This window comes from Janthinobacterium darwini, assembly GCF_051380905.1.
Lineage (GTDB): Bacteria > Pseudomonadota > Gammaproteobacteria > Burkholderiales > Burkholderiaceae_D > Janthinobacterium.
The window spans coordinates 2,810,889-2,867,275 of the sequence record NZ_JBNYXX010000001.1 but is presented as its reverse complement, the minus strand read 5'-3'; the positions used below and the strand labels follow the sequence as shown (position 1 = coordinate 2,867,275).

Genomic DNA, 56,387 nt, shown 5'->3' with positions numbered 1-56,387 from the left:
GCGGGTCTGACCCCACATTGAGTCAACTTACTTCTTGGCAGCTTTCGGCTTGGCGGCAGGCGCCGCCTTGTCAGCCGCGGCTTGTGCGCCCGCCGTGGCTTTTTCCGTGGCCTGCGCCACCTGCGCGCTGGCCTTGGCAATTTGATCTTCCACGGTCTTCACAGCTTGCTTGGTGGCCTTGGTCACTTGCTCGTAGCCGAGGAAGGCATTGTCGATGGCGGCCTTGACGATGGCCACGGCGTTTTCCGAGCCCGGCGGCACGTTTTTCGTGACGTCGTAGATCAGGGCGCTCAGATTGCTTTTCGCTTCCGCCACATGGGCTTCTGCGGCCGTGGTGAATTCCGTGTGGATTTCCTTGATGATGTCGTCGAGTTGTTGTTTATAGGCTTTTGCACCGGCCACACCTGGTTGCAGCTGGGCGGCGGCGGCGGCCATGGCGGCCTTCGGATCCTTGGCCTGGCTGATTTCCTTGCTGGCGGCAAGGCCATCTTCGATGCCGGACTTGGCGGTGGCCATGTTCAGCGCCAGTACCTGTTCCACGCCTTGCACGGCTTTGGAGGTGAGCGTGTTGAAGGTCATCAGCTGGAATTCAAACAGGGCCTTGGTGGCCGATGCGAATTGTTCGGGATTCGTAAACATGTGGTCTCCTCGGTTTGAATAGATACGTTCTTATCGTTCCATACTCTTTCGACGCCGCATTGCCATCGCTTGCTCTCAAGCCGGTGCCCCGTGTGGTCATGGCCCCATTATTTAACAAGCGCAGGTTTTTCGCAACGGCTATCTTTGTAAGGTCCTGAAGCCAGTTCCCAGCCAAATCCCAGGGTGGACTGGGCGCACGACAGGGTGCCGTCGACCTTGCTGCGCCACTGGTACCAGGGGGCCGGTCCGGCCATTGCGCAGGCGCACGCTGCCAGCAGGGCCGTGGCGATCAGGTATTTCATAAGTGCTCCGAAATTAATGCCTATGGGCATTGTAGCGCGCTTGCCATTCAGGGGGCGTGCGATTGCGGCGCGGCGGCGGGCAGTTGCAGGGTGAAGGTGGTTCCGCTGCCGGCTCCCGTGCTGCTGATGGCGTCGATATGGCCGCCCAGCACGCCCGTGACGATGTTGTGCGCCACATGCAGGCCCAGGCCCGAGCCACCGGAACCGAGCTTGGTCGTGAAGAAGGGGTCGTAGACATGCACCAGGTCGTCGGCGGCGATGCCCACGCCCGTGTCGGCGATGGACAGGGTGATCGTCTGCCCGTCGTCGCTGCCGCGCGCGGTGATGGCGATACTGCCGCCGCTGCGGCCCTCGAAGGCATGGCGCAGGCAGTTCTCCAGCAGGTTGCTGAGCACCTGGCCCAGCGGACCTGGGTAGCTGTCCATGGCCAGGCCGTCCGGCACGTCTTGCGTCAGGCTCAGGCCGGCGGCCTTGAGGGGCGTGGACATGGGCAGCATCAGTTCGGCGACGAACTGGCGCAGCAGGAAGTGCCGGCGCTGCGAACTGGCGCGGTCAACGGCGATCTGCTTGAAGCTGGAGACCAGGTCGGCGGCGCGCTGCAGGTTGCGCAACATAATGGCATCGGCCTCGCTGGCCTGGGCCAGGTAGGCGCCCAGTTCGGAGCGGCGCAGGCCGCCCTGGAAGCTGGCCTGAATTTCTCGCGTGCGCTCGGCCATGGTGGTGGCGACCACCAGGCCGTTGCCGATCGGCGTATTGAGTTCATGCGCGATGCCGGCTACCAGCGCACCGAGCGCGGCCAGCTTGTCGCGGCGCACCAGTTCTTCCTGCGTGATGGACAGGTTTTCCAGCGCTGCTGCCAGTTCGCGGTTCGCCTGTTCGGAGTGTTCCTTGGCCTGCGTCAGGGCAGCCGTGCGTTCGTCCACCAGCTCTTCCAGGTGGGTGCGGTGACGCTGCAGCTCGCGTTCATGGCGCATGCGGCCGATGGCGATGCCGGCCAGGTCGGTGGCCGTGTCGATCAGCTCGAGGTCGCGCGCATCGGGCTTGCGCACTTCGCGGTAATACATGGCGAACGAGCCGAGCACGGCGCCATCCTGGCCGAAGATGGGGCGTGACCAGCAGGCGCGCAAGCCGAACGGCGCCGCCAGCTCGCGGTAGGGTGCCCACAGGGGATCGCGCATGATGTCGCTGACCACCACCGCTTCGCGCAGGAACATGGCCGTGCCGCAGGAGCCCACATCGGGGCCGATGGCCACGCCTTCGAGCAGGGCCATGTACTCGGGCGGCAGGCTGGGGCCGGCGGCGCTGTGCATGTGAATGCCGTCATCGTCGAGCAGCATGATGGAACAGAGTACGCCGCGCGACTGGCCTTCGATCAGGAGCAGCAGCTGGTTCAGGGTGGGGCTCAGGGGCGCACCCTTGGCGACCATTTCCAGCAAGGCGCTCTGACCCGCGCGCATCGCTTCGGCGAGGTTGCGTTCGGTCAAGTCGATGATGCGCGCATGCACGAGCTGGCGGCCCGGCACGGACAATCGCATCAAACGGATTTCGCAGGCGATCGGGTGGCTGTCGCGGTGACAGCAGCTGGCGCGAAAGACGACGATCTTGCCTTGCAAGGTATCGCGGATCTTTTCTTCCAGTAATTGCTGCGAGGCGCGGCCATCGTCCTGCTGCCTGGGGAACAGCGGTTCCATGCCGCCTTGCAGCAGCTCGGCCAGCGGCATGCCGAACAATTCTTCGGCCAGGTGGTTGGCATCGATCAGCAGACGGTTGTCGATATCGAACAGCAGCACGGCGTCGGGCGAGCCGGCCAGGATGGAATGGTAATTGACTTCCAGTGTTTGCGGATGCAGGGGCCGCAGTGGCGCGGCAGGGGTGGCGGCGGGGCGGGCAGCGGGCGTTACCGCCTTGTGCAGCGCCAGTTCCATGAGGATTTTTTCCGCCACGTCGCGCGCATTGAAGGGCATCTTGATGTAGTCGCTGGCGCCGGCGCCCACGCTACGGCCCTGTTCCTCGGCGCTGGGGCTGGCTGACATCAGCAGCAGCGGCACGCCATGGCTTCCTCCCGCATTGCGCAGCCGCATGCAGGTGGCGCCGATATTCGTGCCTGCCAGGGCCGCGTCGAGCAGGATCAGGTCTGTGCCGCCGGCCGCCAGTTCCACGCCTTCGTCGATATCGCCCGCCAGTCCCGTCCCCAGGTTATGCCGATCCAGTACATACAGCAGTTCGCGCACATCGTTAGGTGAATTGCTCACCAGTAGCACTTTGGCCCGGTCGGCGATGGTAGAAATCAACTGATTCATGGTGTCGCGTCCTTACGCGTTTTGTGAGGCTAGTATTACATCAAGGCAAGTAGGAGTAAACGATAATTCTTGGTGACCAAAAGCAATGCGTTTGCGTGCTGTTTTACGCTGCGGTTTGCGTAGTCCGTGGCGCCAGTTCGGCGCGCGCCAGTTCGATGCGCGGGTAATTATCCTCGATCCAGTCGACCAGCACGGCCAGGCGTTCGGCCGCTTCGCGTCCCAGCGGCGTGAGGCTGTATTCCACCTTGGGTGGTATCACCAGGTACGCCTGGCGCAGGACGAAACCGTCGCCCGCCAGCGCCTCCAGGGTTTGTGCCAGCATTTTTTCGCTGACCCCGCCTACTTCGCGGCGCAGTTCACTGAAGCGCCGTGTGCCGCTCAGCAGTAGTACCAGCACCAGCACGGCCCAGCGGCTGGTCAGGTGGCTGAGCACGGCGCGTGACGGACAGGCGGCCGCCAGCAGGTGCGCTCCCTGGTTTTGCCGGGCGAGGGCGGTGCGCAGGCTGGCGCCGGGAGTGTCTGTGGACATGATAGTTGGCCTTCAATTTGAGTGTTGATTCATACTTACCAAAAGGTGCGTACTTACAATAAGTAAGTAATAGTCCTATTATAGGGTTTTACCCACCACCCTCCAAGGAAAAATCATGATCGTCATCACCGGCGCCACAGGTAATCTGGGCCAGCACGTCATCGCCAGCCTGCTCGAATCCGTCCCCGCAGCCACCATCATCGCTGCCGTGCGCAATCCGGCCAAGGCGGCCAAGCTGGCCGCACTGGGCGTGCAAGTGCGCCAGGCCGACTACAACGATGGCGCCAGCCTCGACGTGGCCTTCAAGGGGGCAACAAAGATTTTGCTGATTTCGTCGAGCGAAGTGGGCCAGCGCGCGCAGCAGCACCAGAACGTCATCGATGCGGCCAGGCGCGCTGGCGTGGCCCTGCTGGCCTACACCAGTGTCTTGCGCGCCGACACGTCGCCGCTGGGCCTGGCCGCCGAACATGTCATCACGGAAGCGGCTATTCGCGCCTCCGGCCTGCCATACGCCTTCCTGCGCAACGGCTGGTATCTGGAAAACCATACGGAACACCTGGCGCCCGTGCTCGAGCATGGCATGGTGCTGGGCGCGGCGCAAAACGGCCGTTTCTCGTCCGCCGCGCGACTTGACTACGCAGCCGCCGCCGCCGCCGTGCTGACGTCGGCCCAGCCGCACGCCGTGTATGAACTGGCTGGCGACCAGGGCTTTACCCTGGCCGAGTACGCGGCCGAAGTGGCGCGCCAGTCGGGCGAGGCGATTGTGTACCAAGACTTGCCGCAGGCGGACTTCAAGGCGGCGCTGGTGAGCGTGGGTGTGCCGGAAGGCTTTGCCGACTTGTTGGCCGATTCCGATGCGGGCGCGGCCAAGGGTGGCCTGGAAGACAAGGGCAAGCAATTGAGCGCGCTGATTGGCCGTCCGACGACGAGCCTGTTTGACGCCGTCAAGGCGGCGCTGGCCAAATAAGAGGAGGGGGCCGCGGGTCGGGAAGACTACGCGGCATTCTGGAATGAAAAAAGCCGCAAACTCGTGAAAGTTTGCGGCTTTTTTGCGAATTAGGTAATGGTGCCCACGAAGGGACTCGAACCCCTACACCCGAAGGCACATGGACCTGAACCATGCGCGTCTACCAATTCCGCCACGTGGGCACTGATACTGCTTGCTGCTGATACTGCTATCTCACTACTTTACTGCGGACTACAACGAAAACGACTCGTTGCTGGTGGTGCCCACGAAGGGACTCGAACCCCTACACCCGAAGGCACATGGACCTGAACCATGCGCGTCTACCAATTCCGCCACGTGGGCATTGTGCTGCTTGTTACTACTGGCTACTACTTTACTGCGGATCACAACAATCAACAACTTGTTGCTGGTGGTGCCCACGAAGGGACTCGAACCCCTACACCCGAAGGCACATGGACCTGAACCATGCGCGTCTACCAATTCCGCCACGTGGGCATTGTTACTGCTTGCTGCTTGTCGCTGCGTGTTCTGCAGCGAGGACAAAATCATAAGGGCTGGCGGGCATTCGGTCAATCAACATTTTGCACTTTTCTTCAAGAAACATGTTTTTTCGCCAGAAAAGGGCTTTTCCCTATGAAAAAAGCCCAAATCTGCCTCTTTTTTCAGCGACTTCCCGCCTGTTTCTGTCCTTGGGTGTGCCGCGCTGCCAGGCCGCCGCAGTGCGGCCGGCTGGCGGGGGAGGGTTTTCGTCCCGGAAATGAAAAAAGCCGCAAACTTGTGAAAGTTTGCGGCTTTTTTGCGAATTAGGTAATGGTGCCCACGAAGGGACTCGAACCCCTACACCCGAAGGCACATGGACCTGAACCATGCGCGTCTACCAATTCCGCCACGTGGGCACTGATGCTGCTGTGACTTACTACTTTTTACTGCTCGAGTACTTGTTGTAAAATAACTTTACAGCAATTCTGCTATTATAGCGACTTGAAGAGTTTTGCGCCAGATGAGCTTTCGCTCCATACTGCACATCAACCCTGTACCGCTTTCCTGCAACTGCATTCCCGTGAAGGTTTGTTGCTGCAAGAGACCAAGATTATAGAGCAATATTTGCCGAAGTCAAATGCATTGCGCAGCTTTTCTCCTTTTTTTCATCGGCGGGGCACTTGTTCGGTTTCCGCTACGCTGTCCGTTAGGCAAACCAAGGCGTCCTCCGGTACACTACCGGACATCACCGTGTCAATATTGACGGTGATGTCATCGGTCTTTGTCTTCCGTTTGATCACTGTCAATAACAACTATAGAAATACTTTTGAGCCAAAATACCCACACCATCCCCAGCCGGGAGGACATTCTCGGCATATTCCGCAGCGTCAACGCGCCTCTCGACCCGCAGTCTCTCGGGAAATCGCTGCAAGTGCATGCCGATTCCATGGATGTCCTGGTCCGTCGCCTGAAGGCGATGGAGCGCGACGGCCAGCTCAAGTCTGATGCCAGCGGTGTTTTCAGCCTGGCCGACCAGAGCGCGCTTGTCGCCGGTCGCGTCACCAGCCACCGCGATGGCTTCGGTTTCGTCATCCCCGACGACGCCAGCGCCGACCTGTTCCTGCCTGAGAAAGAAATGCAGAAAGTACTGCATGGCGACAAGGTCATGGCCCGCATCGTCGGCACGGACCGCCGCGGCCGCCCTGAAGGCACGATCGTCGAAGTCACCTACCGCGCCAATACCCACGTCATCGGCCGCCTGATCCAGGAAAACGGCAACTGGGTGGTGGCGCCGGAAGACCAGCGCATAGGCCAGGACATCCTGGTCACCGGTTCGGTGGGCAAGGCGAAAGCCGGCCAGATCGTCAGCGTCGAGCTGACCGAGCAACCGATGCGCTTCAAGCAGCCGGTCGGCAAGATCGTCGAAGTGCTCGGTGCGCTCGATGATCCTGGCATGGAAATTGAAATTGCCGTACGTAAATTCAACGTGCCGCACATCTTTTCCGCTGCCGCCCTGAAACAGGCGGAAAAACTGCCGTTCGACGTGCGCGACGCCGACTTGAAAGACCGTGTCGACCTGCGCGACGTGCCATTGGTGACTATCGATGGCGAAGATGCGCGCGATTTCGACGATGCCGTATATTGCGAGCCCGTCAAGATTGGCCGCACCAACTGCTTCCGCCTGATCGTGGCGATTGCCGACGTCAGCCATTACGTGAAGCCGAACGACGCGCTCGATATCGATGCGCTCGAACGCAGCACATCCGTATACTTCCCGCGCCGCGTGATCCCGATGCTGCCGGAAAAACTGTCGAATGGCCTGTGTTCGCTGAACCCGGCCGTCGATCGTCTGACCCTCGTCTGCGACGCCGTCGTCAGCGACAAGGGCGAACTCAAGGCCTACCAGTTCTACCCGGCCGTGATCCATTCGGCCGCGCGCCTCACGTATGACGAAGTCGCTGCCGTGCTGGGCAACACCAAGGGACCTGAAGCGGCACGCCGCGCGGACATCCTGCCGCACCTGCAAAACCTGGAAGCCGTCTACCGCGCCTTGCTGAAAGCGCGCACGGAGCGGGGTGCCATCGATTTCGAGACGACGGAAACGTATATCGTCTGCAATAGCGCGGGCAAGATCGAAAAGATCATCCCCCGCACGCGTAACGAAGCGCACAAGATCATCGAAGAGTGCATGCTGGCGGCCAACGTCTGCGCGGCCGATTTGTTGCTGCGCAACAAGCATCCAGGCACCTACCGCATCCACGCCAGCCCGACCAAGGAAAAGCTCACGCAAGTGCGCACCTTCCTCAAGCAAGTCGGCCTGAACCTGACGGGCGGCGACACGCCATCGGCATCGGATTACCAGACTCTGATGCAGCAGATCAAGGCGCGTCCCGACGCGGCCCTGCTGCAAACGATGCTGCTGCGCTCGATGCAGCAAGCTGTCTACAGCCCGGACAATATCGGCCACTTCGGCCTGGCTTACGAGGCGTATGCCCACTTCACCAGCCCGATCCGCCGCTATCCCGACCTGCTGACGCACCGCGCCATCAAGGCCATTTTGCAAGGCAAGAAATACGAGCCTAAGCTGTCCGAAAAGACCGTGCTGAACACCAACGTGTCGAACGCCACGCGCAAGCAGCAGGCGAAGGACAAGGCCGACGGCAAGCCGAAGAAGACGGACCTGACGATCTGGGATGCGCTGGGCGTGCATTGCTCGGCCAACGAGCGCCGCGCCGACGAAGCGTCGCGCGACGTGGAAGCCTGGCTGAAGTGCTACTTCATGCAAGACAAACTGGGCGAGGAATTCACCGGCACCATTACGGGCGTGACCACGTTCGGCGTGTTCGTGCAGCTCGACACCCTGTTTGTCGAAGGCCTGGTGCACGTCACCGAGCTGGGTACCGACTATTTCCAGTACGACGATGCGCGTCATGAATTGCGCGGCGAACGCACGGGCAAGCGCTACCAGCTGACGGACCGCCTGACGGTGCAAGTGGCAAGAGTCGACCTGGAAACACGCAAGATCGACCTGCGCCTGGTGACCGACGCGGAACTGGCGGGCGAAGAAGCGCCGGCCAAGCCCAATGGCGGCGGCAAGCGCAAGGGCGAGAAGAAATCCATGGTCAAGCCTGGTCCAGCGACCGAGCAGCGCCACGAAATCAAGACCAGCGCCAAGGCCGGCAATGGTTCCGGTGGCCGTTCCAATGGCGCCCAGGCGCAAGCCAAGCCTGCAGCCAAGGCAGCCCTGAAGGAAGCCCCTAAGGCGGCAGCCCCCAAGGCCGCCGCGCCCAAGCGCAGCAAGAAAGCTGCCGCGGCACCAGCTGCGGCGGCACCACGTGCAGCAAAAACTGTATCAAAAACAAGCAAAAGCAAGCGATAAAAGAAGCGATAACACATGAAGAATAAAATGATTTTCGGCTTCCACGCCGTCACCTCGCGCCTGCGTCACGAAGCGTCGTCCGTGGAAGAAATTTTCGTCGATGCCAGCCGCGTTGACGGCCGCATGAAGGACATGATCGCCGCCGCCAAGGCTGCCAACGTGCGCGTCATGCCCGTCGACTCGTCGCGTCTGGACAAGATCGTCGGCACGCGCCGCCACCAGGGCGTGATCGCCTTCGCGTCGCAGCTGTCGCTGGCGCGCAATCTCGATGAGCTGCTGGACGCCATCGACGGCCCGCCGCTGCTGCTGATTCTCGACGGCATCACCGACCCGCACAACCTGGGCGCCTGTCTGCGTGTGGCCGACGGCGTCGGCGCACATGCCGTGATCGTGCCGAAGGACCGCGCCGTGGGCTTGAACGCCACCGCCGCCAAGGTCGCCAGCGGCGCCGCCGAAACCGTGCCGTACATTACCGTGACGAATCTGGCGCGCACCATGCGTGAACTGAAAGAGCGCGGCATCTGGCTGATCGGTACTTCGGATGACGGCGAAAAAGGCTTGTACGAAGCCGATTTCACGGGCCCGACGGCCCTCGTCATGGGTTCCGAAGGCGAAGGCATGCGCCGTTTGACGCGCGACACCTGCGACATCCTTGTCAGCATCCCGATGTTCGGCTCCGTCGAGAGTCTGAACGTGTCAGTCGCTTCCGGCGTGTGTCTGTACGAAGCCCGCCGCCAGCGGATTGCTTTAGAAGTATAAGTTAGCGTCATTTGGGGTCAGACCCGTCGGGTCTGACCCCAGCTTGCCGTTGAGGAGCCTCTCAACGCCAGCCCCTCCAGCATTCCCCCGCCGAATACGCTACCATTTGCGTCTTGTCTCTTACCTATTCAGAAATCCGCCTTATGTTCCACCACCTGCGCGAAGATATCAACAGCATCATTGAACGTGACCCCGCCGCCCGCAATGGCTGGGAGGTGCTGACCTGTTATCCTGGCTTGCACGCCATCGTCATGCATGGCTGGGCGCACTGGTGCTGGATGCGGCACATGAAGTGGGTGGGGCGCTTCATTTCGTATATCGCCCGCATCATCACGGGCATTGAAATCCATCCGGGCGCGGTCATCGGCAGGCGCGTCTTCATCGATCACGGCTTCGGCGTGGTGATCGGCGAGACGGCCATCGTCGGCGACGACTGCACCATCTACCAGGGCGTGACCCTGGGCGGCACCTCGCTGCACAGCGGCGCCAAGCGCCATCCGACCCTGGAGCGGGGTGTCATTGTCGGCGCCGGCGCCCAGGTGCTGGGCAGTTTTACGGTGGGCGAGTACGCCAAGGTGGGCTCGAACGCCGTGCTGTTGAAGCCCGTGCCGTCCGGCGCCACGGCTGTCGGCAACCCGGCGCACATCGTGCAGAAGGATGTCAGCGCCTTGCGCGAGGGCAGTACGGCGCATTTGTTTGCCGCGTATGGCGTGACGCCCAACGGCGACGATCCGCTGTCGAAAGCCCTGCAGGGACTGATCACGCATGCGGTGGCACAGGAAGAGCGCATCGAAACCATCCTCGCCACCCTGAAGGCGGCGGGTATATGCTGCCAGGCCGTGCCCGAGTGTGATAAATTTGATTCCGAGCAAATGAACAAGCTGGTCGATTAAGGATACAGGCATGACTACAGACGTAAACGCAGCAGAAATGAACACCGACAATCCGAATTTGCTCGACCCCTTCGAGATCCGCGTGCTGGCCGTGCTGGCCGAAAAGGAAGCGCTGACGCCGGACAGCTATCCGCTGTCGCTCAACGCGCTGACGAACGGCTGCAACCAATTGTCCAGCCGCGACCCCGTCATGGCCCTGTCCGAGGAAACCGTCTACGACGTGCTGCAGCGCCTGATGCAGCGCAAATTCGTCAACGGTATCACGCAGGCCGGCGCGCGCGTTGCCAAGTACGAGCACCGCATGCGTATCAAGTGGTCGCTGGAACAGGACAAACTGGCCATCCTGACGATATTGATGCTGCGCGGCCTGCAGACGGCTGGCGAGATCCGCAGCCGCAGTGGCCGCGTGCATGAATTCAAGTCGGTGGCGGAAGTGGAGTCCGGCCTGCAATTCCTGATCGACAAATACCCGCCGCTGGTGGCCAAGCTGGCCGTCGCTCCCGGCGCCAAGGAGCCGCGCTACGGCCACTTGCTGGGCGGCGAAGAAGCACTGGCGCAGATCGAGACGGCGGCCGGTTTTGCCGGCGCCGTCAGCGCGCCGCAGCAGGGCAGCCGTGTCGCCCAGCTGGAACAGGAAGTGCTGCAATTGCGCAGCGACTTCGATGGCCTGGCGGCGCAGTTCGAGGCATTCCGCAAGCAGTTCGAATAACGTCACTGCACGCATGACTTTTTCCTTCCTGTGCCGCTCCTGCGGCGAGACCCATACGGGCATGCCCAGTTTCGGCGCCGATGCGCCGTGGCTGTATGAGCAGATGGCACCCGCCGAGCGCGAAGCGCGCTGCCAGCTCGACAGCGACGCCTGCATCGTCGATGAAGCGCACTGCTTCGTGCGCGCCACCATCGACATCCCCGTGCATGGCTCGGATGAGCCGTTCAGCTGGGGCGTGTGGGTGTCGCTGAGCGGCGAGAGCTTCGACGCCTGGGACGCCTGCTTCCACGATGCTAAACGGGCGCATATCGGTCCCTTCTTCGGCTGGCTCAGCACGCAGCTGCCCTGGTATCCGGCTACCATGAACTTGAAAACCCGCGTGCACCTGCGCGACGATGGCCTGCGTCCATTCCTCGAGCTGGAACCGACGCAGCACCCGCTGGCGGTGGAACAGCGCGACGGCATCACGGCCGAGCGCGTGGCCGAGCTGTATGCGCTGCTGGTGCATGGCGCGTGACAGGCCCGGCTTCTTAGCCGCTCCCTGTCAGTTCGGCCCCGTTTCCGGTATCATTCGGCATGAATAATATTTCCTTCCAACCGTTTGTTATTGGTGTCGCTGGCGGAAGCGGCAGTGGCAAGTCCACCGTATCCCAGCAAGTGCTGGCGTCGTTTGGTGCCGACATGGTCTCCGTCGTGATACAGGACGATTACTACTGCGACCAGACGCACCTGTCCCCTGAAGTCCGCCGCCAGCAGAATTACGACCATCCGCAGGCGTTCGAATGGCCATTGCTGGTCCAGCACATCCAGGCATTGCGCAACGGCAAAGCCATCGAGATGCCGGAGTACGACTTCACGCTGCACAATCGCTCCAGCAGGACCATTCTGGTCAAGCCGGCCCCGGTGATCGTGATCGAGGGCCTGTTTGCCTTGTATGACGCGGACTTGCGCGACATGATGTCGCTGAAGATCTTTGTCGACACCGCCTCCGACGTGCGCTTCATTCGCCGCATGCAAAGGGATATTACTGAACGCGGGCGCTCGGTGGAGAGCGTCATCGAGCAGTATCTGGAAACCGTACGCCCGATGCACAAGCAATTCATCGAGCCCACCAAGCGCAATGCCGATGTCATTTTGCCGCATGGTGCCAATGGCCCCGCGGTCGACATGATTACCGCCAAGGTGGCCAGCGTCATTGGTCAATTGAAACCGGCCAGTTGAAGCGGGCCACTTGAAGTAGCCGATCGCGCTTTACATCACCGCTCCCCCATCGATTCCGAAAACGTCTTGGTGATCGGTTTCGTCAGATAGCGCAAGACAGTTTTGCGTCCCGTATTGATTTCCACGGTAGCCGTCATGCCCGGCTGGATCAGGATCGGCTCGCCATTCTTGCCCATCAGCTTGCGCCCGCTGGTCTTGATCTGCACGCGGTAGTAGGGCTGTTCGTTGCCCTTGTTGTCCTCGCTCAAGGTATCGGCGCTGATGTAGCTGACGGTGCCGCGCAGGCGACCGTAGATGCCGTAGTCGTAGGCGTCGAGCTTGACGGCCGTGGGCAGGCCGGGCTTGATGAAGGCGATGTCGGCCGGTTTTACTTTTGCCTCGATGATCAGGTCGTCGTCTGTGGGCACGATCTGGAGGATTTCCTCGCCCGGCTTGGCCACGCCGCCCAGGGTGGTGAGCCGCACATTGCGCACGATGCCGTCGGTGGGCGCGTAAATGTCCGTCGAGCCCAGCTGCTCCTTGCGCTGCGTCACCGTCTGCAGCACGCCGGCCAGGTCTTCCTGGGCTTTCACCAGGTCCGTCTGGCTGTCCTGCAGGTATTTGTTGCGCCGGTTGGTGATCTGCGCCTGGATGTCGACCACCTGCCGCCGCAGTTTCAGTACTTCGGCGCGGCTGACGTCCCCCGTTTCCAGCAGCGGCAGATTCATTTCCAGCTCCTCCCTGATCAGCTTCATGGCGCTGTCCAGCGCGCCCACTTCGGCCTGCACGGCGCCCTGGCGCTTGCTGAACAGGGCCAACTGGTTGGTGCGGAAATCGGGATAAGCCTGCAGTTCTGGCGGGAACCTGGGCGCGCCGCCAAACACTTCCGCCTGCAGGCGCGCCACGGTCGCCTTCAGTCCTGCCGCCTTGGCCGTGCTTTCCAGGTAGCTCGTCTCGGCCCGCGTGCGGTCGAAGCGCGCCAGTAGTTCTCCCTTTTTCACCACGCTGCCTTCATGCACGCGCAGTTCTGCCAGCACCCCGCCATCGGCCACCTGGATGATCTGGTTGCGCGAACTGGCGATCACCTGGCCGTTGGCGCGCGTGACCTGGTCCAGCTCCGCCCACGAAGCCCAGGCGATGACACAAGCCAGCGCCGCCGTGCAGCTCCAGATCAGCACCCGGCCCCGTTTGGCTTCTTCCCGCGTTTCCACTTTGGCGAGTTTCATGCCACGGCCCCTTGCGTCATTGGCGCAGTGGCGGCTACCGGCGTGGGCACCGCCTGCGGCTTGCCCGACAGCTTGGCCAGCACGGCATCGCGCGGCCCGTCGAGCAGCACTCGGCCCGCCTGCAGCACCACCAGGCGGTCGAGCAGGGGCAAGAGGGCGTTCTTGTGCGTGGTGGCGACCATGGTCACGCCTTCGGCTGCCAGTTCACCGAGCAGCCCGACGATGCGCGATTCCGTCTTCGCATCCATGGCGCCAGTGGGTTCGTCGAGCAGCCAGATGCGCGGCTTGGCCAGCAGCAGGCGCGTGACGGCGATCAGCTGGCGCTGGCCGCCCGAGACGCCCCGTCCGCCTTCGGTAATGGCCAGTGCCAGTCCCCGCGGCTGGCCCAGTATCAGTTCGATCAGGCCCGTGCGTTTTGCCGCAGCCAGGATCGCTTCTTCGCCCGGGTCGGCCAGTCCCAGCAGCAGGTTGTCGCGCAGGCTGCCGCTGAACAGCCGCGTTTCCTGCGGCAGGTAGCCGATCATTTCGCGCACCACGGCCGGCGCCAGCAGGGCCATGTCGACGTCGCCCAGGTAGGCTTTACCTTCGGCCGGCTGGTACAGGCCCGAGGCCAGTTTCAGCAGGGTGCTCTTGCCCGAGCCGATGGCGCCCACCAGGCCGACGCGCTCGCCGGGGCGGATAGCCAGGCTTTCCACTTCCAGCGCCACCTTTTGCGCGCCGCCATACGTAAAGCGGATGCGTTCGAAGCGCAAGCCCGTATCGAGGCTGCGCGGCGTCAGCGCGAATTGCGCATTGTCGGCCTCGTTGGGCAGGCTGATGACCTGTTCCAGGCCGTCGATCGAGGCGCGCGCATGCGCCCACTGCACCATCACGGCTGGCAGTTGCACGATGGGCATCAGGGCGCGGTTGCTGATGATGGTGCAGGCCATCAGCGCGCCCATGGTCATCTGGTTTTCCGCCACGAACCACGCGCCCATGGAGATCAGCGCCACGTTGGTCAGTTGCTGGAAGGCGGCCGTGATGTTTTGCGACAGGGCCGCATAGTCGCGGATATTCTGCTCCGCGTGGCTGGTCTCGGCCACCAGTTCGGCCCAGCGCGCCTGCATCATCCATTCGGCGCTGCTGCCCTTGAGCGTTTCCACGCCATCGACGGCTTCCACCAGCAAGCCCGCCTTGCGGTTGCTGGCATTGAGGTTCTTGCGCGTGTGGGCCTGGATGGCGCGCTGGAACATCAGTCCGCACACGAGGGCCAGCGGCAGGGCCACCAGCGGCACCACCACCAGCGAGCCGCCGATGATGGTGATCATGGCCAGGAAAATCAGCGCGAAGGGCACGTCCGTCAGCACGAACAGGGACGTCGAGGTGAGCACGCCGCGCACCATCTCGAAGCCTTTCACTTGCGCCGCCAGGGTGCCGACGGAAGCGGGACGCGCCTCCATGCGGATGCCCAGCATGCGCTGGAAAAACCACTCGGACAGTTCATGGTCGACATCGTTGCACGAATGGTCGACGATGCGGCTGCGCACCTGCTTGAGGATGAATTCCAGGCCGATCGACAGGGCTACGCCCACCACCAGCACCCACAGGGTGCTGAAGCTCTGGTTCGGGATGACGCGGTCGTACACCTGCATGGAGAACAGCGAGGTGGCCATGGTCAGCAGGGTCACCAGCGCCGTGGCCAGCACGGCGTCGACAAATACGCTCTTTTTCAGCCACAGGGCATTGCGCACCAGGCCGAGTGCACCGGGGCGGGCACCGTTTTTCTCGCTGCGGCGGGGCAGGCCCACGCAGGCCAGGCCGGCCAGCGAGGCCAATTGCAAGGCGCGGCCATCGACGCCTTCGCCGCGCCAGGCGCCGTCGGCACCGCGCGACTGCAGCAAGCCCCAGCCCGTGCTGGCACTGTAGACGGCGAATGGCAGCTCGCCCGGCGTCGGTTCGTGCAGCAGGCGCGCCGCGCCTTCCAGCCCCCCCGCCTGCCACGCGGTGGTGAGCACTACGCCAGGGGCGCCATTGCCATCGATGTCATCGAGCTGGCGCTGCAGGTCGGCCAGGCGGGCGGCAGGCAGGTGCTGGCCCGTCAGGCGCGCGGCGCGTTCGATGAGTGTCAGCAAGCCATGTTTGATGGAGGTATCCACGCTGTCTCCTGTTGGCATCATGTCGGTGTCAATTCGGTGTCAATTCGGGCGTGCCAGGCCTGCCGGCGCCGTGCGCCCGGCCAGCGTGCCCGTTTGCGCGGCCAGGCGCAGGCTGGCGGCAATCGCCTGCGCGCGCGTGTCTTCCAGTGAAAACTGCGCCTGGGTCGCTTCGCGCACTGCGTTGAGCACATCGTTCCAGGTCTTGCGCCCGATCACGTACTGGCGCGCATACGATTCGAACACCTGCGTCGATGTGGTGCTGGCCTCGCCCGCATTGCCCAGGCGCTGGCGGCTGGCCTCGGCCTCGTTCCAGTCCAGCGTAAAACGCTCGCGCACGTCGCGTTCGGCCGCATCGTGCGCGGCGCGCGCGCCTTCGCGTTTGGCGACGGCTGCGTCCACGCCAGCCTTGGCCGACAGGCCGGCGCCCGGCTGCGCCTGCAGCACCAGCATGGCGCGCGTACGATTGTCGGCATTGATGCCGCCCGTGGGCTTTTCCATGCGCAGCACGACTTTCGGCATGTAGGCCGAGCGCTGCAGGGTGATGTCGGAATCGGCTGCCTGCGCCTCGAAATCGAGGCGTTGCAGGGTAGGGGAGTAGGCTATGGCCTGGCGCATGACCCGTTCCAGGCTGGCGTCGGGCCGCGGTTCGCCCACGCCGATGCCGGTGCTGCTGACGAGGCGCACGGGCTTGCCGGCCAGTTGCGACAGCTGCGCCAGGGCGTTTTCCAGCGCCTGGCGTGCATTCGACACGTCGTTGGCCGCCTGGTAGCTGCGCGATTCGGCCAGGCGCTGGTCCGTTTGCGAACTGACCGACTGCACCACGCGGCGTTTGATCATGTCCAGCAGGCGCTGGTGCTCCGCCAAGCCCTCTTCGGCCGAGCGTACGCGCGCCGTCTGGCGCAGCGCCTCGGTATAGGCGGCAATCACGCGCAGGGAGAGGGTCAGGCGTTCTTCCTCGATGGCCGCCCCAGCTGCGTCGACCCGGCTGCCGGCGGCATCGATGCCGGCGTCAATGCGGCCACCGCTCCACAGGGGCTGCTCGATGCGTACCACGCCGCCTGTTTCCTGCGAACCGGTGGGCACTTCGGCCGACAGGCTGGGAAAGCGCTGCCATTGCGCGCCATCGAGCTCGGCCCGTGCAGCCGCCTGTGCGGAGCGCTTGCCCTGGACGGCCGGATGGCTTTGCAACGCTTGCTGCAAGATCTGGTCGAAGGTCCAGGCGGTGGCACCCTGGGCGCTGGCGAAAGAGGATACCGATGCCATGGCCACGGCCGCCAGCAAGGCCGCGATGCCTGGCAGTGAGGATATTGCTGGGAAACCGCGTAATCTCATCCCGTATTTTTCCGGCACTAGGCCTGACGCATTTCAAGGTGTGGCGGGAGCGCGCTGTTTTGCGCTCCCGCTGCCGTGCCAGGCGCGACGCCTGGCGTGGGTGCCCTGCCTCAGACGACGAAGTTGGCCGCCGTCAGTTGCGTGATGTTCACCCCGCTCAGCAGTACCAGCGCCGTGTCGATGGCGTTGGCGTTGCTCAGGTCGCTTGAGTGATACACCGTCACGGCGCCGCTGTTTTGCGCATCGGCGATGACGATGTAGCCCTGGCCCGACAAGACGCTGCTGTCGGCCGCGATGGCGCTGGCCGCCGCGCCGATCGACACGGATGTGCCGTCGAAGATGAACAGGTTGTCGTTGCCAAAGTCCGTGCTCAGATTGACGCCCACGGCCACCGCTGCCGTCAGGTCGGCGATGGCCGACATGTCGATCACGTCGCCGCCCGCCGCTGGCAATCCGGTGTGGAAGTCGGCTACCGTCAGCGGGTTGTGCAGGGCATTCTGGCTCAGTACGAACAGCTGGTTGGCGTCCGTCAGGTCGGCCTGCGCCTGGGATGCCGCCGCTGCGGCGGCATCGGCATTCGCCGCTACCGTCAGCGCACTGGCGTCCGTCAGGTTCGCCTGCGCTTGCGCCGATGCGGCGGCGGCCGCCGCCGCATCGGCGGCCAGGTGCAGGGCGTTGGCGTCGGTCTGGGCGGCCGTCTGCGCCGCTGCCAGCGCCGCTGCCGCTGCCGCATCGGCGGCCTGGGTGAGGGCCACGGCATCGGTCTGGTCTGCGATGGCTTGCACGGCGGCGGCGTGGGCCGCGTCCGCATTCGATATAAGCGCCAGGGCGCTGGCGTCGGTTTGCGCGGCGAGTGCGTTTGCCTGCGCCAGGGCGATGTCGGCCGCCTGCGCATCGGCATTGGCCTGGGCCGCCGCCGCGTCGTCCGCCTGCGCTGCGTTGGCATTGGCATGCGCCTGCGCCGCTGCTGCCGCTGCGCTGGCGGCGGCGGCGTCATCGGCTTGGGCTGCTTGCAGGGCCAGCAGGGAAGCGGCTGCCTGCGCCTGCGCCAGCGGTGCGGCCGCATCGGCGGCATGGGCGGCCAGCGCGGCCGCCGCCGCGTTGTTGGCGTTGAGGGTGGCTGCCGCTGCAGCCGTATCGTCCGCCTGAGCCGCCTGCGTGAGTGCCAGCGAGATGGCGGCAGTGGCCGCCGCAGCTGCGGCGGCATCGTCGTCGTTCTGTGCAGCGGTGGCCGCTGCCAGGGCGCTGGCAGCCGTTGCCGCCGTGCTGACGGCCAGGGCGTCGGCGGCGATGGCGGCCGTGTGCGCGGCGGTGGCGGAGGCGGCATTGGCCGCTGCCTGGTTGGCGGCCGTGTCGTCGGCCTGCGCCGCCTGGGCGGCCAGCAGTGACGCTGCCGCTGCGGCGGCGCTGGCTGTGGCGGCGGCATCGGCGGCTGCCGCTGCCGTGGCAGCCGTTTGCGCCAGCGCTGCGGTGGCGGCCGCATCCGCTGCGGCCTGGTCGTCGGCGACGGCGGCGTCGTGCGCAGCCTGAGCGTTGGCGGCGTTGGCCGCTGCCAGCGCGGCTGCCGCGTCATCGGCCTGCGCCGCTTGCGTGGCTGCCAGGGTAATTGCTGCCGCGACGGCCGCTGCCGCTGCCGCTGCATCGGCGTCATGCGCGTTTTGCGCCGCCAGTTGGGCGGCGGCTGCCGCAGCGGCGGTGGCGGCGACGTTGGCGTCGGCTGCCAGGGCTGCGTCCAGCGCCAGTTGCGCATTTGCCGCAGCCGTGGCGGCCGCGGCCGCCGTGGCATCGTCTGCCTGGGCATTGAGCGTGGCGGCCAGCGAAGTTGCCGCTTGCGCCGCTGCCGCTGCCGCTGCTGCATCGGCATTTTGCGCCGCGACCGCCGCAGTATGTGCTGCGATCGCGTTCGCGGCAGCGGTGGCCGCCGCCGCATCGTCTGCCTGGGCTGCAGCCAGCGCCGCATGGGCGGCCGCCGCATTGGCATTGGCCTGGGCAGCGTCATCGGCCGATCCCTGGGCGGCGAGGAGGAGATTCAGTTTCAGCGTTTTGTCATTGTCGGCATCCGTGGCGTTGGTATCGGCCGTCACGGCGGCGTTCAGGTTGGCGATGGCCGCGTTCAGCGCGGCATGGGCATTGAGGGCAGCCGTGTCGGCCAGTTGTGCCGCCAGCGTCGCGGCCGCCGAGAGCGCGGCCGTGTGCGCGGCATTGGCGGCGGCATCGTCGGCGGCCAGCGCCGCGCTGGCTGCTGCCAGTGCATTGTTGGCTGCCGTCGCGAGCGCGGCCAGCCCTGCATCGGCCGCCAGCGCGGCATCGGCAAGGACTTGTGCGGCGGCTGCAGCGGCCGCCGTGCTGGCCGCCGTGGCGTCGGCACCCAGGGCGGCATTGGTGGCGGCGAGCGAGGCGCTGGCAGTCAAGATTGCCGCATTGAGTGTTGCCGTGGCGGCATTCAGGGCCGCTTGTGCGTTGCTGGCCGCCGTGCTGGCTGCCGCGGCAGCGCTGTCGTCGGCCAGGGCCTGGTTCAGCGCCGCCAGCGCGCTCGCCGCCGCTGCCGCGGTCGTGCCGACGGCGAGATCGGCGGCCTGGGCGGCCTGGGTGGCTGCCAGCGAGATGGATGCCGTCAGGGCGGCGGCGGCAGCGGCGATATCATCCGCTTGCGCGTGCTGCGTGGCGGCGGCCGAAATGGCGGCCACGGCGGCGGCTGCCGCGGCGGCGGTGTCGGCGGCGGTAGCGGCGACGGCGGCCGCCGTTGCATTGGTGGAGTTCAGTACAGCCGCAGCGGCCGCCGCATCGTCGGCCAGGGCCGCATTCAGGGAGGTTAGCGCGTTGGCGGCGATGGTGGCGGCGCTGGCGGCGGCACTGTCGGCCAGTTGCGCCGCTTGAGCGGCCGCGTGCGAGACGTTGGCGACGGTGGCGGCCGTCGCAGCCGCCAGATCGTCGGCGACGGCGGCGGCAGTGGCTGCGCTCGCCGTCACGGCGGCGGCGGCCGTGGCGGCCGCATTCGCGTCCGCCTGCAAGGCCGCATTCAGGGCTGCCAGGGCATTGGCCGCCGTCGCTGCCGTCGCGGCGGCGGCTGTATCGGCTGCCTGCGCCGCCTGGGCCGCTGCCAGCGAGGTGGCAGCCACGCCAGCGGCAGTTGCCGCGAGCGTGTCGTCCAGCTGCGCCGCCGTGGCTGCTGCCTGGGACGTAAGGGCCAGGGTGGCGGCGGCGGTGGCGGCATTGTCGGCCGCGAGCGCATTGTTCAGGGCGGTCAGGGATGCAGCAGCCGTGGCGGCTGTCGAGGCGGCCGCCGCGTCGTCCGCTTGCGCCGCCAGGGCAGCGGTGTTCGACAAGCCGGCCGTGGTGGCGGCGACGGTAGCCGCCAGCGCCGCCACCAAGTCGAGCGGATGGGCCGTGGAATAGGCAGCCAGGGCGGCCGCATTGGCGGCGTCGTTGTTGGCGATGGTGGTCAGGGCGGCGGCATCCGTCAAGGCGGCCTTGGTGGCTGCCACGGTGGCGGCCGTGACGTCGAGCGTGTGGGCGGTGCCCAGCAGGACGGCATCGGTGAGGCCTGCAACGGTGGCCGCCGCCGTGGCGGCGGTGGCATTCGCGGTCGCTGCCAGGCCCAGGGCGACGGCGTCCGTCAGGTTGGCCGTCGTCTGTGCGGCGGTGGCGGCAGCTGCATCGACGGTGGCCGTCAAGCCCAGGGCCACGGCGTCCGTCAGGGCGGCCGTGGCGGCGGCTGTGTTGGCGGCGGCCGTGGCGGCTGTCGAGACGGTGCCCAGGGCCACGGCATCCGTCAGGTTGGCGACGGCGGCAGCGGTGCTGGCGGCCGTGTTGGCCGCCGTCGACACGAGGCCCAGTGCCACGGCGTCGGTCAGGTTGGCCGTCGTTTGCAGGGCGGCAGCGGCTGTCGCGTCGGCCGTGGCAACCAGGCCCAATGCCGTCGCGTCTGTCAGCGCTGCCGTGGCGGCGGCCGTATTGGCAGCGGTGTTTGCGGCTGCCGAGAGCGTGCCCAGGGCCACCGCATCGGTCAGGTTGGCAACGTTCGTCGCTGTATTGGCGGCGGTGGCAGCGGCCGTGGCGAGCAGGCCCAGGGCGGCGGCATCCGTCAGGTTGGCCGTTGCCTGCAATACGTTTGCGTCGGTCGCGTCGGCCGTGGAAATGAGTCCCAGCGCTGTGGCATCCGTCAACGCCGCCAGGTTGGCGGCGGAGGTCGCGACCAGCGCATCGGCATTCGAGATGAGGCTCAGCGCGATGGCGTCGGTCTGGCCAGCGTTCGTGACGGCCGCAGCCGCAGCCGCGTCGGCGGCCGACGACACCAGGCCCAGGGCCACGGCATCGGTCTGGTTGGCAACTAATTGTGCCGTCGTCAGCGCGTTTTGCGCCAGCGTATTGGCGGCCGTCAAGCTGGCGACAGCCGTCTGGGCGGCAATTTGAGCGGCGGCGTCGGCAGTGGAGATGATGCCCAGCGCACCGGCATCGGTCAGTGCGGCTGTGGCAGCGGCGGCAGTAGCTGCGGCCTGTGCCGCGGCTGCGGCGCTGACGGCCGAGATGTCGTTGCCGCCCAGCAGGGCGGCCGTTTCCGCCGCCGAGACGGCGGCAGCGGCGGCGGCGGCGAGCGCGACGGCATCAGTCGCACCGGCGATGGTTTGCAGGCCGGCCGCCGTCAATGCATCGGCGGTGGAGATCCCGGCAAGGATGGTGGCATCGAACAGGGCGGCATCGGCATCGGCGCCATCGGCACCGAGCTGCAAGGCATTGACGGTAGCCGTCAGGGCGATGACGCTGGTCTGGCCGGCCGTGACGTTGGCGGCAAGGGCGGCGAGGTTGGCCAGATTGAATGCATTCAGGGCAACATTAACGTCCAGCAGGCTGGCTTGTGTATTGGCGGCAGCCGCATCGGCATCCGCCTGGTCGGCTGCTTGCTGCAGGGCAACGACATCGGTCTGGTCGGCAACTATCTGGGCATTGGCGGCATCGCTGGCGGCGGCTGCGTCGGCAGCGGCCAAGGCGGCCGCATCCGTCTGGTTAGCCGTCGTTTGCGCTGCCAGCGCGGCGGCGGCATCGGCGTCGGAAATCAATTGCAGGGCGGCGGCGTCCGTCAATGCCGCTTGCGCGGCGGCGCTCACGGATGTGCTGGCAGCCGCATCGGCCGTGATTTGCAGGGCGGCAGCGTCGCTCAGGTTGGCGGTGACGACGGCATTCGCCGCCACGGTGGCGGCAAGGGCTGCTGCGGCGTCGAGCGCGGCGGCATCGCTACTGGCGGCCAAGGCGGCGGCTGCCGCAGCAGCAGCGTCGGCATCGGAAATCAGGGCCAGCGCAGCCGCATCGGTCAGGTTGGCCTGTGCCTGTGCCGCATCCGACGCCAGGGTGGCTGCGTCGGCGATCAGGCCCAGGGTGGGCGCGTCCGTCATGTTCGCCTGTGTCTGTGCATTAGCGGCGTTCGTCGCGGCCGCGTCGGCGGCAGCCTGCAGGGCGACGGCGTCGGTGGCGTTGGCGATGGCAGCGTCCTGGGCGGCAACGCCGGCAGCGGCGTCCGCTGCCATGGTCAAGGCGACGGCATCGGTCAGACCCGCTTGCGTACTGGCCGCGGCGGCGGCATTCGCTGCGGCGGTGGCGGCGATGCCCAGTGCCGCGGCGTCGCTGGCATTGGCGGCTGCCGCTGCATTCGCTGCCGCGGTAGCGGCCGCATTCGAGGCGGCGGTCAGGGCGGCGGCATCGGTGGTGGCGGCCACGCTGGCGGCTGCGGCGGCATTGGCGGCATCCGCATCGGAAATGATGGCCAGGGCGGCGGCATCGGTCAGGCCGGCCTGGATGCCGGCCGCGACGGCGGCGTTGGCGGCGGCCGTTGCCGCCAGGTCCAGCGCGGCGGCGTCCGTGGCATTGGCCAGCGCCGTGGCGGCGGCAGCTGCGGCGGCGTCATTGGCTGAGTTGACAGCCAGCGCCGCCGCATCGGTCAGCGCTGCCTGGGTGTCGGCTGCGGTCGCGACCACGTCGGCTGCATCGGCGATGGCTTGCAATGCCGGAGCGTTGGTCTGGTCCGCTTGCGTTTGTGCCGCATCGGCAGCGGCGTGCGCGGCGGCGGCGGCGGCGGCGGCCGTGACGGCAGCCGCATCGTCGTTTTGCGCCGACGTGGTGGCGGCCTGGGAGATGGCGGCGGTAGCGGCAGCCGCAGCGGCCGCGTTGTCGTCATTCGTGGCGGCGGTAGCGGCCGCTTGCGCGCCGGGTACGGCGGCGGCCGTGCTGGCCGCCAGCGTATCGTCGTTGGTGGCGTTATTTGCAGCGAGCAAGGCTGCTGCCGCTGCTGCTGCGGCCTGTGCCGCCAGCTGGTCGGCCAGGAGGGCGGCATTCGCCGCTGCCAGAGAAGCTGCTGCCGTAGCCGCTGCCGCGGCGGCGCTGGCGTCATCGGCCAGGGCATTGGCCGTGGCTGCTGCGGCCGCCGCGGCGGCCAATATTGCCGCGTCGGTGACGATGATGGTGGTGGATTGGTTGCCCGTGCCACCGGTGCCACCGGTGCCGCCCGTACCACCGGTGCCGCCTGTGCCGCCTGTGCCGCCTGTGCCATCGGTACCGCCCGTGCCACCGGTACCGCCCGTACCCTGGCCGCCGGTCGATCCACCCGTCCCCGTGCCGCCCGTGCCAGTACCACCTGTGCCACCTGTGCCACCTGTGCCAGTGCCGCCCGTGCCTGTGCCGCCCGTGCCCGAACCGCCGGCCGCGGCGCCGCCTCCGCCGCCACCGCCTGCCGCAGCGCCAACCAGACCAAGGCCGCCGAGCGCACCCAGCACGCCAAGGCCGCCCAGGCCACCCGCAGCGCCGGCACCTGCTCCGGCACCCGCACCAGCCGAGGCGCCGGCGACATCCACGACACTGCCGCTGGGAATCCCGGCGGCGCCTGCACCCGCGCCCGTGGCGCCTGCAGCGCCACCGTTGTTATCGCTTTGCTGCGTGCCGGGATCGGCGCTGGCGTTACCGGCCTGGCCTGCGGCCGCGCCACCGCTACCTGCAGCCAAGGCGGCTGCAGCCACCGCAGCTGCCGCGCCCAGGGCGCCGGCATTGCCGCTATCGGCGCTTCCCGTGACTTCGACGACATTTTCAGGCGGCATGGTCTGGCTGGCATCGGCTCCTTGTATGAGTTCGTCGTCGTCATACTGCTTGCGGTCGCCGTTTTTCGGATTGGCGGCTTTTTTTGCAGGCGTCGCGATCTTGGTGGCAGCGCCTTCGGCATTGACGGGAGCTGGAGCTGGATTTTGGGTGGTGGCCATTTTAATGTCTCCGGAAGTTGGCATATATTCGTTCAATTTTTTAAAATATTAAAAAATTAATAATGTAATTCGTTTCCTTACTTACTCCGGCATGGCTTGGGCCGTGGTTGAACTTTGGTGTCGCCGTTGTTGATAGTGGCAAGTAAAACATAACTGGAAAAAAATCGCTGGCGCTCTTCAGTAATATGAAAAATGTTATTTTTGCATTTGTTTTTTTGTGGCTACGTTTGCGCGTATTTTTTCGCCTCGAATGGGTCCTTCGGGCGATATCTACTGTCAGGACGCGGTCTTTACATGAAGGTAAGACCTGCTGTCACTCTGAGGATAGTTTCAATTTTGAAACTATAAATTCCATTTTGATCACTCAATATGGCTTTATTCTGCCTAGCTTTGCAGGAGGGAATAGTCACGAATTGTCACGAAATAGGCTGTTCCGGCTGAATCTGCTGCCGTTTTCCAGTATTTCTGCGCCTTTCATCCAAAAAGCCGTCTCGCTATCGAATTGCTAGTTGTGGTTTTTTTGTTTTTTGTTGATGTAATGTGATGGCTAATACGATTCTATATAAATAATTTTTTGCAATTATTATATCTATTTGGTGCTATCGATTGAGTAGCCTTTATTTGATGCGGAGATGGTCTGATAATAACTATCAGGAGAATAGTTATTATTTCAGGTGGCCGAATGGGGCAAAAAATGGAAAACGCCCCGACGGGCGGGGCGTTTTTTGATGAGGCAGGGATCGTGTGCTTGTCAGTCTTCTTCGCGCCAGCGGCGCAACCGGATGGCAGCGTATATCAGCGCCGCGCCTGCCGCTGCGCCCAGCCAGACGGCTGGCATGGCCAGGCTGGACCAGGAATTGCTGAACACATCGATGCGTGTCATGTGCGACCCCCCCTCTGCCAGGGCGTGCATGCGCGGCAGCAGTTCCGGTTCGAACAGATACCAGCTGCCGGGGAGAGTGCCCAGCAGCGCGCGTCCGATGACATTCATCTGTATCCAGTTGACGTCGCTTTCCGTCTGCGTCAGCTTGCCGGCCCAGACCGTCAGGATGAGCAGCAGCAAGGGCACGCCGACTGCCCACAGGAAGACTTTCGACTTGGCCCAGCTCGATACCATCAGCAGCCAGCCCACCGTCGGCAAGGCCCACAGGCAATACACGGGCAGCAAGCCGAACACGCGCAGCGGTCCCAGGTATAGCCCGGGAGAACCAAGCAAATCGACAAACACGTGGATGCCGTTGGCCGCCAGCACGCCGCTCAGGATCAGGATCAGGGCCAGCGAAGTCAGGCTGGCGGCGGCCGCCACGATGAGCGGCGCGACCAGCAGGGCGATGGCCGCTTTCGACAGCACCGTTTGCGCATCCGAGACGGGCAGCGATTTCCAGAACAGTACGCTTCGGTCGCGGCGGTCGTCATGCAGGGCGCTCAGGCAATAGAAAAATACCAGGAAGCCCAGCGCCAGGAACAGCGGCGCGGCCGCATATGTATAGTTGTTGGCGACGGCATCGATGATTTCCGTACGGCGCGGGCCGAAGGTGCGGGTATTGAAGACGGTGCTCCAGGAAATTTCTTCGCCATTGACGATGAGCGCCGTGTGCATTTTGCTCTTTGCAACGGTCGCGGCCGCCATCAGGGCGCCCAGCAGCGTCATGACGATGCCGATCAGGGCCGGCGTCCACACCAGCATGCCCTTGTGTTCCCACAATTCACGCCGGAGCAGCCATTGCATCTTGTTTGCAGGGGAAATGCTCATTGGTACGATCCTTTCATGGTCGCGACAAACAGGTCAGCCAGGCTGGGCGTGCGTACTTCGCCCAGGGCAGCCAGCTGGGTGCGAGCGACGCCGTCGAACAGCATCACCGACTTGCCAAACACGCTGCGTTCGCTGATCGGCTGCAGGGCGCGCGCTGGATTGAGGTGTTGCGGGCCCACCATCACCTCGATGTAGCGCTCGCCCACCTCTTCCATGGTCGAAGCCAGCACAATCTTGCCGTCGCGAATGAACATCAGGTCGCTGAGGATATGTTCCACTTCCTCGATCTGGTGCGTGGTGATGACGATGGTCTTGTTTTCGTCGAAATAGTCTTCCAGCAGGTTCTGGTAAAACTGCTTGCGGTACAGGATGTCGAGGCCCAGGGTGGGCTCGTCGAGCACCAGCAGTTTGGCGTCGATGGCCATCACCAGCGCCAGGTGCAGCTGCACCACCATGCCCTTCGACATGGCCTTGACCTTCATCTTCGGCGCCAGCTTGGTGTGGGCCAGGTAGCGTTCGGCCTTGCTGCGATCAAAACGTGGATGCACGCCGGCAACGAAATCGATGGCGTCGGCCACGCGCAGCCAGCCCGGCAGGATGGCCACGTCGGCGATGAAACACACATCGTCCATCAGCGCGTCGCGCTGCACGCGAGGATCGCGCCCCAGCACCGACAACTCACCGTCGAAGCCCGTCAGGCCGAGGATGGCTTTCAGCGTGGTGGTCTTGCCGGAACCGTTAGGCCCGATCAAGCCGACGATGCGCCCCGGCGCGATGTCAAAGCTGATGCCATCAATGGCCACCTGTTTGCCATACTGCTTGCGCAGGCCCCGAGCGCTGATGACGCTATCGTTGTTCAATGCATTCATGCGCTCTCTCCGTGTGCGCCACTGTCGCGGCTCGCTTGCAGCAGTTGATCGAGGTTCAGGCCCAGTTGCGTGATGCGTTCCAGCATCGCCGGCCATTCTTCGCGCATGAAGCGTTCGCGTTCACTGGCCAGCAATTTGTCGCGGGCGCCTTCCAAGACATACATACCGAGTCCTCTGCGTTTTTCCACCAGGGCATCGTCGACCAGTTCCTGATAGGCGCGCGAGACCGTGATGGGATTCAATTGATAGTCGGCCGCCACCTGGCGCACCGAAGGCAGGGCGTCGCCGGACTGCAGCACGCCATCGAGCATCATGCCCACCACCCTGGCCTTGAGCTGGCGGTAGATGGGGCTATTGTCATTCCATTCCGCGCTCATGGGATGCGCTCCGATAGAGACAGGGCGACGCGGCGCGAGAGTAGTGCTGAGGGCATAGTGACTCCTTGGTGTTTTGTTGATTCGGTGTTGTAGTTAACTATAACACTAAGAGTAGGGAATGCAAGCATTCTTTCAGGCAAGCCGCCGCCGCAGGTCCAGCGCATTGAACAGGGCGGCATTTGCTGCCGTGTTGTCGAAGATGCACCAGCTATCGGCCTGTGCCTGCGTGCGCAAGGAGATGGCCAGGCTGGCCAGATACTCGGCGGTGTAGTCCGAGCAGTAGATTTTCGGGCTGCCATGCAGACGCAGGTACGCCAGGTCCGTGGTCGGTACATGCGGGCCCGCCTGGCCGGCTGGCGGATCGGCGCGCACGCGCGTGATGCTTTGTTGTATCAGTAGTTCGGTGGCCTGCGCGTCGAACCAGCTGGCGTGGCGCGCTTCGCACGCGAGCATGCCGTCGAAGCGCTGGCGCAGCGCATGGAAAAATACGGCGGCCACCTCTGCCTCGAAATGCAGGCTGGGCGGCAACTGCACCAGCACGCAGCCCAGTTTTGTTCCCAGTTGCAAGGCTTCCCCAGCAAAGCGATCCAGCTCGGCCGCGCTATCGCGCAAACGCCGTTCGTGCGTGATGCTGCGCGGCAATTTCACGCTGAAGCGGAAATGCTCAGGCACGCTGGCGGCCCAGCGCGCGTAAGTGGCGGGCTGGTGCGGGCGGTAAAAGGAACTATTGATTTCGACGCAGTCCAGCACCTGGGCGTAGCGCTGCAGATGACTGCCATCAAGGGGGAAGTGGCTGGCAGCGGCGCTGGAAATGCTCCAGCCGGCCGTGCCGATCAAGGGCGTGGAAAAGGGCGTGGTCATGCCACCATTACAGCAAAGCTTGGCGGGCGCAGCTGTCAGACAAACGCCCGTGGGGCGGTCGGCGCAGGGCTAGTCGATGATGTTGCCGCTGAGATCGTGGCGCGTGATGTTGCCGCGCGCATCGATGGCGATCCAGCCGCCGCGCGGCTGTTCCGGCGGCGTCACGTCGCATTCCCAGTCGGGCAGGACATAGCGCAAGGTCTGGCCGACTTTATGCACGGCAGGGCGGTGCGTATGGCCGTGGATCATCACGGCACTGGCATGTTCGGCAAATACTTGCGCTACCGCGTCGGGTGTGACATCCATGATGTCCATGGCTTTTGCGCCATTGTGCTCGCGGCTGCTTTTGCGCAAACCGGCTATGATGGCCTTGCGCTGCGCCAGCGGCATGGACAGGAACTGTCTTTGCCAGGCGGGCTGGCGCACCATGGCGCGAAACTCCATGTATTTGACATCGTTCGTGCATTCGGCGTCGCCATGCAGCAAGACGATGCGCTGGTCGGCAATCGCCGCCACGTGCGGTTCGCTGAGCAGGGTGGCGCCGGCGGCGGCGGCAAAGCCGGAGCCGACGAGAAAATCGCGGTTGCCGGCGATCCAGTAGACGTGCACGCCAGCATCGCTGACCGCGCGGATGGCAGCCGTCATGCGTGCATTGAACGGGTCTTCCAGGTCATCGTCGCCGGCCCAGTATTCGAATAGGTCGCCTAATAGATACAGCGCTTGCGCATATTGCGCATGGTGTTCCAGGAAAGAAAGAAACGCCGCGCTGGTGCGCGGGTGCGAGCTCTGCAGATGCAGGTCGGAAATAAAGAGTGCGGCAGGCATTGTCATCGTTCAACGCTCCCAAAAAGTGAAGTGCATGGAGAGGCGCAAACGCTGCAATGCCTGTTGTTCATGATGCCAGAGCCTGATTAAGCGGCTTCGACTTTTTCGATGATGACATCGGTCACTGGCACGTCGGCGAACATGCCGGCGCGCGAGGTTTTCACGGCGCGGATGGCGTCGACGACTTCTTTGCCATCGGTAACTTTACCGAACACGGCGTAGCCCCAGCCGTCCTGGCCTGGGTAGTCGAGGAAGCTGTTGTTCTTGATGTTGATAAAGAACTGGGCCGATGCCGAGTGCGGGTCCGACGTGCGGGCCATGGCCAGGGTGTAGGTATCGTTTTTCAAGCCGTTCTTGGCTTCGTTTTCCACGGTGGTATCGGCAGGCTTTTGTTTCATGCCTGGCTCGAAACCGCCGCCCTGAATCATGAAGCCGTCGATGACGCGGTGGAAAATCGTGTTGTCGTAGTGACCGGCTTTCATGTAGGCCAGGAAGTTGGCAACCGTTTTCGGCGCTTTTTCGGCGTCCAGTTCAGCGGTGATCTTGCCCAGATTGGTGGTGATGATGACGGAGGTCATGATGATCCTTAATAAATTAGATGAAGAATGATTCGACGGCCCCCGTGGTTCAGGGCCGCAAAAACGCTATTTTACAGTTTTGCGGGCGCTGATTTGAGTAAAGTCGCCGATTCGATCACCACGGGAGTGACCGGCACGTTCTGGTGCGGTCCCTTGTCGGCAACGGGCACGGCCTTGATCTTGTCGACCACGTCCATGCCGCTGACGACTTTGCCGAACACCGTGTAGCCGAAGCCGTCGCGGCCAGGGTAGTCGAGCGCGCCGTTATTGTTCACGTTGATGAAGAACTGCGACGTGGCCGAATGCGGGTCGCCCGTGCGCGCCATGGCGATGCTGTAGGTCACGTTCTGCAAGCCGTTTTGCGCTTCATTCTTGATCGGCGCTTTTGTCGCTTTCTGCTTCATGTTCTTGTCGAAGCCGCCGCCTTGTATCATGAAGCCATCGATCACGCGGTGAAACACGGTGCCCTTGTAGTAACCGCTTTTGACATACCGCAAGAAATTGGCCACGCTTTGGGGCGCTTTTTCCTGGTCCAGTTCCAGCACGATCTCGCCCAGGCTGGTTTTCAGGGCCACGTGCGGCGTGGGGTCGAGGGTAGCCGCAGGGCTGGCTGGCGCGGCTGCCACGACGGCGCTGCCCAGGGTGAGACCGGCAAACAGGGTGCAAAAGCGGGCCAGGAAAGACAGGCGTTTCGATTTGATTTCTTGCATGAAGTTGTCCTTGATCGTTATTTTTCTCTAAACTTGCTTTAATTGTAAAGAACTGAAAATTCGGTTGAACATCGTAAAAACCTGATTCATATCGGGCCAGTATGGTTTTTATCAATGTTATACTTGACCGCTAACGCCCTAATTCTAACAAACAAGAACAACACTATAGCGGCTCGACCAGCCTTGGCGCACACGGCAGTTCAGTGGCGCGGCACCCCCGGTGTCCGCGCCTGTCTGTCGTTTTGCCAGGCTGGCGGCCGCTCCACTTGCAAAGTACGATGAGCAATCTAAAGATTTACAACACCCTGGCTCGCGAGAAGCAGGTATTCGTCCCGATGGAAGCGGGCAAGGTACGCATGTACGTTTGCGGCATGACCATCTACGATTATTGCCATATCGGCCATGCGCGCATGATGATGGCGTTCGACGTCATCTACCGCTGGCTGAAAGCCTCCGGTTTCGACGTCACCTATGTGCGCAATATTACGGACATCGACGACAAGATCATCCGCCGCGCAGTGGAAAACGGCGAAACGATTTCCCAGCTGACATCGCGTTTCACCCAGTACATGGATGAAGACACGGCCGCGCTGGGCATTTTGACGCCCGATCACACGCCGCGCGCCACTGAATACGTGCCACAGATGGTGCGCCTGATCGAGCAGCTGGAAGCGAAGGGCCTGGCTTACCAGGGCGCCGATGGCGACGTCAATTACGCCGTGCGCAACTTCCCCAGCTACGGCAAGCTATCGGGCAAGTCGCTCGACGACCTGCGTGCGGGCGAGCGCGTCGACGTGAACACGGGCAAGCGCGATCCGCTCGACTTCGTGCTGTGGAAGTCGTCGAAAGAGTCCGAGCCGGACGAAGTCAAATGGGATACGAAGTGGGGCAAGGGCCGCCCGGGCTGGCATATCGAGTGCTCGGCCATGTCGTGCGCCTTGCTCGGTGAACAGTTCGACATCCACGGCGGTGGCGCGGACTTGCAATTTCCGCACCACGAAAACGAGATCGCCCAATCCGAAGGCGCGTTCGGCCACACCAGCGTGAATTACTGGATCCATAATGGCTTCGTGCGCCTGGACAATGAAAAAATGTCCAAGTCCTTGGGCAATTTCTTTACCATCCGCGAAGTGCTGCAAAAGTTCGATGCCGAAGTGATCCGCTTCTTTATCCTGCGCGCGCACTACCGCAGCCCCCTCAATTATTCGGACGTGCACCTCGATGATGCTCGCCTGTCGCTCACGCGCTTGTACACGGCGCTGGCCGACGTGGTGGTGGAAGAGGGCGCCATCGACTGGAGCGAAGCGCATGCCGCCCGCGTGGCCGAAGCCATGGATGACGATTTCAACACACCGCTGGCCGTGGCCGCCCTGTTTGACCTGGCGACGGAAGTCAACAAGAGCAAGTCGCCGGCCCTGGCGCGTCAATTGAAGGGCCTGGCGGGCGTATTCGGCTTGCTCGAACGCACGCCGCAGCAATTCCTGCAGGCAACCGTTGGCGCTGCCGCCGGCGGCCAGGATGAGGCGGCTGGCATCGAAGCGGCCATCGCGGCGCGCAGCGCGGCGAAAAAGGCGCGCGACTTTGCTCAGTCCGACAAGATCCGGGCTGAACTGTTGGCGGCAGGCATTATTCTCGAAGACAAGCCTGACGGCTCGACGAACTGGCGCCGGGCATGATGCCAACGTCCAGGGAAAACGGGGAAGCCACCAGCATGACGGCCACGGCAGCAGTGATCCAGGTGCCGGCCTACTGGGAAGAGGCGAAGATCGAGCTGATGAAGCGCGACCGCATCATGAAAAAGCTCATCCCGCAATTTGGCGACCTGCACCTGGTCGGCCACAGCGACCCGTTTACCACCCTGGCCCGTTCGCTGGTGGGCCAGCAGATCACGCCCAAGGCGGCGGATGCTGCCTGGAAAAAGCTGCTGCTGGCTTGCCCGAAATGCACGCCTTCACAAGTATTGAAGGCGGGCGCCGAGCAACTGTCCGCCTGCGGCTTGTCCAAACGCAAGACCGAGTACATCCTCGACCTGGCCGACCATTTCAAGGCCAAGCGTGTGCACGCCAGCCAGTGGGACCAGATGGATGACGAAGCCGTCATCGCCGAACTGGTGCAAATCCGCGGCATCGGCCGCTGGACAGCCGAGATGTTTCTGATATTTAATCTGCTACGGCCGAATGTCTTGCCGCTCGACGACCCCGGTTTGATCCAGGGTATCAGCGTCAATTATTTCTCCGGCGAACCCGTTTCTCGCAGCGATGCGCGCGAAGTTTCCGCCAATTGGGAACCGTGGCGCACCGTGGCGACGTGGTATTTGTGGCGCAGTCTCGACCCTGCAGCTGCCCCTGCCTCACCCGATGCAGTCCCCGGCGCAGCAGCCGGTACGGTAAAATAAACATAGATGACGCCGCGCGCCCTGGCGCCGTGGCCGGTAAAACCTGGAGGTACAATGACTAAAACGACTTTCCTCAATTTTGAACAGCCGATCGCGGAACTCGATTCCAAGATTGAAGAATTGCGCTTCGTGCAAGACGATTCGGCCGTCGACATCTCGGAAGAGATCGACCGCCTGGCCAAGAAGAGCCAGCAACTGACCAAGGATATCTACGCCAAGCTGACGCCTTGGCAAGTGGCGCAGATCGCGCGCCACCCCCAGCGGCCCTACACCATGGATTACGTGAATGAAATCTTTACCGATTTCCACGAATTGCATGGCGACCGCAGCTACGCCGACGATCTGTCCGTCGTGGGCGGCCTGGCCCGCTTCAACGGCCAGCCGTGCATGGTCATCGGCCATCAGAAGGGCCGCGACACGAAAGAGCGCGCCATGCGCAATTTCGGCATGCCGAAACCGGAAGGCTACCGCAAGGCCATGCGCCTGATGAAAGTGGCTGAAAAGTTCAACTTGCCCATCTTCACCTTCGTCGACACGCCAGGCGCCTTCCCCGGTATCGATGCGGAAGAGCGCGGCCAGTCGGAAGCCATCGGCCACAACCTGTACGTGATGGCTGAACTGAAAGTGCCGCTGATCGCCACCATCATCGGTGAAGGCGGTTCCGGCGGCGCGCTGGCCATTGCCGTGGGCGATGCCGTGCTGATGCTGCAATACTCGACCTATGCCGTGATTTCGCCGGAAGGCTGCGCCTCCATCCTGTGGAAGAGCGCCGAGCGCGCCTCCGACGCGGCCGAGGCGCTGGGTCTGACTGCCCACCGCCTGAAAGCCATGGGCCTGATCGACAAGATCATCAATGAGCCGCTGGGCGGCGCCCACCGCGATCCGAAACAGATGGCCACCTTGCTCAAGCGCGCCTTGGCCGACACCCTGCGCCAGTTCCATGGCATGAAAACCAAGGATCTGCTGGCCGCACGTCATGAAAAACTGCTGAGCTACGGCAAGTTCAAGGAAACCACCCCGAGCGAGTAAGCGTTATTGGCTACGCAGCAAAATGCTGGGGTTAGACGGGGACGCTGAGTCCCGTCGGGTCTGGCCCCTGATTTTCGCCTGCAATGAATAAGTATTTCCAGGGACAGTCCGCTAAACGACACCATCCGTTTAGCCGCCTGTCCCTCTTTGCATTCCCGGAGTCCACATTGAAAAAGCAACAAACCGCCACCGTCGCCGATATCTTTGCCAGCGCGCTGGACGCCTGTGCGCCGCCATCCGGCAGCGGGGTGGGTATCGCCCTCAGCGGCGGCCTCGATTCCTCGGCCCTGCTGCACCTGGCGCATGCTTGGGCGCAAGAACACGGCGTGGCCCTGCACGCGTTTCACGTGCACCACGGTCTGAGCCCGAATGCGGATGCCTGGCTGGCGCATTGCGAGCAGTTGTGCGCCGCCATGGGCATCGCCTTCGAAGCGCGCAAGGTGATCCTGGAAAAGAAGGCGAAGACGGGCACGGAAGAAGCCGCCCGCAAGCGCCGTTATGCCGCCCTGGGCGAGCTGTGCGCCACGCACGGCGTGCGCTTGCTGCTGACGGCCCATCACCAGGATGACCAGGCCGAGACGGTGCTGCTGCAATTGCTGCGCGGCTCCGGCACGGCGGGCTTGTCCGGCATGGATGGTGCCAACAGCGCGCCCGAGCTGCTGGGCAACCCGGACCTGGTGATGGCGCGTCCCTTGCTGCCCGTGTCGCGCAAGCAGCTCGAAGCGTACGTGGCGAAGCATGCGATAGCGCATATCCACGATGAATCGAACGACGATCCTCACTTTGCCCGCAATGCCTTGCGGCACCAGGTGATGCCCGTGCTGGCGCAGGCATTTCCCGGTTTCCAGGAGCGTTTCGCCCGCAGCGCCCAGCATGCGCAATCGGCGCAGCGCCTGCTGACGGAACTGGCGACGCAGGATCTGGCCGCTTGCCTCGACGGCGATTGCATCGAACTGGCGAAATTGCGTGAGTTAAGCACGGACCGCTGCTACAACTTGCTGCGTCACTGGTTCAGCACGCGCGGCTTGCGCATGCCGTCGACGGCGTGGCTGGCGGAAATGCTGGCGCAATTGCTGGAAGCGCGGCCCGATGCGCAACTACTGGTGACGCATCCCGAATGCCATGTGCGGCGCCACCGCGACCGGTTGTACCTGACGCCCAAGCTCGATGACCTGGCTGGCATGCGCGACAAGAGTGACGCTGGCATTCCCGGCCTGGAAAAGGCTGGCCAGCAATTTGCGTGGCGCGGCGAAGCCAGCCTGGCCTTCCCCGCGTATGGCGGCGTGCTGCATTTCGATGCGGTGGAAGAGGGCGGGCAAGGTATCGATATTGCCTGGTTGAAATCTCAAACCTTGACGATCGATTTCCGCCAGGGTGGCGAGCGCCTGAAACTGGCCCTGAACCGTCCCACCAAGAGCTTGAAATACCACTATCAGGCGTTTGACGTGCCCGCCTGGGAGCGCGAACGCCTGCCACTTGTCTGTGCGGCGCAACAATTGCTGTATGCGGCCGGTATTGGCCTCGATTGTCATTGCATGAGCCTGCTGGATCGTCCCCGCGTCGCCTTGCGCTGGGTCTCCTGCTGAGCGTAAGCGCAGCCCCTACGGCCACTCTCGGGGTGGCCGGCAAGTGGCTGCCCATGCGCGCCGGACTGCATGGATTGGTTATTTCCATATGCGCAATCGGTATGAGCTAATGCGCTTTTTAGCTTGTTATTTTGCATTGCGGCATGTAGAGTAAAGCCCTCCTTTTTTATTCTTCTTGAGCGGAAACTTCACTCTTATGGCTTTAATCGTCCACAAATATGGCGGTACGTCGATGGGCTCGACTGACCGTATCAAGAATGTCGCCAAGCGCGTTGCCAAGTGGCACGACGCTGGGCATCAAATCGTGGTGGTGCCATCGGCCATGTCGGGCGAAACCAACCGCCTGATTGGACTGGCCAAGGAAATCATGGATCAACCCGATCCCCGTGAACTTGACATGATCGCCTCGACAGGCGAACAAGTGTCCGTCGGCCTACTGTCGATGGCACTGCTGGCGATCGGCAAACAAGCCGTATCCTATGCTGGCTGGCAAGTCGCGATCAAGACCGATTCCGCCTTTACCAAGGCACGCATCCAGTCGATCGATGACGAAAAAGTCAAACGCGACCTCGATGCGGGCAAGATTGTCATCATTACCGGTTTTCAGGGCGTTGACGAACACGACAACATCGCGACTTTGGGCCGCGGCGGTTCCGATACGTCGGCCGTGGCGATTGCCGCCGCCATGAAGGCGGCCGAATGCCTGATCTTCACGGACGTCGACGGCGTCTACACGACCGATCCGCGCGTGGTCTCCGAGGCGCGCCGCCTGAAGACCATCACCTTTGAAGAAATGCTGGAACTGGCTTCGCTGGGCTCCAAAGTGCTGCAAACGCGTTCGGTGGAATTTGCCGGTAACTACCGCGTTCCCACGCGCGTGCTGTCGTCGCTGACCGACCCGATGTTGCCGCTGGAAATAGAAGCCAATTCAGGCACCCTGATTTCGTTTGAGGAAGATACAAACATGGAACAAGCAGTCATCTCCGGCATCGCCTTCAACCGCGATGAAGCCAAAATCACCGTGCTCGGCGTGCCCGACCGCCCAGGCGTGGCCTACCACATCCTGGGACCGGTGGCGGACGCGAATATCGAAGTCGACATGATCATACAGAATCAGTCGGTCGACGGTAAAACGGACTTCACCTTCACCGTCTCGCGCGGCGAATACACGCGCGCGCTGGCCGTGCTGGAAGCGAACCGCGAATCGCTGGGCGCGGCCAGCATCACGGGCGACGCCAAAGTGTCGAAACTGTCCGTCGTCGGCGTGGGCATGCGCAGCCATGTCGGCGTGGCATCGCAAATGTTCCGTACGCTGTCGGAAGAGGGCATCAACATCATGATGATCTCCACTTCCGAAATCAAGATCTCCGTGCTGATCGATGAAAAGTACATGGAACTGGCCGTACGCGCGCTGCATAAAGCGTTCGAGCTGGAAAAAGCTTAAATATCTAAAAATATTGCCCCACGCCCTTGACCAAAGGGGGGGCAATCGATATTATGACGTTCGTCGCTGCAGCGCAGTTAGCTACAGAGACATAGTTGAGTAATCAGCTAGGAGACGTGGCCGAGTGGCCGAAGGCACATCCCTGCTAAGGATGCATACGGCTTATACCTGTATCGTGGGTTCGAATCCCACCGTCTCCGCCAGAATCAAACAAAAAAGCCTCCCCTGCGGGAGGCTTTTTTGTTTGTCTGGACGGAACGGCGGGATTCGAAGGGCTGGGCCGTACTGGCCCAGCCCTTTCCGAATCGCCATTCTGCCGCGCTGTGCGCGGCCGTTGGCCGCACAGCGGCCAACGCCGTCCCCTCACTTCAGGCACTGGCAGCCAGCACATACGCCGCTGTCCACAGCACATACGCCGGCCCAGCCGCACGTATCCATTCTATCCTCCTCATCGCCCCCATCCCTTTGACGGTTGCATAATCTGCAAAAGCTGCGCAGAAACTTCGTTCTGGTGAAGCATCACCGTCGCTTAGCGCGAAATCGCGGCCGGCAATTTCGATCTGTCGTCGGGCATGCAGGCGCAGGCCAATCAGTTACTGGTATCCGCGTCGGAATTTGCCGTGCAGGGCGGGCAGGAGGTCGGGCGCGTGGTCGATACGATGGGCGTCATCAATGCCAGCTCGCGCAAAATCGTCGATATTGTCGATGTGATCGACGGCATCGCTTTCCAGTCGAATATCCTGGCCCTGAATCGATGGCCGGGCATTGCCTTGCCGGCGCGTGATGTATTGGCAGACGCCCCTTGCGCACGGGCCATGCGACAGCGCCGTAGGCGGTACAGTGCCGCGCCTGTCAATGTCGCAATGCTCTTGCCTGCGTGCCGCTTACTCATATGGAAGCAACATGAATGCACGGTATCGCACTGCGATCGTCGTCCTGTGCGCCGGCCTGTCGCCCGCCATGGCGGCGTCTGCCCAGGCCGTACCGCCGTTCCTCGATGTGTTCAGCTATCAGTACGCCAATTGCGTCCAGCCTGCCTATCGCCAGGCCGACCTGCTGATGCAGGGCAGGGCGCTGCCGTATCGACGGCGTCAAGGGCGAGGCCTGCGCGGTCGAATTGCAGGAACGCATGGGCGTTTCGCTGCAGGACGATGTCTGGCAGCGCCTGCTGTCTTGCCCGCCCGCCGCATGATGTGACGGCGTTCGCATATCCCGCATGCGCACAAATAGTAATGATTCTCATTTATAATGCAGATCCATGAGGTAGTGATGGGTTGGCGCCCCGGCGCCACGCTCGGTGAAGGAGGGCATGATGGGCAGTGTGTATGGCAAGGAGGACGTGATCGCGCATGAGCATCGCGTACTGATGGTCGAATATGGCCGCGCGCAGGCGCGTTGCAGTGCGTTGCTGGCCGCGCAGGCGGCCCGTATCGCGCAGCTGGATTCGGAATTGATGCGCGCGCGGGCGCAAGTCGTGATCCGTGATACGCAGCTGGCGCTGGCACGCGACGAGCTGGCTGAACTGGCGGCCAGCGTGCCGGGCTTGCCTACGCGTGCGCGGCTGGCCCGCCGGGTCGAGTGGCTCGGTGAGCGCGTGCAGGAATTGATGCGCGAGTTGCTGCGCTTGCAGTGGCTGCCCGTGCCAGGCTTGCAGGCCGACGTACGTGAGAAAGCCGTGCTGTATGTGGGCAGCTATTTTACCCAGGATGCTGGCCAGGTTGCGCACGGTGCGCACATGGCGCAGCAGGCCGTCGAGCAGGCTGGTGGACGCTTCCTGCACCACGCTGGCGGCGACGCCGGCGCCGACGATGCGGCGGCGCTGGAAGCGGGCCTGGTGGCGGCCGACCTGGTGATTTGCCAGACGGGCTGCGTCAGCCACGATGCCTATTGGCGCGTGCATGACCACTGCCGGCGCACGGGCAAGCAGTGCGTGCTGGTGGACCAGCCGCAAGCCATGCATTTTGTGCGCAAGGAGGCGCTGGTCACCTGACTTTCGTGCCGCTTAACGCCGGCTTAATCCGCATGGGTCACAATGGCCATCCATTCGACGTGATAGAGAGTGCCCATGCTGTCCCTGCAAATCGGCCCCCTGGCCCTGCCTACGGGCCTGGTCCTGCTGTTCGTTTCCCTGTGCGTCGCTTACGGCGTCGCGTGGTGGCTGCGGCGGTACCGCCAGTTGCCGGACGCCGGCCCCCTTGTTTCCGACCTGCTGATCGCCGGCCTACTGGCGGCCCGGCTGGCGTTTGTCTTGCGCTGGCATGAACAGTATCTGGCTGCGCCCTGGTCCATCCTGAATATCCGCGACGGCGGCTTCATGGCGCCGGCCGGCATTGCTGCCGCGCTGGCCATCGCCGCGTGGCGCTGCCGGCGTCCCGCCATGGTGGCCATGCGCCGGCCCCTGGCCATCAGCGTGGCGTCCGGCGCACTGGCCTGGGGTGTGTTGAGCGCGGGCGTGGGGCTGGCCTATGACAAGCCGACAGCCTTGCCGGCCGTGGCCCTGCATACGCTGGCCGGCGCGCCAACGACTCTGGCGGCGTTGGCCGGCGGCAAGCCCATGGTCGTCAACCTGTGGGCCAGCTGGTGCCCGCCATGCCGGCGCGAAATGCCCGTTCTGGCAGCCGCGCAGCAGGCGCGCGCCGATATCGTCTTCGTGTATGCCAACCAGCGCGAAGAGGCGGCGGCCGCCAGCGCTTTCCTGGACAGTAGCGGCGTGACCCTGCGCAATGTGGTGCTCGACAGCGAGGCGGCAATGGGCAAGGCGGCCGGTTCCTCGGCCTTGCCCACCACCCTGTTTTATGACGCGCAGGGGCGCCTGGTCGATACCCACCTGGGCGAACTGTCCGATGCCTCGCTGGCCAGCAAGCTGCAGAAAATCGCCGCGCCTGCGCCGTAAGGCGCCTCGCGTCCTGATTCAGCCGCTCATCCGTGAGGATGCGCGGCTTTTTTTACGCCTTGCAGCTGCCTGGCTCTCTCTGATAGTATACCCCCCTATAGTATTTATCGAGATAGAATCATGGGACACACAGCGCACAACAAGACCAAGCTGCTCAATCGCGTGAAGCGCATCCGCGGCCAGGTGGAAGGCCTGGAGCGGGGTCTGGAAGAGGGCCGCGACTGCGGCGAAGTGCTGCAGCTGATCGCCGCCGTGCGCGGCGCCGTGAATGGCCTGATGGCCGAAGTCATCGAAGAGCACTTGCGCGAGCACGTGGCCAGCCCCGATCTGGCCAGCGACGAGCGTGCCAGGGGCGCCGACGACATCGCGGGCATCCTGCGCACCTACCTCAAATAATCCTCGGAGAGACCAGCATGAAACTGCAACATATCGAGGAAGACCTCTCTGCCTGGCAGCACGAACACGTCTTTGGCGGGGCCAGCGACAAGGCGGAACGCCGCGCGCGCATCGTCATGTGGATCACCCTGGCCACCATGGCGCTGGAAATCGTCGCCGGCTGGTGGTACAACTCCATGGCCCTGCTGGCCGATGGCTGGCATATGAGTTCGCACGCGCTGGCCATCGGCCTGGCCGCCTTTGCGTATGCGGCCGCGCGCCGCTATGCGCGCGATCCCCGCTTTGCTTTCGGCACGTGGAAGATCGAAGTGCTGGCCGGCTACACCAGCGCCATCCTGCTGCTGGGCGTGGCCGTGTTGATGGTGGCCGCTTCCGTCGAGCGCCTGTTCTCGCCGCAGCCCATCCACTATCCGCAGGCGATGGCGGTGGCGGCCTTCGGCCTGCTGGTGAATCTGGTGTGCGCGCTGATCCTCGGCGGGCACCACGACCACGAGCATCACCATGGTCACGGCCACGAGCATCATGATCACCACGGCCATCACGACCACCATGGCCATGGCGAAGACCTGAACATGAAGGCCGCGTACATCCACGTGCTGGCCGACGCCGCCACCTCCGTGCTGGCCATCCTTGCGCTGGGCGGCGCGTGGGCTTACGGCTGGCGCTGGCTCGATCCCGTGATGGGCATCGTCGGTGCCGTACTGGTGGCCCTGTGGGCGAAAAAGCTGATGCACGAGACGGGCAAGGTCCTGCTGGACCGCGAGATGGATCACCCCGTGGTGGAGGAAATCCGCGAGGCGGTAGAAGTGGAAAACGCCGGCGACACGCCGCGCATCGTCGACCTGCACGTCTGGAGAGTCGGCAGGCAGCTGTACTCGTGCGCCTTGTCCGTCGTCAGCCGCGATCCCTCGCTGACAGGTGCCAAGCTGCGCGCGCGCATCGGCATCCACGAGGAAATTGTCCACAGCACCATCGAGATTATTCGTCGAGCTTGACAATGATGGCGAAAAAAGCGCGCTGATACGGGGCGTAGGCACTATACTGTCGGCTTTTACAGCACACGCTGTTCACCAGACAGAGAAGAAAATGAGCACATTACCACCATGCCCGCAATGCAAATCCGAATTCACGTATGAAGACGGCAGCCAGTTGATCTGCCCTGAATGCGCGCATGAATGGTCGGCCACGGCAGGCGAAGCGGCGGAAGAGGGCGCCAGGGTGTACCGCGATTCGGCCGGCAACATCCTGCAGGATGGCGACACGGTCAGCGTCATCAAGGACTTGAAATTGAAGGGTGGCGGCGGTGTCGTCAAGATGGGCACCAAGGTCAAGAACATCCGCCTGGTCGACAGCGACCACGATATTGACTGCAAGATCGACGGCTTCGGTTCCATGAGCCTGAAGACGGAATTCGTCAAGAAGGTGTAACGCTTTTACCCGTAACACGGCGCGCTGGCTTCATTCCTGCGCGCCGTTTTTTTATTCAGAATCCATGCAAATCGATCATCTCCGCCAGCGCCTGCGCGCGCTGGGCGCCAAGCCCCTGCACGAACAGCGCGTGCTGCGCGACTGGATACAGGGTCAGCCGCACGACCAGGGCCGGCGCCGCGCCGAAGACTTTTTGCCGCTGCCCGTGCGCGAGGCTTTGCCTGCGCTCGACCTCGAATTACAGGGCATGCTAAAGTTGCTCAGCACCCATCCGGGCGCCGACGGGTCCGCGCGCCTGCTGGTGGGGCTGCACGACGGCCAGACGGTGGAAAGCGTGCTGCTGCCGCGCGACGGCCTGTGCGTATCGAGCCAGGTCGGTTGCGCTGTCGGCTGCCAGTTCTGCATGACGGGCCGCGACGGCTTGATCCGCCAGGTGACCAGCGGCGAGATCGTGGCACAGGTGGTACTGGCGCGCACCCTGCGCCCCGTGAAAAAAGTCGTCTTCATGGGCATGGGTGAACCGGCGCATAACCTGAACAATGTGATGGAAGCGATCGAACTGCTGGGCACCGAGGGCAATATCGGCCACAAGAACCTGGTGTTTTCCACGGTGGGCGACCCGCGCGCCTTCGAGCGCCTGCCGCAAGGGCGCGTCAAGCCGGCGCTGGCCCTGTCCCTGCATACGACCAAGCCGGATCTGCGCGAACAGCTGCTGCCGCGCGCGCCAAAGTTGTCGCCGCGCGCACTGGTGGACTTCGGCGAATCGTATGCGCGCCTCACCAGCTACCCGGTGCAATATCAATGGACCCTGATGGAAGGCGTGAACGATGGCGATGACGAGATGGACGGCATCGTGGCGCTCCTGAAGGGCAAGTACGCCGTGCTTAACATGATCCCGTACAATACCATCGATGACTTGCCGTTCAAGCGCCCCAGCTGGGAAAAGGCGCGCACCATTGCCGCCGCCCTGCACGAGCGGGGGGTGCTGACCAAATTGCGCGATTCGGCCGGGCAGGATGTGGAGGGCGGCTGCGGGCAGTTGCGTGCACGCGCAGCAAAGGGCAAGAAAGTGATCGAGATACACGTAGCGTAGAACCGGGGTCAGCGGCGTAGCGGCGTAGGTCGGATTAGCGGGAACCGCGTAATCCGACATTGCGAGGCCAACAATGGTGTAGGATGACGCTCCGCTAATCCGACCTACTCGGCTCACACCCCACCCAGCAAATCGTTTTCATTCAGGATTGCAAACGCGATCTCGGGATGCGCGGCCAGGCAGCGCCGCACGGCGGCCGGAATGGCGGCGCGCGTCTTGCGGCACAGGCCGGGTTGCTCCACCAGGCGTATCTGGAAGCCGCGCACGGTGCGCACTTCGCCGCCGCCCGGCGCGATCTGCAGTTCCACGCCCAGGTTCTTCTTCAGCAGCAGCTGCAGCTTCTGCAGCTGCGCATGCGTGGCGATGCCTTCGATGTGGGCCAGCAGGCGCTTTTCTTCCGTCAGGTTCAGTCGCAGGATGGTAACGTCTGCCTGCGGATCGTGCAGCAGCCGCTCGCGCTCGCAGTCGCACAGCTGCGGCGGGCACTCCTTGCGGACTTCAAAATCGACGATGCGCATGCTGGTATTCCAATGGCGATCCCGGATGAATCAAGTATCGTCCGCCACCTGGCGCGTGTCAATCAGCGCGGGCTGACGATCAGGCGCCAGCGGATGGCACCTTGCTCGCTGCTGTGCTGGTGATGGTTTTGCGGCGGCATGACGTGGCCTTCCGTGGACACAATTTCATGCGCGCAGCCATCGCAGCGATAGATGCCCGAATACGGCACGGCTTCGCCGGGCGAGGTCAGTTCATCGAAGCGTGGGTGCATGGAGCGGGCCACGTAGCTGGGGTTCTTGTAGTCGGCCATGGATTACTCGGGAAGTGGGTGGCCCCCATTTTGGCACACAATCGTGCGCGGCCTTGACCGCGTGTCTTGGCGTGCGCGCTACCCTGTGTTGTAATGTTGATCATCCCGATTGAGCGCGCAAGGCCATGAGAACCCGTATCAAGATTTGCTGCATCGCTTCCATCGACGAAGCGCAACTGGCGATTGCCGCCGGCGCCGATGCGCTGGGCCTGGTGGCCGCCATGCCGTCCGGCCCCGGCGCGATTCCCGACGCGCGCATCGCGCAGATCGCCGCCTGGACTCCGCCGCCTGTCGCCACGTTCTTGCTGACGTCCGAAACGACGGCGCAGCGCATTGTGGAACATGTGCGCGCCACGCAGCCGTCCACCGTGCAGATCGTCGGGCATATCGACCCAGGCGAAGCGGCGCAGCTGGCGCGCCTGCTGCCGCACGTGCGGCGCGTGCAGGTGATCCACGTGGAAGGGCCTGAGGCTTTGGCGCTGATTCCCGCCTACGCGCCCCATGTGCATGCCTTCTTGCTCGACTCGGGCCGCCCTGGCGCTGCCGTGCCAGAATTGGGCGGCACGGGCCGCCCGCACGACTGGTCCGTCAGCGCGCGCTTCGTGCGCGCCAGCCCCCGCCCCGTCTTCCTGGCCGGTGGGCTGGACGACACCAACGTGGCCGACGCGCTGCGCCAGGTACGCCCCTACGGCATTGACCTGTGCACGCGCGTGCGCACCGACGGCAAGCTCGATGTGATGAAGCTGGCCTTGCTGATGGGGGCCGTGCGCGATGTGGATGCGGCGCTGTATGCGGAAGGTTAATCGGCCGTTGCCAAGGCGTTCATCTCGCGCACGAACGCTTCTGTAAACGCGGCCACCATGCCGCTGGCGGCGCGTGGCGAGATCAGGCCCACGATGGAATGTGATTCTTCGTCCGGCAGCGCTATAAAACACACGCCGGGCGGCGCCACCAGGCGCATGCTGTCGGGGACGATGGCGATGCCCATGTTGGCCTCGATCAGGTTCAGCTGCGAGGTCTTGCGCGACAGGGCGCGCGCCGCCTTCGGAAAGAAGCCCTGCGCCAGGCAAAGGCCCGCCACCAGGTAGCTCAGGCCACCGCGGTCCTTGTGCGGGATCGAGACGAACGCTTCGTCGCGCAGGGCGGCAATCGTCGTGCGCTCCAGCGCGGCCAGTGGCGAGGCCGACGACACGGCCACCACCAGTTTTTCCGCAAACAGTTCGTGTACGACGATATTGGCGTGCTTGCGCAAGGTGGGCAGGCGCACCAGGCCCAGGTCGGCGCGGCCTTCCTCGATATCGGCTGCCTGGTTTTCCGACGATCCCTTTGATATATCCAGCGAAACGCCTGGAAACAGCGCCAGCAGGCGGTTCAGCACCGCGCCGATGGCGGGCGTGAGGGTGACGGAACTTGAATGCAGCAGGCGGATGATGCCTTGCGCGCCTTGCCCTACATGGCGGGTCTGGCGCACGGTTTCGTCGATGTCTTCGAGGATGCGTTTGGCGCGTTCATAAAATACCTGGCCCGCCGGCGTCAGTTCGATGTGGCGCGCGTCGCGCGTCAGCAGCAGCGCTTGCACCTCGCCTTCCAGCTCCTTGATCTGCCGGCTCAGGGCCGACTGCGCGATATACAGCTTTTCCGCCGCACGCGAGTAGCTGCCCGCATCGACGATTTCGACAAAATAGCGGAACTGTCTGATGGAAATCAATCGTATGCCTTTTCGAGATCGCTGACTGCCTGATTTGATATTAGCCTTGCCCCGGCGTTCAGGTTACAGTGGATTGCTCTGCTGTCACTGCAAAGGAAAGACCATGCTGGAATTGATCGGGGTGCTGGGTTTGCTCGTCAGTATTATCGCAAAACTGATTTTCGTCCAGATCGGTGGAGCTGATGATGGTAGGGAGGATTGAGAGGGAATCAACCCAACGGCGTAAAGCCGGGGTCAGTTCCTTCGGAATCGGAATACGGTCTATCAGACCGTATTCCCCCGTCGGGTCTGACCCCGGATTGTCGCTAACATAGCCACGAAATTTTGCGGCGTCTCCACGGCTTGCAAATGACAATTCAATGCTATCCCGTCCCACTCCGTCAATTGTAAACCCGCGCACTTGAGCGCCGCTTCGCGCGCCGTCCACGCCCGTGCCAGCGCTGCGGGGCGCAGGGAGGCGGGGCCGGCGGCCAGTTCCTGCGCTACCTGCGACCCCAGGTAATCGCGCGCCAGATTCGCCCAGTCGGCAATGTCCTGCACGCGCATCACGTCGATGCCGACAGCGCCATGCAGGTGGATGGCGGCCAGCGACATTCCCTCGTCATGGGTCAATGACAAACCTGCTGTGCGGCCGGCCAGCAGCAGGCGGGGAGGAGCGCCCGGCGTCGACTCCAGCGAAACTGCCTCGCTGTTCAACTTCAGCCACTGCGCCGCCGCTTCCCGCACGGCGGCGCGGATGCGCAGGCGGGCTTCGGCGCGCGGCAGGACGGCGGCGATGCCGATCACCAGCACGCCGTCGCCCGACCAGAGCACCGTTGAATCCATCAGCTGCGCAGTGGCGCCGCCGGGCAACCGGCCCAGTTGCTGCCAGCTGGGATGTGTTCGCCCTTCATCACCAGGGTCAAGGGACCCAGGCGCGCATTGTCGCCCACCTTGGCGCTGTACAGCACGGAGCTGCGCGGGCCCATGTAGACGCGCTGGCCGATCTCCACGTGGTCGATCTTCATCACGCGGTCTTCAAACAAATGCGTTTGCGGGCAGGTCAGCGCATTCAATTCGCTGTAGTCGCCGATATGCACGCAGTCGAATTCCGTAATGTCCGTCGTGTCCATGTAGACGCCGCGGCCGATCTTGCAGCCGAACAGGCGGAAGGCCAGTGGCAGCCACGGCGTGCCGCGCAGGTAGCGCATGAAGTTGGGCACGGCGATGCCTTCATACAGATTGGTCACGCCTTCCGAAATCCACACGAACGGCGTCCACATGGGCGCCGCATGCTTGCGGTAGCGTCCCAGCAGCAGCCACTTGAACAGCACGACCACCAAAAAATTGCCGATACCGTAGGCGATGCCGGCGATGGCCAGGTCGCCCACCACTTCGCCCCAGCGCCCGGCGCCCGCGATCGGCATCACGTCCAGCACCAGGGTGTAGCCGACGGCAATCACCACCGCGTGCGGCGCGACGATGCGGAAGGCTTCGATCAGGCTGCGGCCCAGGCGGCGCAGGATGGATGGCTTGAAGGTCAGGTGTTCCGCAAAACCGCTGACCTGTTCGCGCGCAGGCAGGTGCATGGGCGGAGAACCGAGCCAGGTATCGCCACTGTGCATCTGCTCATTGCGCGGCGCATGCGTGTGCACGCCGATCAGCACGTGCTCGGGCAGCACGGTGCCGTCCGGGATATAGCTGCCGTTGCCGACAAAGCTGCGGTGCGAGATGACGGTGGGGCGCATGGTCATCCAGCCGCCGTCGATCTGCTCGTCGCCCAGCATGACGGCGTCGGCGATAAAGGTGTCGTCGCCCAGGGTCAGCATGTCGGGCACCACGCCCAGGGCCGTGGAAATCTCGGCGCCCTTGCCCACCTTGGCGCCGAGCAGGCGGTACCAGTATGGTGCGTACACGGTGGCGTAGATGCCGTGCAGGACGTTCAGGCTCGATTCCTGGATATGGCTGACCAGCCACTTGGCGCAATAGATATTGCTGTGCACGGGCGAGCTGCCCGGCTTCAAACGGGGCAGCGCGCTCCAGCGGATGGCGGCCGACAGCAGGGCCGTCAGCACGATCAGCACGGCGCTGGCGGGGAAGGCCAGCAGGAAGTAGCGAGCCAGCTGGGTCGTCACGTCGCGCCCCTGCAGCCACGGCATCATTTCGCGTTCGTCGAACCAGTCAATCAGCACGAAGCTGGGGAAGACGGGCATGAAGAACAGCACGGCGATGAGGACCATGCCAAAGCAGAAGAACAGGGTTTCGCCCGTCAGGCGCAGGCGCGAGACGGCGGGGCGGGGCGGCTGGCTGGCAGGATCGTAAGGGCCGATGTCGCGCGCGGGCGAACCCGTATAGACGCGGCCGTCCGGCACGAAGGCGCCGTCGGCCAGCGCCGACTGACCCTCCAGGTGGCCGAAGGCGCCCACCCTGGTATTGCCTTCCAAAATCGCATAGGAACTGATGCAGGCATCGTCGCCGATGCTGATGCGGCCCAGCAGCAAACGGCCCCGCTCGACCCTGGCGTTTTCAAAGTTGACGGCATTGCCCACACTGACGTTGTCGCCGATGGACAGCAGGTCGGGCGCGCGCAGGGTCATCGAGCCGATGACCACTTCCTTGCCCACTTTCGCGCCCAGCGCGCGCAGCCACCAGCTGTTCAGGGACGAGCCGCTGAGCAGATACGCGGGCGCCGATTCGACCAGTCGGTCGGCCAGCCACCAGCGGTAATAGGTGATGCCCCACAGCGGATAGCTGCCCGGCTTCAAACGCCCCGCGATCAGCCACTTGCCGGCAATCGCGATGGCAAATTCGGCCAGGGTCGCCAGCAGGAATACGCCGATGGAGGCGGCGATGGCGCGCGGCACGGTATCGCCCGTGTCGCCCGTGAAGAAGTGGTAGGTGAAAAACGGCGCCATCCATTGCGCCATGCGCAAGGTGACGAGGCCCGGCACGGCTGCCGCCTGCGCCGCGCCGCAGATCCAGCGTTTCAGGGTCGACGGCGGTGTCCACTCCGCTTCCGGCGTGGCAAGCGCGGGCGCTTCGTTCAGCACGGCGGCGATCTTGCCGATCTGGCGATTGTGATAAATATCGCGCACCGTCATGTGGGCGTAAGCCGGATTTGCGCGCAGGGCGGAGGCCAGGCGCGCGGCCAGGAAGGAATGGCCTCCAAGGTCGCTGAAGAAGTCCAGCTGGCGCCGTATCGGCTGGCCAGGGAAGAGTGTCGCCAGCGCCGCGAACAGGGCCGCTTCGGCGGGGGTTTCCGGCACGTCCGATTCACCCGCTTCGCCAGCCGGTGGTGCGGACAGCGGCATGGCCTTCAGGGCCTTCCTGTCGATTTTTCCCGAAGTCAGGCGCGGCATCAGCGGCAGGAGCTCGAAGCGGCCAGGCACCATATATGGCGGCAAATGCAGGTTCAATGCGCTGCGCAGGGTTTTCGCCGTCAGTGCATCGTCGGGTGCATCGTCGCTGGCGACGATGTAGGCTACCAGCTGGTCGATACCGTCATCCTTGCGCAACAATACGGCCACCGTTCCCACGCCGGGCTGCTGCGCCAGCACGGCCTCAATCTCGCCCAGTTCCACGCGAAAGCCGCGGATCTTCACCTGGTCGTCGGCGCGGCCCAGGCACAGCACCTGGCCGTCGGCATCGATGCGGGCCAGGTCGCCCGTGCGGTACAGGCGCGCATCATCTTCGTTTGTCGCCCACGGGTTGGGCAGGAATTTTTCCACTGTCAGGTCGGGCCGGCCCAGATAACCCTCGGCCAGGCCGGGACCGATGATGCACAATTCCCCCGTTTCGCCGCGTGGCAGCAGGGCCAGGGGGCGGTTTTCTCCCGGCTCGGCCACCTGCAGCACCAGCAAGCCATAGTTGGGTAGCGGCGTGCCGATGGTGACAGGTTCACCGGGCCGCAGGCGCGCCAGGCTGCATGACACTGTCGCCTCGGTGGGGCCATAGGTGTTGAACATGGCGCGGCCAGGGCGCGACCAGCGCTCGACCAGCGATTCCGGGCACATCTCGCCGCCCAGGTTTATCAGGCGCAGACTGGGCACCTCTTCGGCGAACAGGGCCAGCAAGGTCGGCACCGCATGGAGAACAGTTACCTTGTTCTCGGCCAGCGCGCGCGGCAAGGCTTCCGGGTCACCCGAGATATCCTTGGGTCCCAGCCACAGGGTGGCGCCCACCAGGTAGGCGATCCAGATTTCTTCGAACGACATGTCGAAGGCGACGGAAAAGCCCTGGTAGACGGTGTCGGCTTGCGTCACTTCCAGCACGGCGTTTTCGCTGCGCAGGAAGTGGCAGATGCTGCGCTGATTGATCAATATGCCCTTGGGCTTGCCCGTGGAGCCGGAGGTGTAGATTACATACGCCGGGTGTTCGGGCAGCACGGCGCCGCGCGCGGGCAAGTGTTCGCCCGGTGCGGCGGGGGCCAGCAGGCTTTCCGCCGTCCATACGGGGCGTTTAATGCCAGCATCAGACAGGCGCGGCGCGAACTGCGTACAGCTGACGACGCCAGCGCCATTGGCGTCATCGAGGCACACCTGCAGGCGCTCGACGGGCGTGTCTTCATCGACGGGCAGCCAGGCGGCACCCGCCTTGGCAATCGCCGCCTGCATCAGCAGCAGAGGGGCCCCGCGCGGCAGCCACAGGCCCACGATGTCGCCGGGCTTGACGCCGGCCGCCACCAGGCGCGACGCGGCCAGACCCGCCTGGGCATCGAGTTCCGCATACGTGATGCGGCGCTCGCCATCGATCAGGGCGATCTGTCCAGGGCAGCGGCGGGCGGTCGCTTCGAGCAGGTCGGCCAGCACTTCCTCGCGCAGCAGATCCGGTCGCGGCGGGCCGTACAGGATATCGGCGTGGGTGGAAGGGATGCCTGGGCTGACTGCGGTGAAATCGTTCATGGATGACGCTTATCTGTAATGCTGTGTGAGGAATCTGACGGGCTGCACGTGGTGCGCAACACAGTTGATACATTACAGCACGCAAGACTTTTCAGCGTTGCAGAACGGGTAATTTTGTGGGGCTTTCAGCAATTATGTGGCGACTAGCTCATTTGCCATGATTACGGAATGTAAAACGGGGAAACATGGCGCCGATTTGCGCCACGGTGCGCGCCGCAGGATAGCCGTGCAGGGGGCGCCCGGCCAGCGCCTTATCCAGGCAGCCTTCGGCGCGGAACTGCTGCAGCACGTAGTTGTCGACGCCTTTGGCGGCCAGGGTGGTGGCCAGGGCCAGCAGCTGTTCGTCCGGCAGCAAGTCCGGGTGGGTGGTGGTGCGGCATTCGTAGGCGACGCCGCTGGCGAGGATGGCGTCCAGGCAGGCGCGCGCCGGGTCGCCGCTGCCGGCCACGCGGGTCACATGACGATAGTCGGCAAACGGCGCCTTGATGTCGAAGCCCACCCAATCGACCAGGGGCAGCACTTCCTGCAGGCGCTGCGGATAGATGCAAGCCGTGTGCAGGCCGACGCCGAACCCCAGTTCCCTGACGTCCTGCATGGCGCGCGCCAGCGCCGGGTCCATGCACGCCTCGCCGCCGCTGAAGACGACGGCGTCGACCAGGCCCACGCGGCGGCGCAGCCAGGTCAGTACGTCCTGCCAGGGCATGGTGCCCTGCGGCGTGCGCGTCTGCAGATGGGGATTGTGGCAATAGCCGCAACGCCAGGGGCAGCCCTGCACGAAGACCACGGCGGCCAGTTTGCCCGGGTAGTCGGTGGCGGAAAAGGGCGTCAGGCCGCCCACTTTCAACTCAGCCATGGCAGGCGGGCTGGCCAACCCGGGCGCTCGCTTCCGTAAAATACTGGCGCTCGTGGAATTCGCCCTGCTTGCCGATGTTGAACGAGGCGACAGGACGGTGGTAGCCCATCACGCGGGTCCAGATTTCGCAGCGCTGGCGTTCGGTGTCGAGCAGGGTGAGGGCGGGAGTGAAGTCGGGACGTGTATTCATGGCGTTTCCTCAAGTGATGGAGCAGGGTGGGCTTGCTTGCGGGCGATCAGTTCCGCGTCGCAGGTGGGGCAGAATTCATGTTTGCCGGCCAGGTAGCCATGGCGCGGACAGATGGAAAACGTGGGCGTGACCGTGATGTAGGGCAGCGAAAAGCGGCTCAGGGCGCGTTTCACCAGTTCGCGGCAGGCATTCGCGTCCGACAGCGCTTCCGTCATGTACAGGTGCAGCACCGTGCCGCCCGTGTACTTGCGCTGCAGCGCGTCCTGCAATTCCAGCGCCTCGAACGGGTCGTCCGTGTGGCCCACGGGCAGCTGCGACGAGTTCGTGTAATACGGGTTGTCGACGGTGCCGGCCTGCAGGATGGCGGGATAGCGCTTGCGGTCTTCGCGGGCAAAGCGGTAGGTGGTGCCCTCGGCCGGCGTCGCTTCTAGGTTATACATATGGCCCGTTTCTTCCTGGAATTGCACCATGCGGGCGCGCACGTGGTCGAGCAGGCGCACGGCCAGCGCATGGCCTTCCGGTGCCGTGATGTCGTAAGCGTCGCCGCTGAAATTGCGGATCATTTCATTGATGCCGTTCACGCCCAGAGTGGAAAAGTGATTGCGCAGGGTACCCAGGTAACGCTTCGTGTAGGGAAACAGGCCTTGCTGCATCAATTCCTCGATGGTGCTGCGCTTGATTTCCAGGCTGGTCTTGCCCAGTTCCAGCAGGCGGTCCAGGTCCGCCATCAACGCCGCTTCGTCGCCGCGCCACAAATGGCCCAGGCGCGCGCAGTTGATGGTCACCACGCCCAGGGAGCCCGTCTGCTCGGCGGAACCGAACAGGCCATTGCCCCGTTTCAGCAGTTCGCGCAAGTCCAGTTGCAATCGGCAGCACATGGAGCGGATCATGTTCGGCTTGAGTTCCGAATTGATGAAATTCTGGAAGTAGGGCAGGCCGTAGCGGGCTGTCATCTCGAACAGGCGTTCGGCATTTTCGCTATGCCAGTCGAAATCCTCGGTGATGTTATAGGTGGGGATGGGGAAGGTGAAGACGCGGCCTTTGGCGTCGCCCGCCATCATGATCTCGATGTAGGCGCGGTTGATCATGTCCATCTCCGCCTGCAGCTCGCCATAGCTGAAGTCCATCTCCTGGCCGGCGATGACGGGAATCTGCTCGCGCAGGTCGTCCGGGCAGACCCAGTCGAAGGTGAGGTTGGTAAACGGCGTCTGCGTGCCCCAGCGCGATGGCACGTTGAGGTTGAAGATCAGCTCCTGCATATGCTGGCGCACGTCTTCGTAGCGCAGGCTGTCCTTGCGGATGTAGGGTGCCATGTAGGTGTCGAAGGAGCTGAACGCCTGGGCGCCGGCCCATTCATTTTGCAGGGTGCCCAGAAAATTGACGATCTGGCCGATGGCGCTCGACATGTGTTTCGGCGGACCCGATTCGATCTTGCCCGGCACGCCATTCAAGCCTTCATGCAGCAGGGTGCGCAGCGACCAGCCGGCGCAATAGCCGGCCAGCATGTCGAGGTCGTGGATGTGCAGCGCCGCTTCGCGGTGCGCCGCGCCCACTGCCGGCGGATACACCTGGTCCAGCCAGTAGTTGGCGATGACCTTGCCCGACACATTGAGGATCAGTCCACCCAGGGAATACCCCTGGTTGGCATTGGCGTTCACGCGCCAGTCGCGCCGTTCCAGGTATTCATTGATGGACGCGGCGACATCGACCTGGCCGCGTGTGGGGGAAACTGCATTCGTCGTCATGAAACCTCCAATAAACACAACATGCGGTGTTTTTATGAAGGTTATCCACTAAATGTAGTGCGGTCAAAGGTGGCGTGCAAGCGATTCGCATATCCTTGATCCAGGTGAAAAAACCACCTCAGCCGGTTTTGTTCCAGCGTGTTTCGCGCAGGATCAGCCAGCTCGCGCAAAAGAACGCGGCGCCGCAGGCGGCGATGCTGGCGACGGAGGCGGGCAGCACGTGGGTCCAGATTTCCAGCGGCGTATAGGTGCTCCAGCTGGCCACGCGCGCGTCGAAGGTGGCGTAGTTCGCCAGCAGCCAGTAGATGGCCAGCAGGCCCGTGCAGATGGCGGCCTGACGCAGCAGCGGCATTTGACGGCGCGCGAACACGGCCAGCAGGAACAGCAGCAGCACGCCCGGATAGGCGCCCAGTACTTCCGGCGACAGCACGGAGATGGTCCCTGCGTCATAGCCATCGGTCGGGCCGGCCCACTGCACTTGCAGCGCGGTGAGGAACAGGGTCAGAAGGAAAATCAGCAGCGGTTTGCGGGTCATGGTGGGAACTGAAACAGGAGGAAAGATGGGCATTTTACAGCCAGGTCAAGCAAGTTGAAGGTGCGCCAGCCATGCATGCATTCCTTCACCTGCGTCAAGGACTGGGCAGCATGGGCGGGGCTATAGTCTGCACCCTGAGCCGATACAGGACTGTGAACATCATGATGCTTGAATCAACCACCGCCACCCGCGTGGCCGGACCGCTGGAACTGGTCTGCCCCGCCGGCAGCCTGCCTGCCTTGAAAGCGGCTGTCGACAATGGCGCCGATACCGTTTACCTGGGCTTTCGCGACGCCACCAATGCGCGTAATTTCGCCGGCCTCAATTTCGACGAGAAGGCAATCGCCGAAGGCGTGCGCTATGCCCACCAGTATGGACGCAAGGTGCTGCTGGCACTGAATACCTATCCGCAGCCGCACAGCTGGGCCGTGTGGCGCAGCGCCATCGACCGCGCCGCCGCGGCGGGCATCGACGCCATGATCGTCGCCGACCCGGGCCTGATGGCCTACGCGGCCCAGCACCAGCCGCAGCTGCGCCTGCATTTGTCTGTGCAGGGCTCGGCCACGAATTATGAAGCGATCAACTTCTATCACGAGCACTTCGGCATCGCCCGCGCCGTGCTGCCGCGCGTGCTGTCGATGGCGCAGGTTGAGCAATTGATCAGCAAGACGGCGGTGGAGATCGAAGTATTCGGCTTCGGCAGCCTGTGCGTGATGGTCGAAGGGCGCTGTGCGCTATCGTCGTATGCGACGGGCGAGGCGCCGAATACGCACGGCGTGTGCTCGCCGGCGAAATCCGTGCGCTGGCTGGAAACGCCGAACGGTCTGGAATCGCGCCTGAACGGCGTGCTGATCGACCGCTATGCGCCAGGCGAAAACGCCAGCTATCCCACCCTGTGCAAGGGGCGTTTCGAAGTCAATGACGAAGAATATTACGCGATCGAGGAACCGGCCAGCCTGAATACCCTGGCGCTGCTGCCGCAACTGATCGCCATGGGCGTGCGCGCCGTGAAAATCGAAGGGCGCCAACGCAGTCCCGCCTACGTGGCCCAGGTCACGCGCGTGTGGCGCGAAGCGATCGACGCCTGCCGCGAAGGCAATCCACGCTATGCCGTCAAGCCGGGCTGGATGGCGGCCATGGACAAGCTGGCAGAAGGTCAGCAGCACACCTTGGGCGCTTATCATAGATCTTGGAAATAGAGGATGAACATGCTGAAGCTTTCTTTGGGTCCTTTGCTGTACTACTGGCCGCGCGCCACGGTCTTCGAGTTTTATCAGCAGATTGCCGGCACCGCCGTCGATATCGTGTATCTGGGCGAAACCGTCTGCTCGCGTCGGCATGAGCTGCGCCTGGCCGACTGGCTCGATATCGCCGACCTGCTGGCCGCTGCCGGCAAGGAGGTGGTGCTGTCGACGCAGGCGCTGATCGAGGCGGGCGCCGAACTGGCGACCCTGCGCCGCATCACGGGCAATGGCCGCTATACGGTCGAGGCCAACGACATGGGCGCCGTGCACTGCATGGAAAAGGGCGCGCCCTTTGTCGCCGGCCCCCATCTGAACTTGTTCAATGGCCCCAGCCTGCAACTGCTGGCGCGCCTGGGCGCGCGGCGCTGGGTGATGCCGCTGGAAATGGGGCAGGCGGCGCTGGCCGAAATGCAGCGCCAGAAACCGGAAGGGCTGGAGACGGAAGTCTTTGCCTACGGCCGCATGCCGCTGGCGTTTTCCGCCCGCTGTTTCACGGCGCGCAACCGCAACCTGCCGAAGGACGATTGCGGCTATAGCTGCCTGGAAGAGCCGGACGGCCTGCTGCTGCGCACGCGCGACGAGGTGCCCTTCCTCGTACTGAATGGCACGCAGACGCAGTCGGCACTAGTCTATAACCTGGTGCGCGAACTCGACGCCATGCGCGACATGGGCGTGGCGGTGGCGCGTATCAGCCCGCAGGCCATGCATACGGAACAAGTCATCGCCATCTTTGACCGCGCCCGCCGCGGCCAGGTCAGCGGCGTGGGCGCCCAGGCCCAGCTGGCGGCCTGCCAGCCCGCCGGCGCCTGCGACGGCTACTGGCATGGCCAGCCCGGCATGGAACAGCACGCCGCCCATTGAACGCATTGAAAGGAAGCACCATGCAAGATCAACTGGAAAGACTGGCCGTCCCTGCCAAGCCTCCCATGAGCAAGCCCGCCATATCGTACCGGCTGCCCGAGCCGCTGGCCGAATTGCTGTCCAAGCTGCCGCCGTATCCCGCCTCCTGGCTGTTCGTGCAAGGCTTGAATCGCTTGCTGGCGCCGCAATTGCCCGACGATGTGCGCTGCAGCCTGGAAGGACGCAGCCTGCGCTTGCGCCTGTTGGACGCGGGCATCGCCTTCGATTTCGAGTGGCAGGGCACCGTGTTCGTGGCCGAGCGTTATGTGGACGTGCCGGACCTGTGCATCGCCGCCAGCGTGCACGATTTGATGCTGATGGCGCGGCGCCAGGAAGATCCGGACACGCTGTTCTTCAGCCGCCGCCTGAGCCTGGAAGGCGATACGGAGCTGGGCTTGCTGTTCAAGAATACGCTAGACGCCATCGAGCTGCCGCCATTCGACCTGCAGGCGCTGGGGCCGCGCCGCGTGCTGGCGCATCTGCGCGACCGGGGTGCGCGGGGAGGGTGAGCGGGGAGCTGGCGGCAGCAGGCGTTCAGTGGCGGCAGTGGCCGCAGGCGCCGCTGCACGAGGCCAGCTGTTCTACCGCCGTCGTCTCGCCCATGAAGCCGGCGTCATTGACGGCGGCCAGCAGGCGTTCCTGCGTGGCCAGCCGTTCGTCAAATTGCACCGTGGCGCCGTGGCGCGCCAGAGAGACGCACACGGTGGCCACGCCGGTGACGGCTTCGAGCGCGCCCGTGAGCCTGTCGGCGCAGCCTTCGTGATCCATCCCGATAATATTCAAGCGCGCTGTTTGCATGGGTTCCTCTTGTTTTTCAAATAAAAAACAGCGTAGGCGAGGGGCGTGCATGCCGTCCAGAGCGGCACGCAAGATTTATTTTTTTATTTACGAGTTTATTGATCTGGATTAACTCCCACCCCTCTTGCTTGGTCCGAAGTTGTTGTTTTTGTTTACATAGTCTGCCTATTCCAGTCGACAAGCACAGCATGCTGCGCGATACTGTCATTCTGATAAGAACGCTATGAAAGCGCTGGAAAGGAGGGGCCATGCAGCGCCGCCCCCTGCTCATGCTTGCCGGCCTGTGGCCGTTGGGCGCCGCCGCCGTCAATGCGCGGCTGCCGCCGCTACCGCTCGTATATCCGCGCCACCAGGCGCTCAATGATCCGCAGCAAGGTTACGTGACGGCCTTGCTGCAA

General features: G+C 63.7%; 49 protein-coding genes, 5 tRNA genes and 1 pseudogene (1 of these 55 only partly in view). 26 read left to right on the top strand and 29 right to left on the bottom strand.

Annotated features, from left to right (window positions below; translation table 11 throughout):
• Positions 1–27 precede the first annotated feature (27 nt).
• The 4 genes from phaP to ACQ4WZ_RS13175 form a co-directional block, all read right to left on the bottom strand.
• The gene (gene phaP / locus ACQ4WZ_RS13190) at positions 28–639 is read right to left on the bottom strand and encodes a TIGR01841 family phasin (RefSeq protein ID WP_101480563.1); all 612 of its coding nucleotides are present in this window, start codon (positions 637–639) and stop codon (positions 28–30) included.
• Between the two features lie 107 nt (positions 640–746).
• Positions 747–941: a hypothetical protein gene (locus tag ACQ4WZ_RS13185; protein WP_071078190.1), complete on the bottom strand. Its 195-nt coding sequence runs from the start codon at positions 939–941 to the stop codon at positions 747–749.
• Between the two features lie 47 nt (positions 942–988).
• Entirely contained in the window at positions 989–3,241 is a 2,253-nt protein-coding gene (locus ACQ4WZ_RS13180; RefSeq protein ID WP_436573627.1) for an ATP-binding protein, read from the bottom strand.
• A 103-nt stretch (positions 3,242–3,344) separates the two neighbouring features.
• On the bottom strand, positions 3,345–3,770 hold the full coding sequence (locus ACQ4WZ_RS13175; protein WP_101480565.1) for a winged helix-turn-helix transcriptional regulator: 426 nt from the start codon (positions 3,768–3,770) through the stop codon (positions 3,345–3,347).
• Positions 3,771–3,885: 115 nt separating this feature from the next.
• Between ACQ4WZ_RS13175 and ACQ4WZ_RS13170 the strand changes: the two genes are divergently transcribed.
• Positions 3,886–4,737, top strand: coding sequence for an SDR family oxidoreductase (locus ACQ4WZ_RS13170; RefSeq protein WP_436573626.1), 852 nt, complete (start codon positions 3,886–3,888; stop codon positions 4,735–4,737).
• A gap of 97 nt (positions 4,738–4,834) precedes the next feature.
• Here the strand turns inward: ACQ4WZ_RS13170 and ACQ4WZ_RS13165 are convergent.
• From ACQ4WZ_RS13165 to ACQ4WZ_RS13150, 4 genes are all read right to left on the bottom strand, one after another.
• Positions 4,835–4,919 (bottom strand) — tRNA-Leu (locus ACQ4WZ_RS13165).
• A 75-nt stretch (positions 4,920–4,994) separates the two neighbouring features.
• Positions 4,995–5,079: transfer RNA gene (locus tag ACQ4WZ_RS13160), tRNA-Leu, on the bottom strand.
• Between the two features lie 68 nt (positions 5,080–5,147).
• Positions 5,148–5,232 (bottom strand) — tRNA-Leu (locus tag ACQ4WZ_RS13155).
• 316 nt (positions 5,233–5,548) lie between these two features.
• Positions 5,549–5,633: transfer RNA gene (locus ACQ4WZ_RS13150), tRNA-Leu, on the bottom strand.
• A gap of 410 nt (positions 5,634–6,043) precedes the next feature.
• Here ACQ4WZ_RS13150 and rnr point away from each other — a divergent pair.
• From rnr to udk, 6 genes are all read left to right on the top strand, one after another.
• Positions 6,044–8,596, top strand: a complete 2,553-nt coding sequence (gene rnr, locus ACQ4WZ_RS13145) for a ribonuclease R (RefSeq protein WP_436573625.1) — start codon at positions 6,044–6,046, stop codon at positions 8,594–8,596.
• 15 nt (positions 8,597–8,611) lie between these two features.
• Positions 8,612–9,355, top strand: a complete 744-nt coding sequence (rlmB, locus tag ACQ4WZ_RS13140) for a 23S rRNA (guanosine(2251)-2'-O)-methyltransferase RlmB (RefSeq protein WP_133992527.1) — start codon at positions 8,612–8,614, stop codon at positions 9,353–9,355.
• A gap of 143 nt (positions 9,356–9,498) precedes the next feature.
• On the top strand, positions 9,499–10,248 hold the full coding sequence (cysE, locus tag ACQ4WZ_RS13135; RefSeq protein WP_101480568.1) for a serine O-acetyltransferase: 750 nt from the start codon (positions 9,499–9,501) through the stop codon (positions 10,246–10,248).
• Between the two features lie 10 nt (positions 10,249–10,258).
• Positions 10,259–10,957 carry a YceH family protein gene (locus ACQ4WZ_RS13130; protein ID WP_101480569.1) on the top strand — a complete coding sequence of 233 codons (699 nt, stop codon included), beginning with the start codon at positions 10,259–10,261 and terminating at the stop codon, positions 10,955–10,957.
• 13 nt (positions 10,958–10,970) lie between these two features.
• Positions 10,971–11,474 carry a DUF2199 domain-containing protein gene (locus ACQ4WZ_RS13125; RefSeq protein ID WP_133992523.1) on the top strand — a complete coding sequence of 168 codons (504 nt, stop codon included), beginning with the start codon at positions 10,971–10,973 and terminating at the stop codon, positions 11,472–11,474.
• 59 nt (positions 11,475–11,533) lie between these two features.
• Complete coding sequence (udk, locus tag ACQ4WZ_RS13120; protein WP_436573624.1) at positions 11,534–12,178, top strand: uridine kinase; 645 nt, start codon at positions 11,534–11,536, stop codon at positions 12,176–12,178.
• 35 nt (positions 12,179–12,213) lie between these two features.
• On the opposite strand, the gene ACQ4WZ_RS13115 is transcribed toward udk, so the two are convergent.
• The 11 genes from ACQ4WZ_RS13115 to ACQ4WZ_RS13065 all read right to left on the bottom strand — a co-directional run bounded on the left by ACQ4WZ_RS13115 (position 12,214) and on the right by ACQ4WZ_RS13065 (position 30,064).
• Positions 12,214–13,383 (bottom strand): HlyD family type I secretion periplasmic adaptor subunit, encoded by a 1,170-nt coding sequence (locus ACQ4WZ_RS13115; protein WP_133992519.1) that lies wholly within the window; start codon positions 13,381–13,383, stop codon positions 12,214–12,216.
• Positions 13,380–15,518 (bottom strand): ATP-binding cassette domain-containing protein, encoded by a 2,139-nt coding sequence (locus ACQ4WZ_RS13110; RefSeq protein WP_436573623.1) that lies wholly within the window; start codon positions 15,516–15,518, stop codon positions 13,380–13,382. The genes ACQ4WZ_RS13115 and ACQ4WZ_RS13110 overlap by 4 nt, the downstream gene beginning before the upstream one ends.
• Before the next feature lie 39 nt (positions 15,519–15,557).
• Complete coding sequence (locus tag ACQ4WZ_RS13105; protein ID WP_436573622.1) at positions 15,558–16,781, bottom strand: TolC family protein; 1,224 nt, start codon at positions 16,779–16,781, stop codon at positions 15,558–15,560.
• A gap of 179 nt (positions 16,782–16,960) precedes the next feature.
• Positions 16,961–24,091 (bottom strand): hypothetical protein, encoded by a 7,131-nt coding sequence (locus ACQ4WZ_RS13100; protein WP_436573621.1) that lies wholly within the window; start codon positions 24,089–24,091, stop codon positions 16,961–16,963.
• 751 nt (positions 24,092–24,842) lie between these two features.
• Positions 24,843–25,844: a hypothetical protein gene (locus tag ACQ4WZ_RS13095; RefSeq protein ID WP_133992515.1), complete on the bottom strand. Its 1,002-nt coding sequence runs from the start codon at positions 25,842–25,844 to the stop codon at positions 24,843–24,845.
• On the bottom strand, positions 25,841–26,713 hold the full coding sequence (locus tag ACQ4WZ_RS13090; protein ID WP_101480576.1) for an ABC transporter ATP-binding protein: 873 nt from the start codon (positions 26,711–26,713) through the stop codon (positions 25,841–25,843). The genes ACQ4WZ_RS13095 and ACQ4WZ_RS13090 overlap by 4 nt, the downstream gene beginning before the upstream one ends.
• Positions 26,710–27,090 carry a GntR family transcriptional regulator gene (locus ACQ4WZ_RS13085; protein ID WP_436573620.1) on the bottom strand — a complete coding sequence of 127 codons (381 nt, stop codon included), beginning with the start codon at positions 27,088–27,090 and terminating at the stop codon, positions 26,710–26,712. The genes ACQ4WZ_RS13090 and ACQ4WZ_RS13085 overlap by 4 nt, the downstream gene beginning before the upstream one ends.
• Positions 27,091–27,222: 132 nt before the next feature.
• On the bottom strand, positions 27,223–27,951 hold the full coding sequence (locus tag ACQ4WZ_RS13080; RefSeq protein WP_436573619.1) for a DUF72 domain-containing protein: 729 nt from the start codon (positions 27,949–27,951) through the stop codon (positions 27,223–27,225).
• Positions 27,952–28,020: 69 nt separating this feature from the next.
• Positions 28,021–28,776: a UDP-2,3-diacylglucosamine diphosphatase gene (locus tag ACQ4WZ_RS13075; RefSeq protein ID WP_436573618.1), complete on the bottom strand. Its 756-nt coding sequence runs from the start codon at positions 28,774–28,776 to the stop codon at positions 28,021–28,023.
• An 86-nt stretch (positions 28,777–28,862) separates the two neighbouring features.
• Positions 28,863–29,354 carry a peptidylprolyl isomerase gene (locus ACQ4WZ_RS13070; RefSeq protein ID WP_071326571.1) on the bottom strand — a complete coding sequence of 164 codons (492 nt, stop codon included), beginning with the start codon at positions 29,352–29,354 and terminating at the stop codon, positions 28,863–28,865.
• A gap of 71 nt (positions 29,355–29,425) precedes the next feature.
• Positions 29,426–30,064: a peptidylprolyl isomerase gene (locus tag ACQ4WZ_RS13065; protein ID WP_101480580.1), complete on the bottom strand. Its 639-nt coding sequence runs from the start codon at positions 30,062–30,064 to the stop codon at positions 29,426–29,428.
• Positions 30,065–30,342: 278 nt separating this feature from the next.
• On the opposite strand from ACQ4WZ_RS13065, the gene cysS reads away from it, so the two are divergent.
• The 14 genes and pseudogenes from cysS to ACQ4WZ_RS12995 all read left to right on the top strand — a co-directional run bounded on the left by cysS (position 30,343) and on the right by ACQ4WZ_RS12995 (position 42,328).
• Complete coding sequence (gene cysS, locus ACQ4WZ_RS13060) at positions 30,343–31,740, top strand: cysteine--tRNA ligase (protein WP_101480581.1); 1,398 nt, start codon at positions 30,343–30,345, stop codon at positions 31,738–31,740.
• Positions 31,741–31,775: 35 nt separating this feature from the next.
• The gene (locus ACQ4WZ_RS13055; protein WP_436573891.1) at positions 31,776–32,459 is read left to right on the top strand and encodes a DNA-3-methyladenine glycosylase family protein; all 684 of its coding nucleotides are present in this window, start codon (positions 31,776–31,778) and stop codon (positions 32,457–32,459) included.
• A gap of 54 nt (positions 32,460–32,513) precedes the next feature.
• Positions 32,514–33,488, top strand: a complete 975-nt coding sequence (locus tag ACQ4WZ_RS13050; RefSeq protein WP_034756951.1) for an acetyl-CoA carboxylase carboxyltransferase subunit alpha — start codon at positions 32,514–32,516, stop codon at positions 33,486–33,488.
• 167 nt (positions 33,489–33,655) lie between these two features.
• On the top strand, positions 33,656–35,074 hold the full coding sequence (gene tilS, locus ACQ4WZ_RS13045) for a tRNA lysidine(34) synthetase TilS (RefSeq protein ID WP_436573617.1): 1,419 nt from the start codon (positions 33,656–33,658) through the stop codon (positions 35,072–35,074).
• Positions 35,075–35,270: 196 nt separating this feature from the next.
• Positions 35,271–36,518: an aspartate kinase gene (locus ACQ4WZ_RS13040; RefSeq protein ID WP_035817435.1), complete on the top strand. Its 1,248-nt coding sequence runs from the start codon at positions 35,271–35,273 to the stop codon at positions 36,516–36,518.
• Between the two features lie 110 nt (positions 36,519–36,628).
• Positions 36,629–36,721: transfer RNA gene (locus tag ACQ4WZ_RS13035), tRNA-Ser, on the top strand.
• 369 nt (positions 36,722–37,090) lie between these two features.
• Positions 37,091–37,258, top strand: a pseudogene (locus tag ACQ4WZ_RS13030) (methyl-accepting chemotaxis protein); the annotation flags it as partial.
• A gap of 163 nt (positions 37,259–37,421) precedes the next feature.
• On the top strand, positions 37,422–37,715 hold the full coding sequence (locus ACQ4WZ_RS13025) for a hypothetical protein (RefSeq protein ID WP_436573905.1): 294 nt from the start codon (positions 37,422–37,424) through the stop codon (positions 37,713–37,715).
• Positions 37,716–37,971: 256 nt separating this feature from the next.
• Positions 37,972–38,508, top strand: a complete 537-nt coding sequence (locus ACQ4WZ_RS13020) for a DUF2325 domain-containing protein (protein WP_436573890.1) — start codon at positions 37,972–37,974, stop codon at positions 38,506–38,508.
• Positions 38,509–38,583: 75 nt separating this feature from the next.
• Entirely contained in the window at positions 38,584–39,411 is an 828-nt protein-coding gene (locus ACQ4WZ_RS13015; RefSeq protein ID WP_436573616.1) for a TlpA family protein disulfide reductase, read from the top strand.
• Positions 39,412–39,531: 120 nt separating this feature from the next.
• Entirely contained in the window at positions 39,532–39,807 is a 276-nt protein-coding gene (locus ACQ4WZ_RS13010) for a metal/formaldehyde-sensitive transcriptional repressor (protein ID WP_101480585.1), read from the top strand.
• 17 nt (positions 39,808–39,824) lie between these two features.
• Positions 39,825–40,802: a CDF family Co(II)/Ni(II) efflux transporter DmeF gene (dmeF, locus tag ACQ4WZ_RS13005; RefSeq protein WP_436573615.1), complete on the top strand. Its 978-nt coding sequence runs from the start codon at positions 39,825–39,827 to the stop codon at positions 40,800–40,802.
• 91 nt (positions 40,803–40,893) lie between these two features.
• Complete coding sequence (locus ACQ4WZ_RS13000; protein WP_071078124.1) at positions 40,894–41,235, top strand: zinc ribbon domain-containing protein YjdM; 342 nt, start codon at positions 40,894–40,896, stop codon at positions 41,233–41,235.
• 64 nt (positions 41,236–41,299) lie between these two features.
• A complete protein-coding gene (locus ACQ4WZ_RS12995) occupies positions 41,300–42,328 on the top strand; it encodes an RNA methyltransferase (RefSeq protein WP_436573614.1) in 1,029 nt (342 codons plus the stop codon).
• Positions 42,329–42,441: 113 nt separating this feature from the next.
• Here the strand turns inward: ACQ4WZ_RS12995 and ACQ4WZ_RS12990 are convergent, their stop codons facing one another.
• Together ACQ4WZ_RS12990 and ACQ4WZ_RS12985 are read right to left on the bottom strand one after the other, a co-directional pair.
• A complete protein-coding gene (locus ACQ4WZ_RS12990) occupies positions 42,442–42,846 on the bottom strand; it encodes a hypothetical protein (RefSeq protein WP_436573613.1) in 405 nt (134 codons plus the stop codon).
• A gap of 62 nt (positions 42,847–42,908) precedes the next feature.
• The gene (locus tag ACQ4WZ_RS12985; protein WP_070218305.1) at positions 42,909–43,136 is read right to left on the bottom strand and encodes a hypothetical protein; all 228 of its coding nucleotides are present in this window, start codon (positions 43,134–43,136) and stop codon (positions 42,909–42,911) included.
• Positions 43,137–43,261: 125 nt separating this feature from the next.
• Here ACQ4WZ_RS12985 and ACQ4WZ_RS12980 point away from each other — a divergent pair, with 125 nt between their 5' ends.
• Entirely contained in the window at positions 43,262–43,939 is a 678-nt protein-coding gene (locus ACQ4WZ_RS12980; RefSeq protein WP_436573612.1) for a phosphoribosylanthranilate isomerase, read from the top strand.
• Here the strand turns inward: ACQ4WZ_RS12980 and ACQ4WZ_RS12975 are convergent.
• The 7 genes from ACQ4WZ_RS12975 to ACQ4WZ_RS12945 all read right to left on the bottom strand — a co-directional run bounded on the left by ACQ4WZ_RS12975 (position 43,936) and on the right by ACQ4WZ_RS12945 (position 53,047).
• Entirely contained in the window at positions 43,936–44,844 is a 909-nt protein-coding gene (locus tag ACQ4WZ_RS12975; protein WP_436573611.1) for a LysR family transcriptional regulator, read from the bottom strand. The two genes, ACQ4WZ_RS12980 and ACQ4WZ_RS12975, sit on opposite strands and share 4 nt — an antisense overlap.
• A gap of 264 nt (positions 44,845–45,108) precedes the next feature.
• Positions 45,109–45,669 carry a 4'-phosphopantetheinyl transferase family protein gene (locus tag ACQ4WZ_RS12970; RefSeq protein ID WP_436573610.1) on the bottom strand — a complete coding sequence of 187 codons (561 nt, stop codon included), beginning with the start codon at positions 45,667–45,669 and terminating at the stop codon, positions 45,109–45,111.
• Entirely contained in the window at positions 45,669–49,724 is a 4,056-nt protein-coding gene (locus ACQ4WZ_RS12965; RefSeq protein WP_436573609.1) for a Pls/PosA family non-ribosomal peptide synthetase, read from the bottom strand. The genes ACQ4WZ_RS12970 and ACQ4WZ_RS12965 overlap by 1 nt, the downstream gene beginning before the upstream one ends.
• 148 nt (positions 49,725–49,872) lie before the next feature.
• Complete coding sequence (locus tag ACQ4WZ_RS12960; RefSeq protein WP_436573608.1) at positions 49,873–50,577, bottom strand: anaerobic ribonucleoside-triphosphate reductase activating protein; 705 nt, start codon at positions 50,575–50,577, stop codon at positions 49,873–49,875.
• Positions 50,570–50,767 carry an anaerobic ribonucleoside-triphosphate reductase gene (gene nrdD / locus ACQ4WZ_RS12955; RefSeq protein WP_436573607.1) on the bottom strand — a complete coding sequence of 66 codons (198 nt, stop codon included), beginning with the start codon at positions 50,765–50,767 and terminating at the stop codon, positions 50,570–50,572. The genes ACQ4WZ_RS12960 and nrdD overlap by 8 nt, the downstream gene beginning before the upstream one ends.
• A complete protein-coding gene (locus ACQ4WZ_RS12950) occupies positions 50,764–52,512 on the bottom strand; it encodes a ribonucleoside triphosphate reductase (RefSeq protein WP_133992494.1) in 1,749 nt (582 codons plus the stop codon). The genes nrdD and ACQ4WZ_RS12950 overlap by 4 nt, the downstream gene beginning before the upstream one ends.
• A 118-nt stretch (positions 52,513–52,630) precedes the next feature.
• Positions 52,631–53,047, bottom strand: coding sequence for a hypothetical protein (locus ACQ4WZ_RS12945; protein WP_133992492.1), 417 nt, complete (start codon positions 53,045–53,047; stop codon positions 52,631–52,633).
• A gap of 161 nt (positions 53,048–53,208) precedes the next feature.
• Between ACQ4WZ_RS12945 and ubiU the strand changes: the two genes are divergently transcribed.
• From ubiU to ubiT, 3 genes are read left to right on the top strand one after another with little or no spacing between them, the layout of a single operon-like run.
• Positions 53,209–54,246 (top strand): ubiquinone anaerobic biosynthesis protein UbiU, encoded by a 1,038-nt coding sequence (ubiU, locus tag ACQ4WZ_RS12940; protein ID WP_436573606.1) that lies wholly within the window; start codon positions 53,209–53,211, stop codon positions 54,244–54,246.
• A gap of 9 nt (positions 54,247–54,255) precedes the next feature.
• On the top strand, positions 54,256–55,152 hold the full coding sequence (ubiV, locus tag ACQ4WZ_RS12935; RefSeq protein ID WP_436573605.1) for a ubiquinone anaerobic biosynthesis protein UbiV: 897 nt from the start codon (positions 54,256–54,258) through the stop codon (positions 55,150–55,152).
• 20 nt (positions 55,153–55,172) lie between these two features.
• A complete protein-coding gene (gene ubiT, locus ACQ4WZ_RS12930) occupies positions 55,173–55,700 on the top strand; it encodes a ubiquinone anaerobic biosynthesis accessory factor UbiT (RefSeq protein WP_101480597.1) in 528 nt (175 codons plus the stop codon).
• A 25-nt stretch (positions 55,701–55,725) separates the two neighbouring features.
• Here the strand turns inward: ubiT and ACQ4WZ_RS12925 are convergent, their stop codons facing one another.
• Entirely contained in the window at positions 55,726–55,989 is a 264-nt protein-coding gene (locus ACQ4WZ_RS12925; RefSeq protein WP_166674821.1) for a heavy-metal-associated domain-containing protein, read from the bottom strand.
• A gap of 248 nt (positions 55,990–56,237) precedes the next feature.
• Between ACQ4WZ_RS12925 and ACQ4WZ_RS12920 the strand changes: the two genes are divergently transcribed.
• Positions 56,238–56,387: the start of a hypothetical protein gene (locus ACQ4WZ_RS12920; protein WP_436573604.1), read on the top strand. It continues 723 nt past the right edge of the window; the window shows 150 of its 873 coding nt (coding positions 1–150); the start codon lies at positions 56,238–56,240; its stop codon lies off the right edge, out of view.

Excerpts from the sequence above, each read along its gene's own strand:
- phaP (WP_101480563.1), bottom strand. The coding sequence starts at position 639 with ATGTTTACGAATCCCGAACAATTCGCATCGGCCACCAAGGCCCTGTTT.
- ACQ4WZ_RS13185 (WP_071078190.1), bottom strand. The coding sequence starts at position 941 with ATGAAATACCTGATCGCCACGGCCCTGCTGGCAGCGTGCGCCTGCGCA.
- ACQ4WZ_RS13180 (WP_436573627.1), bottom strand. The coding sequence starts at position 3,241 with ATGAATCAGTTGATTTCTACCATCGCCGACCGGGCCAAAGTGCTACTG.
- ACQ4WZ_RS13175 (WP_101480565.1), bottom strand. The coding sequence starts at position 3,770 with ATGTCCACAGACACTCCCGGCGCCAGCCTGCGCACCGCCCTCGCCCGG.
- ACQ4WZ_RS13170 (WP_436573626.1), top strand. The coding sequence starts at position 3,886 with ATGATCGTCATCACCGGCGCCACAGGTAATCTGGGCCAGCACGTCATC.
- rlmB (WP_133992527.1), top strand. The coding sequence starts at position 8,612 with ATGAAGAATAAAATGATTTTCGGCTTCCACGCCGTCACCTCGCGCCTG.
- cysE (WP_101480568.1), top strand. The coding sequence starts at position 9,499 with ATGTTCCACCACCTGCGCGAAGATATCAACAGCATCATTGAACGTGAC.
- ACQ4WZ_RS13130 (WP_101480569.1), top strand. The coding sequence starts at position 10,259 with ATGACTACAGACGTAAACGCAGCAGAAATGAACACCGACAATCCGAAT.
- ACQ4WZ_RS13125 (WP_133992523.1), top strand. The coding sequence starts at position 10,971 with ATGACTTTTTCCTTCCTGTGCCGCTCCTGCGGCGAGACCCATACGGGC.
- udk (WP_436573624.1), top strand. The coding sequence starts at position 11,534 with ATGAATAATATTTCCTTCCAACCGTTTGTTATTGGTGTCGCTGGCGGA.
- ACQ4WZ_RS13115 (WP_133992519.1), bottom strand. The coding sequence starts at position 13,383 with ATGAAACTCGCCAAAGTGGAAACGCGGGAAGAAGCCAAACGGGGCCGG.
- ACQ4WZ_RS13105 (WP_436573622.1), bottom strand. The coding sequence starts at position 16,781 with ATGGCATCGGTATCCTCTTTCGCCAGCGCCCAGGGTGCCACCGCCTGG.
- ACQ4WZ_RS13100 (WP_436573621.1), bottom strand. The coding sequence starts at position 24,091 with ATGGCCACCACCCAAAATCCAGCTCCAGCTCCCGTCAATGCCGAAGGC.
- ACQ4WZ_RS13095 (WP_133992515.1), bottom strand. The coding sequence starts at position 25,844 with ATGAGCATTTCCCCTGCAAACAAGATGCAATGGCTGCTCCGGCGTGAA.
- ACQ4WZ_RS13090 (WP_101480576.1), bottom strand. The coding sequence starts at position 26,713 with ATGAATGCATTGAACAACGATAGCGTCATCAGCGCTCGGGGCCTGCGC.
- ACQ4WZ_RS13085 (WP_436573620.1), bottom strand. The coding sequence starts at position 27,090 with ATGAGCGCGGAATGGAATGACAATAGCCCCATCTACCGCCAGCTCAAG.
- ACQ4WZ_RS13080 (WP_436573619.1), bottom strand. The coding sequence starts at position 27,951 with ATGACCACGCCCTTTTCCACGCCCTTGATCGGCACGGCCGGCTGGAGC.
- ACQ4WZ_RS13075 (WP_436573618.1), bottom strand. The coding sequence starts at position 28,776 with ATGCCTGCCGCACTCTTTATTTCCGACCTGCATCTGCAGAGCTCGCAC.
- ACQ4WZ_RS13070 (WP_071326571.1), bottom strand. The coding sequence starts at position 29,354 with ATGACCTCCGTCATCATCACCACCAATCTGGGCAAGATCACCGCTGAA.
- ACQ4WZ_RS13065 (WP_101480580.1), bottom strand. The coding sequence starts at position 30,064 with ATGCAAGAAATCAAATCGAAACGCCTGTCTTTCCTGGCCCGCTTTTGC.
- cysS (WP_101480581.1), top strand. The coding sequence starts at position 30,343 with ATGAGCAATCTAAAGATTTACAACACCCTGGCTCGCGAGAAGCAGGTA.
- ACQ4WZ_RS13055 (WP_436573891.1), top strand. The coding sequence starts at position 31,776 with ATGACGGCCACGGCAGCAGTGATCCAGGTGCCGGCCTACTGGGAAGAG.
- ACQ4WZ_RS13050 (WP_034756951.1), top strand. The coding sequence starts at position 32,514 with ATGACTAAAACGACTTTCCTCAATTTTGAACAGCCGATCGCGGAACTC.
- ACQ4WZ_RS13040 (WP_035817435.1), top strand. The coding sequence starts at position 35,271 with ATGGCTTTAATCGTCCACAAATATGGCGGTACGTCGATGGGCTCGACT.
- ACQ4WZ_RS13025 (WP_436573905.1), top strand. The coding sequence starts at position 37,422 with ATGAATGCACGGTATCGCACTGCGATCGTCGTCCTGTGCGCCGGCCTG.
- ACQ4WZ_RS13020 (WP_436573890.1), top strand. The coding sequence starts at position 37,972 with ATGCGCGCGCGGGCGCAAGTCGTGATCCGTGATACGCAGCTGGCGCTG.
- ACQ4WZ_RS13015 (WP_436573616.1), top strand. The coding sequence starts at position 38,584 with ATGCTGTCCCTGCAAATCGGCCCCCTGGCCCTGCCTACGGGCCTGGTC.
- ACQ4WZ_RS13010 (WP_101480585.1), top strand. The coding sequence starts at position 39,532 with ATGGGACACACAGCGCACAACAAGACCAAGCTGCTCAATCGCGTGAAG.
- dmeF (WP_436573615.1), top strand. The coding sequence starts at position 39,825 with ATGAAACTGCAACATATCGAGGAAGACCTCTCTGCCTGGCAGCACGAA.
- ACQ4WZ_RS13000 (WP_071078124.1), top strand. The coding sequence starts at position 40,894 with ATGAGCACATTACCACCATGCCCGCAATGCAAATCCGAATTCACGTAT.
- ACQ4WZ_RS12995 (WP_436573614.1), top strand. The coding sequence starts at position 41,300 with ATGCAAATCGATCATCTCCGCCAGCGCCTGCGCGCGCTGGGCGCCAAG.
- ACQ4WZ_RS12990 (WP_436573613.1), bottom strand. The coding sequence starts at position 42,846 with ATGCGCATCGTCGATTTTGAAGTCCGCAAGGAGTGCCCGCCGCAGCTG.
- ACQ4WZ_RS12985 (WP_070218305.1), bottom strand. The coding sequence starts at position 43,136 with ATGGCCGACTACAAGAACCCCAGCTACGTGGCCCGCTCCATGCACCCA.
- ACQ4WZ_RS12980 (WP_436573612.1), top strand. The coding sequence starts at position 43,262 with ATGAGAACCCGTATCAAGATTTGCTGCATCGCTTCCATCGACGAAGCG.
- ACQ4WZ_RS12970 (WP_436573610.1), bottom strand. The coding sequence starts at position 45,669 with ATGGATTCAACGGTGCTCTGGTCGGGCGACGGCGTGCTGGTGATCGGC.
- ACQ4WZ_RS12965 (WP_436573609.1), bottom strand. The coding sequence starts at position 49,724 with ATGAACGATTTCACCGCAGTCAGCCCAGGCATCCCTTCCACCCACGCC.
- ACQ4WZ_RS12960 (WP_436573608.1), bottom strand. The coding sequence starts at position 50,577 with ATGGCTGAGTTGAAAGTGGGCGGCCTGACGCCCTTTTCCGCCACCGAC.
- nrdD (WP_436573607.1), bottom strand. The coding sequence starts at position 50,767 with ATGAATACACGTCCCGACTTCACTCCCGCCCTCACCCTGCTCGACACC.
- ACQ4WZ_RS12950 (WP_133992494.1), bottom strand. The coding sequence starts at position 52,512 with ATGACGACGAATGCAGTTTCCCCCACACGCGGCCAGGTCGATGTCGCC.
- ACQ4WZ_RS12945 (WP_133992492.1), bottom strand. The coding sequence starts at position 53,047 with ATGACCCGCAAACCGCTGCTGATTTTCCTTCTGACCCTGTTCCTCACC.
- ubiU (WP_436573606.1), top strand. The coding sequence starts at position 53,209 with ATGATGCTTGAATCAACCACCGCCACCCGCGTGGCCGGACCGCTGGAA.
- ubiV (WP_436573605.1), top strand. The coding sequence starts at position 54,256 with ATGCTGAAGCTTTCTTTGGGTCCTTTGCTGTACTACTGGCCGCGCGCC.
- ubiT (WP_101480597.1), top strand. The coding sequence starts at position 55,173 with ATGCAAGATCAACTGGAAAGACTGGCCGTCCCTGCCAAGCCTCCCATG.
- ACQ4WZ_RS12925 (WP_166674821.1), bottom strand. The coding sequence starts at position 55,989 with ATGCAAACAGCGCGCTTGAATATTATCGGGATGGATCACGAAGGCTGC.